Source organism: Cobetia sp. 5-25-4-2, from assembly GCF_013374075.1.
GTDB lineage: Bacteria > Pseudomonadota > Gammaproteobacteria > Pseudomonadales > Halomonadaceae > Cobetia > Cobetia marina.
Map to the genome: position 1 here is coordinate 56,468 of NZ_BLWK01000009.1, position 54,615 is coordinate 111,082.

48 protein-coding genes and 1 tRNA gene (1 of these 49 running past the window's edge) are annotated in these 54,615 nt (G+C 62.5%); 36 read left to right on the plus strand and 13 right to left on the minus strand.

Features of this window, described 5'->3' with window-relative positions; genetic code table 11:
• From phrB to HXS65_RS15775, 4 genes are all read right to left on the minus strand, one after another.
• Positions 1-914, minus strand: the 5' portion of a protein-coding gene (phrB, locus tag HXS65_RS15760) for a deoxyribodipyrimidine photo-lyase (RefSeq protein ID WP_176494335.1). The gene continues 637 nt to the left of window position 1, outside the view; the window shows 914 of its 1,551 coding nt (coding positions 1-914); the start codon lies at positions 912-914; its stop codon lies off the left edge, out of view.
• Positions 915-965: 51 nt separating this feature from the next.
• Positions 966-1,877 carry a MerR family transcriptional regulator gene (locus HXS65_RS15765; protein ID WP_077373395.1) on the minus strand — a complete coding sequence of 304 codons (912 nt, stop codon included), beginning with the start codon at positions 1,875-1,877 and terminating at the stop codon, positions 966-968.
• Between the two features lie 272 nt (positions 1,878-2,149).
• On the minus strand, positions 2,150-2,536 hold the full coding sequence (locus HXS65_RS15770) for a sirohydrochlorin chelatase (RefSeq protein ID WP_084207753.1): 387 nt from the start codon (positions 2,534-2,536) through the stop codon (positions 2,150-2,152).
• Between the two features lie 60 nt (positions 2,537-2,596).
• Positions 2,597-3,748, minus strand: a complete 1,152-nt coding sequence (locus HXS65_RS15775; RefSeq protein ID WP_176494336.1) for an NAD(P)/FAD-dependent oxidoreductase — start codon at positions 3,746-3,748, stop codon at positions 2,597-2,599.
• 159 nt (positions 3,749-3,907) lie between these two features.
• Here HXS65_RS15775 and HXS65_RS15780 point away from each other — a divergent pair, with 159 nt between their 5' ends.
• The gene (locus tag HXS65_RS15780) at positions 3,908-4,840 is read left to right on the plus strand and encodes a TIGR01777 family oxidoreductase (protein ID WP_077373400.1); all 933 of its coding nucleotides are present in this window, start codon (positions 3,908-3,910) and stop codon (positions 4,838-4,840) included.
• 52 nt (positions 4,841-4,892) lie between these two features.
• Here HXS65_RS15780 and HXS65_RS15785 read toward each other — a convergent pair whose 3' ends face one another.
• From HXS65_RS15785 to HXS65_RS15795, 3 genes are all read right to left on the minus strand, one after another.
• Positions 4,893-5,657 carry a pseudouridine synthase gene (locus tag HXS65_RS15785; protein WP_176494337.1) on the minus strand — a complete coding sequence of 255 codons (765 nt, stop codon included), beginning with the start codon at positions 5,655-5,657 and terminating at the stop codon, positions 4,893-4,895.
• A 161-nt stretch (positions 5,658-5,818) separates the two neighbouring features.
• Positions 5,819-8,761 carry an RNA polymerase-associated protein RapA gene (gene rapA / locus HXS65_RS15790; protein ID WP_176494338.1) on the minus strand — a complete coding sequence of 981 codons (2,943 nt, stop codon included), beginning with the start codon at positions 8,759-8,761 and terminating at the stop codon, positions 5,819-5,821.
• A gap of 183 nt (positions 8,762-8,944) precedes the next feature.
• Entirely contained in the window at positions 8,945-9,802 is an 858-nt protein-coding gene (locus HXS65_RS15795; RefSeq protein ID WP_176494339.1) for a TlpA disulfide reductase family protein, read from the minus strand.
• A 178-nt stretch (positions 9,803-9,980) separates the two neighbouring features.
• Here HXS65_RS15795 and HXS65_RS15800 point away from each other — a divergent pair, with 178 nt between their 5' ends.
• Positions 9,981-10,241 (plus strand): hypothetical protein, encoded by a 261-nt coding sequence (locus HXS65_RS15800; protein ID WP_176494340.1) that lies wholly within the window; start codon positions 9,981-9,983, stop codon positions 10,239-10,241.
• Positions 10,242-10,255: 14 nt separating this feature from the next.
• Here the strand turns inward: HXS65_RS15800 and HXS65_RS15805 are convergent, their stop codons facing one another.
• The 3 genes from HXS65_RS15805 to ispB all read right to left on the minus strand — a co-directional run bounded on the left by HXS65_RS15805 (position 10,256) and on the right by ispB (position 11,876).
• Entirely contained in the window at positions 10,256-10,486 is a 231-nt protein-coding gene (locus HXS65_RS15805; protein WP_077373415.1) for a hypothetical protein, read from the minus strand.
• A gap of 122 nt (positions 10,487-10,608) precedes the next feature.
• Positions 10,609-10,685: transfer RNA gene (locus HXS65_RS15810), tRNA-Pro, on the minus strand.
• Between the two features lie 201 nt (positions 10,686-10,886).
• Positions 10,887-11,876 carry an octaprenyl diphosphate synthase gene (gene ispB, locus HXS65_RS15815; RefSeq protein ID WP_176494341.1) on the minus strand — a complete coding sequence of 330 codons (990 nt, stop codon included), beginning with the start codon at positions 11,874-11,876 and terminating at the stop codon, positions 10,887-10,889.
• 283 nt (positions 11,877-12,159) lie between these two features.
• Here ispB and rplU point away from each other — a divergent pair, with 283 nt between their 5' ends.
• The 26 genes from rplU (at position 12,160) to thiO (ending at position 39,949) form a co-directional block, all read left to right on the plus strand.
• On the plus strand, positions 12,160-12,471 hold the full coding sequence (rplU, locus tag HXS65_RS15820; RefSeq protein ID WP_065392479.1) for a 50S ribosomal protein L21: 312 nt from the start codon (positions 12,160-12,162) through the stop codon (positions 12,469-12,471).
• Between the two features lie 33 nt (positions 12,472-12,504).
• Complete coding sequence (gene rpmA / locus HXS65_RS15825; protein ID WP_043335969.1) at positions 12,505-12,762, plus strand: 50S ribosomal protein L27; 258 nt, start codon at positions 12,505-12,507, stop codon at positions 12,760-12,762.
• Positions 12,763-12,887: 125 nt separating this feature from the next.
• A complete protein-coding gene (gene cgtA / locus HXS65_RS15830) occupies positions 12,888-14,084 on the plus strand; it encodes an Obg family GTPase CgtA (RefSeq protein WP_077373417.1) in 1,197 nt (398 codons plus the stop codon).
• A 261-nt stretch (positions 14,085-14,345) separates the two neighbouring features.
• A complete protein-coding gene (gene proB / locus HXS65_RS15835) occupies positions 14,346-15,476 on the plus strand; it encodes a glutamate 5-kinase (RefSeq protein WP_077373512.1) in 1,131 nt (376 codons plus the stop codon).
• A gap of 264 nt (positions 15,477-15,740) precedes the next feature.
• The gene (gene rpsT, locus HXS65_RS15840) at positions 15,741-16,007 is read left to right on the plus strand and encodes a 30S ribosomal protein S20 (protein WP_077373420.1); all 267 of its coding nucleotides are present in this window, start codon (positions 15,741-15,743) and stop codon (positions 16,005-16,007) included.
• A gap of 226 nt (positions 16,008-16,233) precedes the next feature.
• Positions 16,234-17,778: a murein biosynthesis integral membrane protein MurJ gene (murJ, locus tag HXS65_RS15845; protein WP_373996132.1), complete on the plus strand. Its 1,545-nt coding sequence runs from the start codon at positions 16,234-16,236 to the stop codon at positions 17,776-17,778.
• Positions 17,779-17,901: 123 nt separating this feature from the next.
• Positions 17,902-19,032, plus strand: coding sequence for a bifunctional riboflavin kinase/FAD synthetase (gene ribF, locus HXS65_RS15850; RefSeq protein WP_077373426.1), 1,131 nt, complete (start codon positions 17,902-17,904; stop codon positions 19,030-19,032).
• 11 nt (positions 19,033-19,043) lie between these two features.
• Positions 19,044-21,875, plus strand: coding sequence for an isoleucine--tRNA ligase (gene ileS, locus HXS65_RS15855; RefSeq protein WP_176494343.1), 2,832 nt, complete (start codon positions 19,044-19,046; stop codon positions 21,873-21,875).
• Between the two features lie 141 nt (positions 21,876-22,016).
• Positions 22,017-22,544, plus strand: a complete 528-nt coding sequence (gene lspA / locus HXS65_RS15860; RefSeq protein ID WP_240499635.1) for a signal peptidase II — start codon at positions 22,017-22,019, stop codon at positions 22,542-22,544.
• Between the two features lie 20 nt (positions 22,545-22,564).
• On the plus strand, positions 22,565-23,008 hold the full coding sequence (fkpB, locus tag HXS65_RS15865; RefSeq protein WP_077373432.1) for an FKBP-type peptidyl-prolyl cis-trans isomerase: 444 nt from the start codon (positions 22,565-22,567) through the stop codon (positions 23,006-23,008).
• A 58-nt stretch (positions 23,009-23,066) separates the two neighbouring features.
• Positions 23,067-24,035: a 4-hydroxy-3-methylbut-2-enyl diphosphate reductase gene (ispH, locus tag HXS65_RS15870; protein WP_077373435.1), complete on the plus strand. Its 969-nt coding sequence runs from the start codon at positions 23,067-23,069 to the stop codon at positions 24,033-24,035.
• Between the two features lie 330 nt (positions 24,036-24,365).
• A complete protein-coding gene (locus HXS65_RS15875; RefSeq protein WP_127736627.1) occupies positions 24,366-24,737 on the plus strand; it encodes a type IV pilin protein in 372 nt (123 codons plus the stop codon).
• Between the two features lie 92 nt (positions 24,738-24,829).
• On the plus strand, positions 24,830-25,330 hold the full coding sequence (locus HXS65_RS15880; protein WP_077373519.1) for a GspH/FimT family protein: 501 nt from the start codon (positions 24,830-24,832) through the stop codon (positions 25,328-25,330).
• Complete coding sequence (pilV, locus tag HXS65_RS15885; RefSeq protein ID WP_176494344.1) at positions 25,327-25,827, plus strand: type IV pilus modification protein PilV; 501 nt, start codon at positions 25,327-25,329, stop codon at positions 25,825-25,827. Before HXS65_RS15880 ends, pilV begins: the two co-directional genes overlap by 4 nt.
• Entirely contained in the window at positions 25,824-26,801 is a 978-nt protein-coding gene (locus tag HXS65_RS15890; RefSeq protein WP_176494345.1) for a PilW family protein, read from the plus strand. The genes pilV and HXS65_RS15890 overlap by 4 nt, the downstream gene beginning before the upstream one ends.
• Positions 26,801-27,379 (plus strand): hypothetical protein, encoded by a 579-nt coding sequence (locus HXS65_RS15895; RefSeq protein ID WP_127734342.1) that lies wholly within the window; start codon positions 26,801-26,803, stop codon positions 27,377-27,379. The genes HXS65_RS15890 and HXS65_RS15895 overlap by 1 nt, the downstream gene beginning before the upstream one ends.
• 13 nt (positions 27,380-27,392) lie before the next feature.
• On the plus strand, positions 27,393-31,007 hold the full coding sequence (locus tag HXS65_RS15900) for a pilus assembly protein (RefSeq protein WP_176494346.1): 3,615 nt from the start codon (positions 27,393-27,395) through the stop codon (positions 31,005-31,007).
• Positions 31,008-31,017: 10 nt separating this feature from the next.
• Positions 31,018-31,362 (plus strand): hypothetical protein, encoded by a 345-nt coding sequence (locus tag HXS65_RS15905; RefSeq protein WP_176494347.1) that lies wholly within the window; start codon positions 31,018-31,020, stop codon positions 31,360-31,362.
• Entirely contained in the window at positions 31,362-31,847 is a 486-nt protein-coding gene (locus HXS65_RS15910) for a type IV pilin protein (RefSeq protein ID WP_176494348.1), read from the plus strand. The genes HXS65_RS15905 and HXS65_RS15910 overlap by 1 nt, the downstream gene beginning before the upstream one ends.
• 242 nt (positions 31,848-32,089) lie before the next feature.
• The gene (locus HXS65_RS15915; protein ID WP_176494349.1) at positions 32,090-32,635 is read left to right on the plus strand and encodes a GspH/FimT family pseudopilin; all 546 of its coding nucleotides are present in this window, start codon (positions 32,090-32,092) and stop codon (positions 32,633-32,635) included.
• Positions 32,619-33,125 (plus strand): hypothetical protein, encoded by a 507-nt coding sequence (locus HXS65_RS15920; RefSeq protein WP_176494350.1) that lies wholly within the window; start codon positions 32,619-32,621, stop codon positions 33,123-33,125. Before HXS65_RS15915 ends, HXS65_RS15920 begins: the two co-directional genes overlap by 17 nt.
• Before the next feature lie 65 nt (positions 33,126-33,190).
• Entirely contained in the window at positions 33,191-34,126 is a 936-nt protein-coding gene (locus HXS65_RS15925; RefSeq protein WP_176494351.1) for a PilW family protein, read from the plus strand.
• Positions 34,123-34,662: a hypothetical protein gene (locus tag HXS65_RS15930; protein ID WP_176494352.1), complete on the plus strand. Its 540-nt coding sequence runs from the start codon at positions 34,123-34,125 to the stop codon at positions 34,660-34,662. Before HXS65_RS15925 ends, HXS65_RS15930 begins: the two co-directional genes overlap by 4 nt.
• 1,240 nt (positions 34,663-35,902) lie before the next feature.
• Complete coding sequence (locus HXS65_RS15935) at positions 35,903-38,077, plus strand: pilus assembly protein (protein WP_176494353.1); 2,175 nt, start codon at positions 35,903-35,905, stop codon at positions 38,075-38,077.
• Positions 38,078-38,188: 111 nt separating this feature from the next.
• Entirely contained in the window at positions 38,189-38,689 is a 501-nt protein-coding gene (locus tag HXS65_RS17650) for a type IV pilin protein (RefSeq protein ID WP_084207768.1), read from the plus strand.
• A 114-nt stretch (positions 38,690-38,803) separates the two neighbouring features.
• Positions 38,804-39,949 (plus strand): glycine oxidase ThiO, encoded by a 1,146-nt coding sequence (thiO, locus tag HXS65_RS15945; protein WP_176494354.1) that lies wholly within the window; start codon positions 38,804-38,806, stop codon positions 39,947-39,949.
• A 56-nt stretch (positions 39,950-40,005) separates the two neighbouring features.
• Here thiO and HXS65_RS15950 read toward each other — a convergent pair whose 3' ends face one another.
• Positions 40,006-40,269, minus strand: a complete 264-nt coding sequence (locus HXS65_RS15950) for a PP0621 family protein (protein WP_077373474.1) — start codon at positions 40,267-40,269, stop codon at positions 40,006-40,008.
• Positions 40,270-40,449: 180 nt separating this feature from the next.
• On the opposite strand from HXS65_RS15950, the gene HXS65_RS15955 reads away from it, so the two are divergent.
• Positions 40,450-42,084 carry an NAD+ synthase gene (locus tag HXS65_RS15955; protein WP_176494355.1) on the plus strand — a complete coding sequence of 545 codons (1,635 nt, stop codon included), beginning with the start codon at positions 40,450-40,452 and terminating at the stop codon, positions 42,082-42,084.
• Positions 42,085-42,236: 152 nt separating this feature from the next.
• Here HXS65_RS15955 and HXS65_RS15960 read toward each other — a convergent pair whose 3' ends face one another.
• Positions 42,237-43,028, minus strand: a complete 792-nt coding sequence (locus HXS65_RS15960) for an outer membrane protein assembly factor BamD (protein WP_103751389.1) — start codon at positions 43,026-43,028, stop codon at positions 42,237-42,239.
• Between the two features lie 106 nt (positions 43,029-43,134).
• Here HXS65_RS15960 and rluD point away from each other — a divergent pair, with 106 nt between their 5' ends.
• From rluD to ilvN, 5 genes are all read left to right on the plus strand, one after another.
• Positions 43,135-44,088: a 23S rRNA pseudouridine(1911/1915/1917) synthase RluD gene (gene rluD / locus HXS65_RS15965; RefSeq protein ID WP_176494356.1), complete on the plus strand. Its 954-nt coding sequence runs from the start codon at positions 43,135-43,137 to the stop codon at positions 44,086-44,088.
• Between the two features lie 39 nt (positions 44,089-44,127).
• Entirely contained in the window at positions 44,128-44,907 is a 780-nt protein-coding gene (pgeF, locus tag HXS65_RS15970) for a peptidoglycan editing factor PgeF (protein ID WP_077373486.1), read from the plus strand.
• 327 nt (positions 44,908-45,234) lie between these two features.
• Positions 45,235-47,871 carry an ATP-dependent chaperone ClpB gene (gene clpB / locus HXS65_RS15975; RefSeq protein ID WP_176494357.1) on the plus strand — a complete coding sequence of 879 codons (2,637 nt, stop codon included), beginning with the start codon at positions 45,235-45,237 and terminating at the stop codon, positions 47,869-47,871.
• A 577-nt stretch (positions 47,872-48,448) separates the two neighbouring features.
• Positions 48,449-50,173 (plus strand): acetolactate synthase 3 large subunit, encoded by a 1,725-nt coding sequence (locus HXS65_RS15980; RefSeq protein WP_084207771.1) that lies wholly within the window; start codon positions 48,449-48,451, stop codon positions 50,171-50,173.
• A complete protein-coding gene (gene ilvN / locus HXS65_RS15985; protein ID WP_043337227.1) occupies positions 50,173-50,664 on the plus strand; it encodes an acetolactate synthase small subunit in 492 nt (163 codons plus the stop codon). Before HXS65_RS15980 ends, ilvN begins: the two co-directional genes overlap by 1 nt.
• A gap of 114 nt (positions 50,665-50,778) precedes the next feature.
• Here ilvN and ilvY read toward each other — a convergent pair whose 3' ends face one another.
• Positions 50,779-51,708 (minus strand): HTH-type transcriptional activator IlvY, encoded by a 930-nt coding sequence (gene ilvY / locus HXS65_RS15990; protein WP_176494358.1) that lies wholly within the window; start codon positions 51,706-51,708, stop codon positions 50,779-50,781.
• Positions 51,709-52,028: 320 nt separating this feature from the next.
• On the opposite strand from ilvY, the gene ilvC reads away from it, so the two are divergent.
• Complete coding sequence (gene ilvC, locus HXS65_RS15995) at positions 52,029-53,045, plus strand: ketol-acid reductoisomerase (RefSeq protein WP_043337232.1); 1,017 nt, start codon at positions 52,029-52,031, stop codon at positions 53,043-53,045.
• Positions 53,046-53,254: 209 nt separating this feature from the next.
• Entirely contained in the window at positions 53,255-54,106 is an 852-nt protein-coding gene (gene pssA, locus HXS65_RS16000; RefSeq protein ID WP_077373497.1) for a CDP-diacylglycerol--serine O-phosphatidyltransferase, read from the plus strand.
• Positions 54,107-54,615: the final 509 nt, after the last annotated feature.

Consider the following 54,615-nt stretch of genomic DNA (forward strand, 5'->3'; position numbering starts at 1 on the left):
TCCGCCAATACCGCCGCGTAGCACTGTCGAGCCGAGATCATGCCGAGCGCCAGATAGGGGGACAGTTCGCTGGTGCCGCGCGTGGCGGGCAGGTCGCGCTGCTCGTGGTAGCGGCGCGCCCGGAAGGTCATGAAGCGCTCCAGGCGCTCCTGAGCGGCATCCTCGCCGGCAGGCCATCGCTCCGCCTCCAGCGGCTCGCTCGGCCCATGTTCCACGTCGACGCTTAGCGTGTCGGGAAGCGCGGGAATGGCGTCTCCTGAAATCTCGCGTCCCTCGGCGTCTCGGGGCGCATCCTGCACCGCGGGAGCCTCATTGAGCGCCAGACGCCGCGCGTCGATCTCCTTGTGCCAGCGCTTGGAGAAGGGCGTGAAGACGCCGTAGTAATCGCCCTTGCCGGTCAGCAGTTCGCCGGGCGTGAAGGCGAGCATGTCAGTGTAGCGATGCAGGCGGATGTCGCTGTCGGCCAGGCGCGCGCGGACGAGTCTGTCGCGCTCGCGCTCATTGACGGCGTACTCGTCATTGAAGTGCAGCGCCTGGACGCCAAGTTGCGTGCACAGCGTGGCCAGCGCTTCGGGTACTTCCGCGAAGGTGTCGCAGTCGAGGACCTTGAGCGGGATGTGATGGCCGGCGAGTGCCTGCTGCAGGACGTGCAGACCGCGACGCAGGAAGTCGAGCTTGTTGGCACCATGACCATGGGTCATCCACTGGGCGTAGCAGGGGATGACCACCGCCACCACCGGGCCGCGTGCGGCCGCTTGCGAGAGGGCGGTATTGTCATGCACGCGCAGGTCGCTTCGCAGCCACACGAGCTGCAGAGGCTGTCGGCTCGCATCGGAGTCAGCCCCGGATTCGGTGTCCGTACCGGGAGACCGTGAGGCGGTGGAAGTGCGGGATGTGGGAGAAGGGGCAGGCATGAAAGCTCCTTTGCGGTCGAAAATGTGCATCGCGCAGGAGCTTCGGGAGGATCAACGAGCCAGCAAGGACCTCAGGCGGACCACCGCTTGAACGGGGTCGGCCCCGAGACCTTCCAGGGGCCCGTCCACCAGCTCCTGCTGGCGAATCTGGGCGGCCGGGCCAGCGATGGCCAACGGCACGGAGAGTTGTTCTGCCACCCGCGGCAACTGGCGGCGCATGACATCGCTGCGCTCGGCCTGAGTGCCGACCAGGATCACGGCCTGCGCCTGGAATCGCTCAGCGGCCAGTGGCAGCTCGGCCAGGGGCAGCGGGCCATCCAGCAGGCTGACGTGATAACCGGCATCGCTGGCGACCAGCGCCAGCAGCAGCAGCCAGCTCAATCCCGGTTCATCCGGCAGGCGCGTCAGAGTGATGTGCGGGGCATGGCGCTCCTGATTCGCGAACATCAGGCGGGCGCCGATACGTGAGCGCAGGAAGCTCTCGAGGAAACATTGTGCCAATCGGGCCCCGAAGGTCGTGGTGCCACGCTCCTCCAGCTGCTCGACCACCGGCTTCCACAGGCGTTCGACCACACTGTTGACCGGATACAGCGCCAGACTCTGGTTGTAGAGCTCCGCCAGCCGAGACTCGTCCTGGGCGTCGATGGCAGCCATGATCAGTTGCTGCTGGCCGCCCCAGCTGCCTTCATCCGGCATCGGCGCCGTCTCTGGCTGGGGCTGATCCAGCAGCTCTCGCACCTGACTGACGGGCACGCCCCTGTTGAGCCACTGCAGGATGTGCTCGATGCGCTCGATGTCCTCGCGGGCATACAGGCGATGTCCCTTGGGCGTTCGGCGCGGTTCGATCAACCCGTAGCGGCGCTCCCAGGCTCTCAACGTGACCGAATTGACGCCGGTCAGGCGTGAGACTTCACGGATCGGAAACAGGGGCGAGCTGGCAGTTTCCGTGGCCTTGTCAGTCATGGATGGTGTTACCTCTGCGGTGACGAGGCATCCCGGATGAAGCACGAAGAGGAACGAAGCACAGAAGTGGGAACTGAAGCATTCGAAGCGCTGCGGGATGCCGGCAATGCATCTTGTGCATTAGCTGTACATGTGGGGCTCAGGATGGCGCAGCCGCCTCGGCCTGACAAGTGGCATCACGCGTCAATTCACGTCGCATATTCGACGCGCAGGCCTGAAGGTGGCATCGCAGAGCCTTTCCGGTTCGCAGTCTCTCTCGGGTCATCGGGTCATCATGCGTTGTCCTGTTGCTCCACAATCTCGATCAAGGCCTCGACAAACGCTGGATGGGCACCCACCGGGTCCAGCAACGTGATCGGACAATCCGGATGCTGCTGGCGGGATGTCTCGAGCATGGCGGGGACGTCTTCGCGCAGATGGCGGCCCGCCGCAAAGAACAGCGGCAGGATGTCGATACGCGCCGCACCGTCTGCCGCCAGGGCGTCGATGGTGTCGGTCAGCAGCGGGTCACACAACTCCATGTAGGCCAGACGTGTCGGGCGCTTCAGGCGACTGGCGAGCGAGGTCTCGAGTGCCTCGAAGGGCTCGCGCCAGCGTGGATCACGCGAGCCATGCGCCAGCAGGATCAAGGCATCATCCTGGTGTTCCGTCTTGCTCATGAGGGCTTCCTGTCATGGGGGGATCGTGGGTCAGTCCTCTGAACTCGTGAACTCGTGAGCTCATGAGTTCAGCGCGTCAGCCAGTCGCTCTGCCGCTTCGCGTCCTGACAGCCAGGCATCTTCGACTCGCGGTCCTTTCAGTGCATCGCCCGCCAGGCTCAGACCGTGCTGGCTCATCGGCGAGGCGGGCATTGCCTGAGGTGCGCAGCGGGTCGGATGAGCATAGCGCCAGCGATGGGCCGTGAGCGATACCTTGCCTTCACTCCAGTCCTCGCCAAGCGCCTGGATCTCGGGCAGTGCCGTGAAGGCTTGCCAGAGTGCCGCGCAGATGTCCTCAGGCGAGTCTTCCAGGTGAGTCTGGCTCCAGCCGGCGGTGGCCAGCAGGCTCAGGGTCTCGCGAGCCCCCGAGGGGGGCTGGCGGCCGGGGCGCGAATGCTGTCGCATCACGCAGCGCAGTGGGGCGTCATCTCCGCGACTGACCAGCAGCCCCTGCCAGTCCTCGATGCCTGCCAGGGCCGGCAGCGGTGTCTCCAAAGCGGCCATCACGGTCCAGGTGGGTGCCATCTCGATCCGCGAGAGCAGGGCGCTCAGCTCGGGCGCCAGAGAGTGTGAGGCCTGTTGCGCCGAGGCCGGCACGTTGCCTTCAGCGTCGGTACCGGCGTCATTCAGCAGAGCACGGGCCTGAGGGGCCGGGGCGGTGATCATCACATGATCAAAGGGACCATGCCGCTCGCCGTCCCGGTCCTCAAGCTGCCAGCGAACCTTGCCGCCCGCCGCTTCATCGCGGACCAGGCGTGTGATGCGCAGGCGAGTGTGCAGGGTGGCATTGGCCGGCAGCTCCTCGCTCAGGTGGCGGCTCAGGGCGCTCATGCGCGGACTGGCCACATAGCGGGCAGAATCATCGCGAAGCCGCTGCCATTCCTGCGTGTCAGACGCTGTCCTGCCCAGACGCAACAGCCTGTCACCCCAGGGGGCGACGATACCGTCTGCCCGCCATGTCTCGAGCGCTGACTGGAAGCGCGGATCACGCGCGGTGAAATACTGAGCGCCGATGTCGAGGGGGCCGTGGGGAGTGCGCCGACTGGCCAGACGACCGCCCGGGCCGCGTCCCTTCTCGAAGATCGTCACCGCGTGACCCTGCGCTGCCAGGTACGAAGCAGCAGAGAGACCGGCGATACCGGCACCGATGATGGCGATGGACGATACTGACATCAGGCAGGGCTCCTGCTGGGGAAGATGGACCGGGAGGATGGAACATGAAATGACGCCGGCATCCCTTGAAGTTAACTTCTTGTGCATGATTGTACAATAAAGGTATAGATTCATGGCAAGAGTTGGCACACTCGATGCTTCATCGCCGAGGAGGACAGCATGCGAATCTTGATCACGGGGGCAACGGGATTTGTCGGTCAGGCACTCTGCCGCTCACTGGCCGCGGCCGGGCATGAGCTGGCAGTGGTGTCACGTCGTCCGGAGCGGGCCGAGCGGCAGTTCGCCGAACTGGGCATCACCCTGAAGGCGGCGGATTCGGCGCTGATGTTCAAGGACTGGCAGCCACAGGGCATCGTCAATCTGGCGGGGGAATCGATTGCCGGGAGGCGCTGGAGCGAGGATCACAAGCAAGAGCTGCGTCGCTCGCGGCTGGAAACCACCGAGCATCTGGTGCTGCTGTGTCAGCAACTGGCGGCTGAGGGGCAGGCTCCCCAGGTGATGGTATCCGGTTCGGCGATGGGGTATTACGGCGCGCAGCCCAAGGCGGGCGAGCCGGGTGATGTCGAGATCGACGAGCAGGCAACGCCTCACGATGACTTCAATCATCGCCTGTGTCGCGACTGGGAAGCGGCCGCCATGCCAGTCTCGGACTGTGGTGTTCGCCTGGCGATCATCCGCATCGGTCTGGTGATGGAAGCGGATGGCGGAACGCTCGCCAAGTTGTTGACGCCCTTCAAGTTCGGCTTGGGTGGGCGTCTCGGCGATGGCCGTCACTACATGCCGTGGATCCACCGCCATGATCTGATCCGCATCATCGAGCGTCTGCTGGAGGATGAGGACTTGAGTGGGGCCTTCAATGCCAGTGCACCGCATCCGGTCACCAACATGGGCTTTACCCACGCCTTGGCGCGCGGTCTGGGGCGCCCAGCGATCCTGCCGCTGCCGGCCAAGGCACTCAAGCTGGGGCTGGGAGAGATGAGCACGCTATTGCTGGAGGGCGCCCGCATGGTGCCGGCGCGCCTGCTGGCCGCAGGCTTCACCTTCGACTACCCGACCCTCGACGTGGCCTTCGCCGACATCCTGAGAAAGTGAAGGCCGGGGCCTGATGCTGCAGGACTTGAGCCTCTTGGCCAGTACCTGGCGGCTAGAACGGCAGCGGAGCATTCAGCACCAGCGATGGCGCGTCGCTGCCTGTCGCTGACGGAATCACCAGCTGTGCGGCATGCAGCAGCAGGCGAGGGCTGGCATTCAGTGCCGCGCCGCGTGCATAGAAGCCATCACCGATGATGGGGTGGCCGAGCGCCAGCATATGCAGGCGCAGCTGATGCGAGCGCCCGGTATGGGGTGTCAGCAGGACACGGCTGGCGGCGAGGGTCTGAGGCGAGCCATCCGGGCGCAGGCCATCGAGCATCAGGTGACGCTCGATCTGATAGTGGGTCAGTGCCGGTTTGCCATGGAGGAAGTCGACGATCTGCCGCGGTCTGCGCGGCCAGTCACAGCGCAGCGGCAGGGCGATGCTGCCCTCGTCGGGCGTGAGATGCCCTGCCACCACGGCCACGTAGCGTTTCTCGAGGGTGCGCGACTGGAAGAGGCGCGACAGCCGCCGCTGTCCCTCGACATTGCGCGCCACCAGCAGCACCCCGGAGGTTGCCACATCCAGCCGATGCACGGCACGGGTGTCCGCGCTCAACCGGCACAGGCGCGAATGGACGCTGTCGAAGCGTGAAGGGTCGCGGCCCGGTACCGAGGGCAGCTTGGCCGGCTTGTCGATCGCCCACCAGTCATCGCCTGCCGCCAGCAGCGTCAGCCCCACTCCCTCGACACGCGCGACCTCCTCGGCAAGGCGTTGTCCCTGCCAGCCATGCTCGGTCGTGGTGTCGGGTCGGCTTTCTGGATGTGATGTCGCCATGACGGTGCTCTAGAGTGGTAGGGGTTGGACGGTCAGGCCCAAGAATAACGCTTTCGACGACTCACAATGAAAAGCGCCCCACTTGCCGATGGCAGGTGGGGCGCTTTTCTTGCGCCATTGGCAAGCCGTGACGTCAGGGATGACGTCACGTCGCGGGCAGATCAACGTTCGTGAGCATCCACGGTGACGATGACGCGCACGCTGTCCAGACGCAGACGCGTGGTCTCGATGGCGCCATCGAGAGCGGCACGCTCCTGGCGCAGCGCTTCCAGCTCTTCCTCGCGCACCGACGGGTTGTGGCTGGCCAATGCTTCGAGGCGGGCGAGCTCCGCGCTGAGCTGCTCACGCATCTGCTGCTGGGCCTGCTCGACGATGCTCGGCAGTTCGCGCTCGGCTTCCTGCTCGGCGCCGCTCATCAGCTTGCGCAGTGTCGCGTGGCTCTGCTTGATCAGATCACGCGCGACCGCCTTCTTGACCGGCTTGAGGTTCTTGGCCAGCCCGCCGAAGGAGACCTTGTCGGACAGGTTGCTGCCGTTTTCATCCAGCAGCACCCGGATGGCGGTCGGTGGCAGGAAGCGACCCAGGCGCAAGCCGCGCGGTGCGGTGGACTGGGTGCGGAACACCACTTCCGTCATCAGGCGACCGCCCGGGATCGCCGGGTGCTTGAGCAGTGCCAGCGCCGTGTTGCCCATGGAGCCATCGATGATGCGCACCAGCATCTCGCGGACCAGCGGGTGCTCCCACGACAGATGCTGGACATCTTCGCGTGACAGCGCCGTGGCGCGATCGCTGGTGACGCTGAAGCCTTCCTCGCCCTTCACCAGCCCCGGCAGGCCGTCGAGCATGTGCGGGCCTGGTGCCAGGTAGGTGATGCCATCGCCGAGGTCCCGGCTCTCGATACCGAAGATGTCGAAGGCGCGCTCCAGGTAGCCCGGCAGCGCCTTGTCGTTGTCCAGTGTCTCGATGGCGGCGATGACTTCCGCGGCGCGCTCGTGACGACAGGCATTGAGTTCCAGCAGACGGTTGCGACCGGACTGGCGCTCGGCCTGCAGGGCGTCGAAGCGTTCGCGGGTCTGCTCGATGATGCTGTCGATCTCTTCGCTGTCGAGCAGGGCTTCTTCCAGCTCGTCACCGAACTGGGAATACAGCTCGCTGCCGATGCCGTGGGGCGCACTGAAGGCGTCCATGCCATCGCGGTACCAGCGCAGCAGCTGGGCGCCCGGTGAGCCTTCGAAGACCGGTACGTGGATCTCGATCGGGAACTGCTGGCCGATGCGGTCCAGACGCCCGATGCGCTGCTCGAGCTGGTCCGGATGCACCGGCAGGTCGAACATCACCAGGTGGTGGCAGAACTGGAAATTACGGCCTTCCGAGCCGATTTCCGAGCACACCAGCAGCTGCACGCCTTCTTCCTCGGAGGCAAAGGCGGCGGCGGCGCGATCACGCTCGACCAGGCTCATGCCCTCATGGAAGACCGGTGCATGCACGCCGCCCAGCACGCGCAGGCCTTCGGACAGCTCACGCGCGGTATCGGCGGTGTGACAGATCACCAGCGCCTTCTCGTTGCCGAGGTCGGTCAGGGTTTCCAGCAGCCACATGACGCGCGGGTCGATCTGCCACCAGGGCTCGGCGTTCATGCGGTCATCGGGCAGGGCGCGGTACATCTCGTCGAGGAACAGCACCACCTCGGGGTGGTTCATGCCGGTCTCGATCAGCAGGTCATCGAGGTAGTCCTCGTCACGCTCCAGCTTGCGCACCACACGCCGGTAGGAGGAGGGCAACTCCAGCTCATGGACGTGCAGACGACGCTCGGGGAAGCCTTCGACGTGGGTGCGCGAGTTGCGGAACATCACGCGGCCGGTGCCGTGGCGGTCGAGCAGCTGGTCACGCAGCTGACGACGTGCGCTGTCCCGCTGGGCGTCATCGCTGTCGCTGTCCATCAGGGTCTCGAGCAGGGCGCGGCTGTCGCCGTCATCCAGCACGGCGGTCAGGCTGTCCAGGCCGCTGGTGTCAGTCGGCAGGGCATCCAGGCTGTCGATGGCCGAGGCCACGGCGACGTAACCCTCTTCCTCGGCCTTGAAGCGCTCCAGGTCGTGGTAGCGCTCCGGGTCGAGCAGGCGCAGGCGCGCGAAGTGGCTCTCCAGCCCCATCTGCTCCGGTGTGGCGGTCAGCAGCAGCACACCGGCGGTCTGGCGGGCGAGTGATTCGACGCAGGCATAGCCCGGGCCGACCTTGTCTTCGCTCCAGTCGAGGTGGTGGGCTTCATCGACGATCAGCATGTCCCAGTCGCAGGCGGCAGCCTGGACCTGACGCGACGGGTTGGCGAACAGCCAGTCCTGGCTGGCCAGAATGATCTGGTTGCCTTCGAAGGGGTTGCGCGTGCCGTGGGCCTTGCATTGCTCTTCATCGAGCAGCGAGACATCCAGCGCGAAGCGGCGCAGCATCTCGACCAGCCACTGGTGGGTCAGGCTCGCCGGTACCAGGATCAGGGCGCGACGGGCACGACCGCTGAGCAGCAGGCGATGCAGGATCAGGCCGGCTTCGATGGTCTTGCCCAGGCCGACTTCATCGGCCAGCAGCACGCGCGGTGCGTGACGGCGCGAGACCTCATCGGCGATGTACAGCTGGTGCGGTACCAGGTCGACCTTGGGGCCGGAGAGGCCCAGCGCGGGGCTCTGCTCGACACGATGGAAGTGGCGCAGGGTGCGGTAACGCAGGTCGAACCAGTCATTGCGGTCGACCTGGCCGGTCAGCAGGCGGTCACGGGCCTGGTTGAACTGCATCTTGTCGTTGAGGCGTGCCTCGGGAAGCTCGAGCAGCTCGCCGGCGCTTTCGCCTTCACGTTCACAGATGTAGAGGATCTGGCCGCGCACTTCCTTGGAATCATCGACGATCAGCCATTCGCCATCGTCGGACTGGATGCGGTCGCCATTGCCGAAGGCGACTCGGGTCAGGGGCGCCTCGCGGAGGCTGTAGGTGCGGGTTTCTTCGCTGGCGGCAAAGAGGACGGTAACCGTGCGGAAATCGACATTGAGGATCGTGCCAAGGCCGAGATCGGCCTCACCATCACTGATCCAGCGCTGACCGGGAATGAAGTCGCTCATGATGCCTCGGGGTAGGACAAAGACGGGAATCGGGAATACAGGGGCGCGGTATCTTACCGGATCACGCGCCGTGGCTTAAGCGCCTTTTGTCCTTGTGAGGCGTCTTTGTCCTCTCGTGTCGTCACTGGGCGTGGTGCACCCATGGCATGAGGCCTTCTCTCATGATTTGGGGGAGGGTGTCCGTCACGATCCAGGCGGGGGCATCAGCGCCTGCAGCTGGGCGCGGCTCAGCTCGCCGATGTGGCGTTCGATCAGGCGGCCTTCGCCATCGAAAATCAGGGTGGCGGGCAGGCCCTGTGCGTCGGCGAGCCCCATCAGCTGCATGGCGGGGTCCAGCAGGGCGTATTCCAGCGTGAGTCGCTCACTCTTGAGGAAACGAGTGACCGCGAGCGCCTGTTCGCCCTGATTGGCCAGCACCACGGTGACATCCGGCCGGGCGTCCACCTCGGCCAGCAGCGGCATCTCCCGGCGGCAGGGCGGGCACCAGGTAGCCCACAGATTGACGATCACGCGCTGATTGCGGACCTCATCCAGCGATACCGGGCGGCGATCCAGATGATGCAGGGTGATCGACGGCATGCGCTCGATGGAATGCGTGCTGCCCAGCGGGTCGAGCTGCTTGAGGCCGAGGAAAGCGGTCAGGCCCAGAGTCAGACTGCCCAGCGCGATGACCTGGCGAATCACGCCATGCCGGCGCAGCAGCCACAGGCTGGCCAGGGTCGCGGCCAGCATGCCGCCGAGCAGGTGGTAGCCCGGTTGCCACAGCTTGAGAATATCCAGCGGTGTCTGCTGATAACTTGCCCAGTGCAGGGCGACGTAAGTGAGGCGCGCACCGATCACCCAGCTGACCAGCATGCGATTGAACCAGCGCGAGGGGCTCAGCGGTGAAGAGTCGTGAGCGGGCGCGGTCGTGCCCCTGGCGTGCATGCGCGCCAGTAGACGAATCAGCAGCGAGAACTCGATCAGCATCACCAGGGCTGCCACGAAGGCATAGAGGCGTTCGACGGAAATCAGGGCAGGGCCCAGAGCGATGGCATCCATGCGGTTATCCTTTGGCGGTGTCCGGGAAGGGGCATTCGGGTCAGCACTACCTGTCGAGCGGCGCTTGGCCGGCGCTGCAGTCGCGAGGCTCGAGTATGCGATAATCGACGGACTTCGACATCCACGCCTCGCGCGCTGAGCATTGCTCTGTCGCCGAGGACGCTTCAGGGATATCCCCATGCTTTCACATCATTATGACCGTAGCCGTGCGATCGCCGTTGCCAGCCAGGCTATGGGGCTGATCGCCATCGTCGCGCTGGAAACCTGGCTGGGGGATGCCGCCCGCCCGTGGCAGGGGCTGGTGTTCGCCCTGATGCTGGCCTGTGGACTAGGGCTGGCGCTGCGCAGTTACTACCTCAAGCAAAAGGCCCGCCGCGACCGAGAACGTGCTGGTCGCGAGCGGGCCCGCAAGGCGAGTGACACCTGGATGTCCGATTGACGCAGGTGAGCGACTCAGTAGCTCTGCAGTCGGTAGCCTTCACGCTCCATGCAGTACTTCAGCAGCGTCTGTTTCTCGTTGTCTGACTTGTCCGTCAGGCCAAGTTCGTACTGGCAGCCGGCCCAGGTGTTGTGAGCCTCCGTGCTGTTGGCACCGGGCTTCTCCCATTGGGTACGGGTGGAGGCGCAGGCGGAGAGCAGGGAGGTGAGCAGCAGGGACAGCATGGCAAGGCGCAGTGTGTGCATGTGGCATCCTGAGGGATGTAAGGCGTTGGAGGGGAGTTCGTCACTGGGCAACATGAGCCGCAGGAAAACCTTCCAGCATCAAAAAAGCCGCTGATCAGTGATCAGCGGCTTTTTCAGATATCTGGTCGGAGTAGCAGGATTCGAACCTACGACCTCTGCCTCCCGAAGGCAGCGCTCTACCAAGCTGAGCTATACTCCGATGCGTCGTGAGCTTGTCTCGACGGAGGTGAATTATACGCAGACAGCTTTGCTTTGCAAGCCCTTGAGGTCAAAAAGTTTTATCGATGTCTCAAGGGGCAATTCGGCTGTCGAGAAGCGCGCTTCTCTTCACCTCATCCTGCCGGTACTTCTCGTCACGTTTTCCTGCTGGTGGTCTGTCTCCCCGTGGCTGAAAGGGGGATCAGGCCTGGCGGCCGACACTCAACAGCGCGATGCGTTCGAGGCTGTCGCGGAAGTCACTCTCTGGCAGCGCCTCGAGTTCCGCCAGGGCGTTGTCGGCCATTTCCTGCGCGCGACTGCGGGTATAGTCGAGGCCGCCGGTGAGGCGCACGACTTCCAGTACCTCGTCGAGTTGCTCCAGTCCGCCCTTCTCGATGGCGCCACGTACCAGGCTGGCCTGCGCCGGGCTTCCGACCTGCATGGCGCGAATCAACGGCAGGGTCGGCTTGCCCTCGGCCAGGTCATCACCGACATTCTTGCCCATGGTCTCGGCGTCGCCCTGATAGTCGAGCAGGTCATCGATGAGCTGGAAGGCGAGGCCCAGGTAGCGGCCATAGTTCTGCAGCGCGCTGACCTGTGCCGCCGTGACGCTGCCATCCGCTTCCTGGGCGAGTATCGCCCCGGCATGCGCGGCCGCCTCGAACAGCATGGCGGTCTTGCCGTGGATGGTCTCGAAGTAGGCGGCTTCATCGATGTCGGCATTGCCGATGTTGGTCAGCTGCAGGACCTCGCCTTCGGCGATGGTGCAGGTGGCGGCGGAGAGAATCGCCATCACGTCCATCGAGCCGACTTCCACCATCATCTGGAAAGAGCGGGAATAGAGGAAGTCACCGACCAGCACGGAGGGCGCATTGCCCCAGGTGTCATTGGCGGTGGAGCGACCGCGACGCAGACTGGACTCGTCGACGACATCATCGTGCAGCAGTGTCGAGGTGTGCATGAACTCGATCAGTGCGGCCAGGTTGATGTGGCGATCACCCTGATAGTCGAGTGCGCGGGCTGCCAGCAGCACCAGGACCGGGCGCAGGCGCTTGCCACCACTCTGGATGATGTACTGACCGATGGTCTGGACCAGCGGCACGCGCGACTCGAGCTGCGCGAGAATGGTGCGGTCTACGGCGGCGAAGTCATCTGCCACTGCCGCGTGAAGGGTCGATGCGTCGGCTTGCATGAGGTCGTCGTGCCCGTAGCGAGAGGTGAGGCCGCCGTGGCGTGCCATTTGCCGGTTATGCTATGGGGCACCCCTATGGCCGTCAAGGCGTGCACCCGCGCAGGGATGCAGGCTGGCGGCGGGTCGGGCGTGTGCATCTTGACATTGCTTGTCGATCGCGGCACGCGGCGCTATAATACGCGGCCGTGACTCATCCCGCTCCCTGTCAGATGGCTCCAGAAGGGGCGCCACTCGCAGCAGGCCACCCAAGAGCACACCCTTGATGAGTTCGATGGAGAGAATCATGTACGCAGTTATCAAGAGCGGTGGCAAGCAGTACCGCGTTCAGGAAGGCCAGACCCTGAAGCTCGAGAAGCTTGAAGTCGCCACTGGCGAAACTATCCAGTTCGACGAAGTCCTGATGGTCGCTGAAGGCGACGACATCAAGGTCGGCGCTCCGCTGGTTGAAGGTGCCAAGGTTGCTGCCGAGGTCGTGTCTCACGGCCGTGGCGACAAGGTCACCATCATCAAGTTCCGTCGCCGGAAGCACTCCATGCGTCGTGCGGGCCACCGTCAGTGGTTCACCGAAGTCAAGATCACTGGTATCTCTGCGTAATTGCAGCGCTACCCACCATAGGAGAATTATCCAATGGCACATAAGAAGGCGGCGGGCTCTACCCGCAACGGTCGCGATTCTGAATCCAAGCGCCTTGGTGTGAAGCTGTTCGGTGGCCAAGCGGCTATCGCCGGCAACATCATCGTGCGTCAGCGCGGCACCCGTTTCCACGCCGGTACTGGCGTTGGCATCGGCAAGGACCACACTCTCTTCGCTCTGGCCGACGGCCACGTGAAGTTCGAGACCAAGGGTCCGAAGAACCGCAAGTTCGTCAGCATCGTTTCTGCCTGAAACGTCTGACAGCTTACGCAGACTGGACGATGCCCCGGTATCGTATGACGGTCTGCAAGGAAGCCCCGCTCAGGCGGGGCTTTTTTGTCGCATGACGGCCCGGGTCGTCGTCAGGAGAGAGCAGCATGCAGTTCCTTGATGAAGCGTCGATCATTGTCGAGGCCGGACGTGGCGGCAATGGTTGCCTGAGTTTTCGCCGTGAGAAATACGTGCCGCGTGGTGGCCCCGATGGGGGTGACGGCGGGCACGGCGGCAGTGTGTACCTGATCGGGGATGATTCCCTCAATACCCTGATCGACTTCAAGTTCCAGCGCTATTACCAGGCCGAGAGCGGTGACGCCGGCCAGGGCCGTCAGATGGCGGGCAAGGCGGGTGAGGACCTGATCGTCAAGGTGCCGGTCGGCACTACCGTGATCGACGAGGAAACCCTCGAGATCATCGGTGACGTGACGGAAATCGGCCAGCTGGTGCTGGTTGCGCAGGGTGGGCGTCGTGGTCTGGGCAACATCCACTTCAAGTCCTCCACCAATCGCGCGCCGCGCCAGACCTCCAAGGGCACTTGGGGTGAGCGTCGCAACCTGCGTCTCGAGATGAAGGTGATGGCGGATGTCGGCCTGCTGGGCATGCCGAATGCCGGCAAGTCGACGCTGATTCGGGCCGTCTCCGCGGCCAAGCCCAAGGTCGCCAACTACCCCTTCACCACGCTGGTGCCGAACCTTGGCGTCGTGAAGATCGGTAGCCACCAGCACTTCGTGATGGCCGACATTCCCGGCCTGATCGAAGGGGCGGCGGATGGTGCCGGCCTGGGGCTGCGCTTCCTCAAGCACCTGACGCGTACGCGCCTGTTGCTGCATGTGGTGGATATCGCGCCCTTCGACGAGAGCGACCCGGTCCACGCGGTCGAGGCGATTCTCAATGAGCTCAAGAACTTCTCCTCGGCACTCACGGAGCTGCCGCGCTGGCTGGTGATCAACAAGATCGATCTGCTGGCGGAAGAGGATCGCGAGGCGATGGTCAAGGACCTCGTCGAGCGTCTGGGCTGGGAAGGTGAGCTGTTCGTCGTCTCCGCGGCCAGTGGTATCGGCACTCAGGAGCTGGTGCAGGCCGCACACCGCTGGCTGGGCGAGCAACGCCTGCAGCTGGCGGAAGATCCGGAAGCTGCCGAGGCGCATGCCGCCCTGCTGGCGCGCATGGAGAACGAGTCGCTGGAGCGCGCTGAAGAGCGCCTGACACGTCGCAAGCGCAAGAAGGATGACGAAGAAGAGGACGATGACGACTTCAATGACGACGATTACGACGTCGAGGTCGAATACGCGCCCTGAGGTCGAGGTTCGTCCGGTGGCTGCCCTGCGAGGCAGTCACTGAGTGACGAGCGACCCGCTTCGCGATTCACGCCCCGCCCCGAGCCTTCTGGTCTCGCGGCGGGGCGTTTTCGTTGCAGGTGCCGCTCGAGGGTGATGACAGCAGCGGGGCGGGAGCGGACAATGACGCGACGGGGCAGTCACAGCCTGCCGAGCGGGGCGGGAGACCACATGACAGGAGATAGTGCGGTGGCGGAGCAGAAGGTGGCGGAATTGGCGGAGATGGGCAGTCGGGTCGGACGTGAGGCATTGGCCAGGGCGCGGCGCGTGGTGGTCAAGATCGGCAGTGCGCTGCTGACCGACGACGGCCGCGGGCTGGACGATGCCGGCATCGGGCGTTGGGTCGACCAGATCGCGGCACTGCATGCGCGTGGCATCGAGGTGATCGTGGTGTCTTCCGGCGCGATCGCCGTCGGCATGTCCCGGCTTGGCTGGACGGCGCGACCCAGTGGCGTGCATGAGCTGCAGGCCGCGGCGGCGGTCGGCCAGAATGGCCTGACCCAGTGCTATGAAGAGCATTTCCATCGTCACGGCCTGACCACCGCCCAGATTCTGCTGACCCACGACGATCTCTCCAATCGCAAGCGTTACCTGAATGCACGCTCGGCGCTGCGCACCCTGGTGGAGCTGCGCGTGGTGCCGGTGATCAACGAGAATGACACTGTCGTCACCGACGAGATTCGCTTCGGTGACAACGATACGCTCGGCGCGCTGGTCGCCAATCTGCTGGAAGCCGATGCCCTGTTGCTGCTCACCGATCAGGAAGGGCTGTACGACGCCGACCCGCGCCATGATCCGGCGGCCAGGCTGATCGAGGAAGCGCAGGCCGATGACCCGATGCTGGTCAAGGTCGCCGGTGGCGGCGGGGTGCTGGGGCGTGGCGGCATGGCCACCAAGGTGCGGGCGGCGCGCCTGGCAGCCCGCAGCGGCGCACTGACGGTGATTGCCTCCGGCCGCCAGCCTGACGTGATCACGCGCCTGGCCGCTGGCGAGCGCTTCGGTACCCTGCTGCTGCCCGAGCATGCGCCGATCGCGGCGCGCAAGCGCTGGATCGCCGGGCAACTGCAGGTGCGGGGCACCCTGACGCTGGATGCCGGTGCCGTCAGCGTGCTGACCACGCGTGGTTCCAGCCTGCTGCCGGTGGGCGTGAAGAAGATCGAGGGAGCCTTCAAGCGCGGTGACCTGGTGCAGTGTGTCGATGAATCCGGCGCGCGGATCGCCAAGGGGCTGGTCAACTATTCCGCGGTCGATGCCGAGCGCATCCTGGGGCTGCCGAGTCATCAGATCGAGGCTGCGCTGGGCTATATCGAGGCGCCGGAGCTGATTCATCGCGACAACCTCATCGTGCTGTAGGGCGCATGAGGCCTGCCGATGCGGGCCTCATGCTGGCAGTCATCCGTCTGGCCATGCTAGACTCTGCCGTCCTGTCGGGAGCTGGTCCGCTCCGATGGCGAAGGCTTGGCGGGGCTTCCACGTCAAGTCGCTGATTTCTCTATGGTCTTCACGTCAAGTGTCGAAAGCGAGAGATGACCGGACCCGCTGTCGCCCCGCGACAACGTCTTCCAAATTCAAGTTCATGAGTACGCGCCTACGGGTGGACTCATAAGGAGCATCAAAGTGGCAAACTCCAAGCAAGCTCGCAAGCGCGCTCGTCAGGCTGAAGTCCGTCGTCAGCACAACTCCGCACAGCGTTCCGCCGTGCGTACCAGCGTCAAGAACGTGCTGAAGGCCGTCAAGACTGGTGACCACGCTGCTTCCATGGCCGCTTTCAATGTCGCGCAGAAGGTCCTCGACCGTTACGCCGACAAGGACATCCTGTCCAAGAAGAAGGCCGCTCGCGTCAAGAGCCGTCTGAACGCACGCGTCAAGGCACTGGCTGTCTAAGACGTGTTCGCGTGAAAAAACCGGCTTCGGCCGGTTTTTTTGTGTCTGTCTATCGTGTTGGATGGCATCGGTATCGGATCAGGGAAGTGAAAGGGGTGTCAGGGTGAGCAAGCCGCAGGATGAGTCGCCCAGAGGCGATCAGGATGTCGGGAAAGAGTCGGGTCGCCAGGCCGTGCAGACTGGCTCTCAGGCGACGGCTCAGGCAGAGACCAGCAGTGGAGACAGCCTGCCGGTGCGCGCGGGACTGCTGCGCTCCGGACTGATCGTCAGCGTGATGACGATGCTGTCGCGGGTGCTGGGGCTGGCGCGAGACGTGATCATCGCCAGTCTGCTGGGGGCAGGCAGCGGGGCGGATGCCTTCTTCGTGGCCTTCAAGATCCCCAACTTCATGCGTCGTCTGTTCGCCGAGGGGGCCTTCAATCAGGCCTTCATTCCGGTGCTGTCCGAGTATGCGACCCGGCGCACGCGGGAAGAGGTCCGCGAGTTGCTGGATGCCGTCAGTGGCAGTCTCGGCGTCATCCTGGCGCTGATCACGGCGCTGGCGATGCTGTGCGCGCCCTGGCTGGTGTGGGTCTTCGCGCCCGGGTTCGGTGACGATGCCGGCAAGCTGGCGCTGACCGGTGACATGCTGCGCCTGACCTTCCCCTATCTGTTGCTGATCTCGCTGACCGCCTTCGCCGGCAGCGTGCTCAATACCTGGAACCGCTTCGCGGTGCCGGCCATCACCCCGGTGCTGCTCAACCTGAGCCTGATCGGCGCGGCGCTGTTGCTGGCACCGCGTTTCGAGACACCCGCCATGGCGCTGGCCTGGGGCGTGTTGATCGCCGGTGGCGTGCAGCTGCTGTTCCAGGTGCCGTTCCTGCTGCGTCTTGGCCTGATGCCCAAGCCATGGCCGAACTTCGCCCACGAAGGCGTGCGGCGCATCCTCAAGTTGATGACACCGGCGCTGTTCGGGGTCTCGGTCTCGCAGATCAACCTGCTGCTGGATACCGTGCTGGCCTCGTTTCTGGTCACCGGCAGCGTGTCGTGGCTCTATTACTCCGACCGGCTGGTCGAACTGCCGCTGGGCATCATTGGCATCGCCATCGGCACCGTGATTCTGCCGGCGCTCTCCAAGCGTCACGCGGAGCAGTCGCTGGAGCACTTCCAGAAGATGCTCGACTGGGCGCTGCGTTCGGTATTGTTGATCGGCGTGCCGGCGGCGCTGGCGCTGGGCGTGCTCGCGGAGCCGCTGCTGATCACGTTGTTCCACTATGGGGCGATGACGGACAATGATGTGGTGATGTCGGCCCAGAGCCTGCGGGCCTACAGCTTCGGGCTGCTGGCCTTCATGCTGATCAAGGTGCTGGCACCGGGCTTCTATGCGCGTCAGGACACGAAGACGCCGGTCAGGATCGGCATCATCGCGATGGTCGCCAACATGGCCTTCAACCTCGCGCTGATCGTGCCGTTGGCCCATGCGGGCCTGGCATTGGCCACGGCGCTGTCGGCCTTCCTGAATGCCGGGCTGTTGGCGCGTGGCCTGTATCGCGAGGGTGTGCTGCGCTTCCAGCCGGGCTGGGGGCGCTATTCGCTGACGCTGATTGGCGGTTGCGCCCTGATGGGCGGCGGCCTGCTGTGGCTGTCACCGGACTGGACCACCTGGCTCGGTTGGGGCCTGTGGGAGCGCTGTGCGATGATGGGGGCGCTGGTCGTCGGCGGTGTGCTGGTCTATGCGCTGTGGTTGGGGCTTTGCGGCATACGTCCGCGCCACTTCCGCATGCAGGGCTGAGCCCCGACTCCCGATTCACATCTCGCGTTCCAGCAGTTTTCTCTCTGGTGGGGCAACGGTGGCTGTCAGCGCCGTGCCCCTTCGCTATAATCGACCACTTTCGGCGGCTTGTGTGATGCACGCATGGACTTGATCAGAGGACTCCACAATCTCGCCCGCCTGCGCAAGCAGGATGGCAGTCGCGGCTGCGTGGCCACCATCGGCAATTTCGATGGGGTGCACCTCGGCCACCAGGCGATTCTGGAGCAACTGCGCGAGCGCGCGGCGGCCTATGGGCTGCCGGCCACGGTGGTGGTGTTCGAGCCGCAGCCGCGCGAGTTCTTCGCGGGTGACAAGGCGCCGCCACGCCTGACGCGACTGGCGGAAAAGGTCCGCCTGCTGGGTAGCCACGGCGCCGAGCGCGTGCTGTGCCTGCCCTTCAATGAGGCGCTGCGCTCATTGTCGGCCCGTGAATTCATCGAGCAGGTGCTGATCGATGGCCTCGGCGTGCGCCACCTGGTGGTCGGCGACGACTTCCGCTTCGGCTGTGATCGTGCCGGTGACTTCGCGCTGCTGGAGCGCATCGGCGCCGCCGAGGGCTTCGCGGTGGAGCATACCCGCACCTTCGAGATCGCCGGTGAGCGTGTGTCCAGCACTCGCGTGCGCAAGGTACTGGCCGCGGGTGACATGGCATTGGCCGCCAGATTGCTGGGACGAGCCCATCACTGGCAGGGGCGCGTGGTCGCGGACCGTCAGCTGGGGCGTACCATCGGCGTGCCGACCGCCAATCTGCCGCTGCCGAATGCGCCGCTGGCGGTCTCCGGCGTCTACGCGGTGATGGCGCATCTGGCCGATGGCCGCGCCTGCCCGGCGGTGGCCAATATCGGCTGGCGCCCGACGGTCGGCACGCCGCGCCCGGTCCTTGAGGTTCACCTGCTGGACTTCGCGGAGGACCTCTATGGCCAGTCGATGCGTGTCAGCTTCTGTGCCTTCCTGCGTGGCGAGCAGCGCTTCGATGGCCTGGAAGCTCTCAAGGCCGCCATCTACGCCGATATCGCATTGGCACGCCGCTTCTTCGCGCTGGCCGCAGGTGAGACGCCCGCCAGTGATGAGCAGGCATTGCTCGATTGCATGACCTCGATGGCTGACCTGCCGCTGGCCAGCCGTCCGCTGAGCGCACTGATGAATGCGCCGACGGCACCCTTACACGGCACTGCTGAGGTGTCTGATTCCACAGCTCGGGAAGCTCAGGCTTCCCGCCCCCACGACGGCTGACCCGAAAGGCTATGAGCGACTACAAGCACACTTTGAATCTGCCCGATACCGACTTCCCGATGCGCGGCAATCTCCCCAAGCGTGAGCCGGACCAACTGGCCCGCTGGAACGAGATTGACCTCTACGCGCGTCTGCGTGAAGCAGGCAAGGGCCGTCCGAGCTTCGTGCTCCACGACGGCCCTCCCTATGCCAACGGCAATATTCACATCGGTCACGCCGTCAACAAGATTCTCAAGGACATCATCGTCAAGTCCAAGACGATGGCGGGCTTCGATGCGCCTTACGTGCCGGGCTGGGACTGTCATGGTCTGCCCATCGAGCACAAGGTCGAGACCACCCACGGCAAGCATCTCGAGTCCGAGAAAGCCCGCCACCTGTGCCGCGAATACGCGGGCGTGCAGGTGGAAGGTCAGAAGCACGAGTTCATCCGTCTCGGCATCGTCGGTGACTGGGGCAACCCGTATCGCTCCATGGACTTCGCCAACGAAGCCGGTGAGATCCGTGCGCTGGCCGAGATGGTCAAGGGCGGTTATGTCTTCAAGGGCCTGAAGCCGGTCAACTGGTGCTTCGACTGTGGCTCTGCGCTTGCGGAAGCGGAAGTCGAATACGCCGACAAGACCTCTGACGCCATCGATGTCGCCTTCGCGGCAGACGACAGCGCGGCGCTGGCCAAGGCCTTCGGCCTCGAGTCACTGAGCAAGCCGGCGGCGATCGTGATCTGGACCACCACCCCGTGGACCATTCCGGCCAACCAGGCGCTCAACGTTCACCCGGACTTCGTCTACTCGCTGGTCGATACCGGCGAGCGCCTGCTGGTGCTCGCCGAGGAGCTGGTCGAGGACAGCCTGGCGCGCTTCGGGCTGAGTGGCGAGACACTGGCGACCGTCAATGGCGCGGCACTGGAGAATCTCAACTTCCGTCACCCGATCTACGATCGTCTGTCGCCGGTCTATCTGGCCGACTACGTCGAGACCGGTGCCGGTACCGGTATCGTCCACTCCGCGCCGGCCTACGGCGAGGATGACTTCCACACCTGCCGTCGTTACGGCATGAGCTTCGACGAGATCGAGAGCCCGGTGCAGGGCAACGGTGTCTACGTGCCGGACCTGCCGGAATTCGGTGGTCAGTTCATCTGGAAGGCCAATCCGAACATCGTCGCGCGTCTGGAAGAACTCGGCGCGCTGATGGCGCACGAGAAGATCACCCATAGCTACATGCACTGCTGGCGCCACAAGACGCCGGTCATCTATCGCGCCACGGCCCAGTGGTTCGTCGGCATGGACATCGCCGGCACCGATGGCGTGACCCTGCGTGACAAGGCGCTGTCCGCCATCGAGGACACCACCTTCATTCCTGCCTGGGGCCAGGCGCGCCTGAAGAGCATGATCGCCAACCGCCCTGACTGGTGCATCTCGCGTCAGCGCAACTGGGGCGTGCCGATTCCGCTGTTCCTGCATCGCGCCACTGGCGAACTGCACCCTGACAGCGTCGCGCTGATGGAAGCGGTCGCGGATCGCGTCGCCGAGCACGGCATCGATGCCTGGTGGTCACTCGACAGCCAGGAGCTGCTGGGCGAAGAGGCCGAGAACTACGAGAAGGTCACCGACACGCTGGACGTGTGGTTCGATTCCGGCACGACCCACTGGCATGTGCTGCGTGGGTCGCACCCGCATGGTCACGAGGAAGGTCCGCGTGCCGACCTGTATCTGGAAGGCTCCGACCAGCACCGTGGCTGGTTCCACTCGTCACTGCTGACCGGCTGTGCCATCGACGGCCACGCGCCCTACAAGGCACTGCTGACTCACGGTTTCACCGTCGATGCGCAGGGCCGCAAGATGTCCAAGTCAGTGGGCAACGTGGTCGCGCCGCAGCAGGTGATGGACAAGCTGGGCGCCGACATCCTGCGTCTGTGGGTGTCCTCCAATGACTATTCCGGTGAGATGGCCGTCTCGGACGAGATCCTCAAGCGGACTGCCGATGCCTATCGCCGCATTCGCAACACCTCGCGCTTCCTGCTGTCCAACCTGAACGGTTTCGAGCCCGAGCGTGATGCGCTGGCCTTCGACGACATGCTGGCGCTGGACCAGTGGGTGGTCGATCGTGCCGCCCAGCTGCAGGCACGTGTCGAGCTGGCCTACGAGGAATACCGCTTCCTCGACATCTACCAGCAGGTGCTGACCTTCTGCTCACGTGAGCTGGGCGGCTTCTATCTGGATGTCATCAAGGACCGCCAGTACACCACGCAGCCGAACTCGCGTGCGCGTCGCAGCTGTCAGACGGCGCTGTATCACGTGATCGAGGCGCTGGCACGCTGGATGGCGCCGATCCTCTCCTTCACCGGAGAAGAGATCTACGCCAACATCCCGGGCCCGCGCAAGGACACCATCTTCCTGGAGACGGCCTACACCGGCCTGACCACGCTGGCGGATGATGCCCCCATGGGGCGTGAGTTCTGGGAGCAGGTGCTGCACGTCAAGCAGGCGGTCAACAAGACGCTGGAAGGCGCGCGCAACGCCGGTCTGGTCAAGAATGGCCTGGCGGCGGAAGTCACCCTCTACGTCAATGATGAGCTCAGCACTCTGCTGGCAAGTCTCGGCGACGAACTGCGCTTCGTGATGCTGACCAGCGGCGTGACCCTGGCGCCTCTCGATGCTGCGGGTGACGCAGAAGAGACCGAAGTGTCCGGCCTCAAGGTGGCGGTCAAGGTCAGCGAGAATGCCAAGTGCGAACGTTGCTGGCACCACCGTCCGGAAGTCGGCACCCTGCCGGAACATCCGACCCTGTGTGGCCGCTGCGTGACCAACCTGCCGGATGGCGAAGGCGAGACGCGTTACTTCGCGTGATCGCTGACGCGACCGCGGCATCGTTCAGCCTCCGCTGAGCGCTGATATCGAACGCCGGGCTCTGGCCCGGCGTTCGTGTCTTGCCGCCGACGGATTCATTTCATGCAGGGATGCCCATGGCATCCTCGACAGGAAGGTAACATGACGTCTTCTTCACAACCGCCTGCCAGTGAGGCCGGCTCGGCCGCCAGTGAGCCGATGCGTTCGCCGTTGCGCTGGCTGTGGCTGTCAGTGGTGATCGTGGTGCTGGATCTGACCACCAAGTGGTTGGCCAGCAGTTCTTTGATCTACGGTCAGGCCAACGAGGTGCTGCCGGTCTTCAATCTGACGCTGCTGCACAATACCGGCGCGGCCTTCAGTTTCCTGGCCGGTCATGACGGCTGGCAGCGCTGGCTGTTCGCCGGCATCGCCGTGGTGGCGGCCATCGGTCTGAGCATCTGGCTTGCGCGCCTCAAGCGTCACGAGACCTTCACGGCGCTGGGCATCGCGCTGGTACTGGGTGGCGCACTGGGCAATCTTTATGATCGTGTCGTGCATGGTTACGTGGTGGACTTCCTGTCCTTCCACTGGGGCAATGCCTTCTTCCCGGCCTTCAATGTGGCGGACGTCGCCATCAGCCTGGGAGCCGTGGCACTGATCATCGAATCCTTCCGTGGCCGCTCCGAGTGAGTGGCGCAAACGAGGTCAGCATGAGCGAATATCGTATCGCCGAAAACATGGAGGTCAGCCTCCATTTCCGTCTGCGTCTGGAAGACGGTACCGAAGTGGATTCCACCTTCGACAAGACGCCGGCCACCTTCCAGGTAGGCGATGGCAATCTGCCGCCGGGCTTCGAGCGGCCGATCATGGGCATGGCGGCAGGTGAGACCGGCAGCTTCACGGTCACGCCGGAGCATGCCTTCGGTCAGCACAATCCGCAGAATGTCCAGACCGTGGCGCGCAAGAGCTTCGATGACGAGATCGAGGTCGGCATGGTGATGTCCTTCGCCGAGCCGTCAGGCTCGGAGCTGCCGGGCATCATTCGCGAGATCGATGAGCGTGACGTCAAGGTCGACTTCAACCACCCGCTGGCCGGGCGTACCCTGACCTTCGAGGTCGAGGTGCTGTCCGTCTCCCCCGCGACCACGCACTGAGTCTTCTTTTCCAGGGGCGCCTCACACGTGTGCCCCTTGCCATCAAGCGGAGCCTGTCATGCAGATCAAGCTGGCCAACCCGCGCGGTTTCTGCGCCGGAGTGGATCGCGCCATCGATATCGTCAACGGGGCGCTCGACGTGTTCGGGCCGCCGATCTACGTGCGTCACGAGGTGGTGCACAATCGCTTCGTGGTCGACTCCCTCAAGGAGCGCGGCGCCATCTTCGTCGAGGAACTGCACGAAGTGCCGGATGACGTCATCGTCATCTTCTCGGCCCACGGTGTCTCGCGTGCGGTGCAGGAAGAGGCCGAGCGTCGCAACCTCAAGGTCTTCGATGCCACCTGTCCGCTGGTGACCAAGGTGCACATGGAAGTGCTGCGCTATGCGCGCAAGGGCCAGGATTGCGTGCTGATCGGCCATGAGGGTCACCCGGAAGTCGAGGGCACCATGGGTCGCTATGACACCTCCAAGGGTGGCACCATCCACCTGGTGGAGGACGAGTCCGATGTGGCGCGCCTGGAGGTCAAGGACCCGGATCAGCTGGCCTTCGTCACCCAGACTACGCTGTCCATGGATGACACGGCGCGTGTGATCGATGCGCTGCGCGAACGCTTCCCGGCGATTCAGGGGCCGCGCAAGGACGATATCTGCTACGCGACCCAGAATCGTCAGGACGCCGTACGCATGCTGGCGGAAGCCTGCGATGTGGTGCTGGTGGTCGGCAGCCCCAACAGCTCCAACTCCAATCGCCTGCGCGAACTGGCCGAGCGCATGCAGACCCCGGCCTGGTTGATCGATGATGCCGAGCAGATCGAGGCCGCCTGGCTCGAGGGTATCGGCAGTATCGGGATCACGGCAGGCGCAAGTGCGCCCGAAGTGCTGGTGCAGGGCGTGATCGATCGCCTGATGGCACTGGGGGCTTCGGCGCCCGAGGAACTGGAAGGTCAGGAGGAGAATATCGTCTTCTCCATGCCCAAGGAGCTCAAGGAGCGCTTGATCGCCTCGGATCAGATTCGCGAGCTGTAACGCTCTGTAAGTCATTGGTCATCTGAAAGCCGCGACTCTGTCGCGGCTTTTTTCATGTCTGATCCGCAATATCTGGCTCTTTGTGAGTTATTGCGCATGTTCTCAATGCCCTGATCATTCCGGTGAGCGTTGATCTGGCCTGAGGATATATGAAAAAAAATGTAATGCTCAGTTACGAAAATGATACATAATGGAGGGTAAGCCACCTCTGGAGATATCGGCATGCCATGCCATCCCCTAGCCAAAAGCGTCATCGGTGCTCGTGCACGACGCGGGGCAGCGGGAGCGTGCGGGCCCAGAGGAGCACGAGGCTTCACGCTCATCGAAGTCATGATGGTGGTCGCGATCATCGGGATTCTGGCGGCGGTAGCAGTGCCATCCTATCTCGGGTACGTGGAGCGCAGCTGGCGTTCTCATGCTCAGCAGGCGCTGGGCCAGCAGGCCAGGCAGTTGCATGGCTTCTATGGCCACGATTTCTCCGAGGCGCCGGTGCTGGAGGGTGAGTTGCCAGCCGATGGCGTCAGCAGTATCGAGGATGCCGGCGGCAATCTGCGCTACCTGATCTCCTATCGCAGCCTCACGCCGAGCACCTTCGTGTTGCAGGCCACTCCGCAGGGGGCACAGCTCAACGATGACTGCGGCATTCTGTGGATGGATGAGGTCATGAATACCGGCGCGGAAGGAGGGGGGCGGTGTTGGTGAAGTCTGCGAGACCATCCTCTCGACATCGGGTCGGGAGAGAACTGCCTTTCGCGTTGCATGAGAGGCCACGAGAGGCCGGGGAGCCTGACATCATGCGTCATTCACGCGGTTTCACGCTGATCGAGCTGGTGGTGACGGTGGCGATCATCGCCATCATCGCTGCCTGGGCGGTGCCTGCCTGGCAAGGGATGGTACAGCGCTCTCAGGTGGAGTCCGACGTGCGCGCCCTGACGCATGCCCTGGCGATGGCACGCAGTGCCGCGACCAGTCGCGGCACCATGGTCAGCGTCTGTCCCTATGCTCCGAGCGTTGCCACGCCGAATCCCACTGTCTGTGATGCGGACTGGTCGAATGGCTGGGTGGTGTATGAAGGCAGTGGGGCCAATTTCACGGCAGGGGATCGCATGTGGGTTCATCAGGGCAGCAACTCGGTGGCGCAATCCGGCGGTGCCAGTCGTATCACCTTCAATGATCGCGGCACACTCAACAGCGGCAACAGCACGCTGGTGTTCTGCGCAGCATCGGATTCCACTTCCGTGGTGGTGGCGCCTTCAGGGCGCGTGAGACTCGAGACGGGAGGTGATTGCTCATGACAAGGCGTAACCCTCCGAAGATCGCGACGGCGTATTGTCAGCGTGGCGTCGGTCTGATCGAGGCGCTGGTGGCCGTGCTGCTGCTTGGTGTCTCCTTGCTGGGGTTGGGGCTGCTGCAGGTGCAGACGTTGCAGCACCAGCGCGTCAGTTACAGCAATACGGTGGCACAGCTGCTGTCATTGGACATGGCCGAGCGCATTCGGGCCAATCTCGAAGCCATTGCGCAATACGATGGTGCCGATACGCAGGACCCACCGGACAATGGATGCTCGTCAGACTGCACGCCCGCTCAGTTGGCCAATCAGGATGTGATCGACTGGCGAACGGCCATTCAGGGTTCCACTCTGACCAGCGGTGTCGGCAACGTGACGGTAGACGAGCGCCTGGTCGGCGGTGCCGGTATCGGGGTGCATGACGTCAGTGTCCAGGTGCAATGGAGCGATACGCTCAATGGTGGAATGGATATCCAGGCATATCGCTTCGAGGTGGAGCCATGAATCCGCGTGTCTCTATCGCTGGCAAGAAGTTCTCTCGCTCTCCAGCCTCTCGCGCGCATCAGGCGGGGGTTGGCCTGGTCGAACTGATGATCAGTCTGGTGCTGGGGCTTCTCATCACGGCGATGGCGGTGCAGATGTTCTCGACGTCACGCAGTACCGTGAGTACCCAGGAAGCCCTGTCCTATCTTCAGGAGTCGGCGCGTTATGCCTCGTTCCGGCTTCAGCCCCTCATGCGCAATGTGGGCTACGCGGGGTGTGCCAACAGTCGTGATATCACCAATGCCAGTTCAGTGGATGACTCCCACGATCTCACGGCGCCCTTCGGTGGGCAGCAGCGTACCCAGCGTAGCCTCAGCTATTTCAATCTGACGTTCGTCGCCGCCAGCAAGGATGGCGATGAGACCACGCTCATCAGCAGCATGACCTCACTGGGCGGACCACTGAGCGTGCGCAATGGCAGTGAAGCGGCCTTCGTGACCGACGAGTTCGCGCTGGTCAGTGATTGCAACAGCACCGATGTCTTCAAGGTGTCGGGGACGACCCAGGGCAGTATCGAGACCAACGATACCCTGTCGCGTTCCTATGGCAGTTCACAGTCATCGAACGCCTATCTGTATCCGGTGCAGGCCTGGGAGCTCCGGCTGGATGATCAGGCCAATGACAGCTCGGTGCGTGCGCTGTATCTCGATCGCATCGATGCCACCTTTGCGCGCGAAGAGCTGGCCTCTGGCGTCGAGGGCTTCGATGTCAGCTTCAGTCTGGACACCACCGGCAACGGCAGTGTCGATCGGGTCAAGGTGCCTGCCGCCACGGTTCGCAGCGAAGACCGTTGGGATGAGGTGCGTCGCATCGAGATCGCCCTGACACTCGAGAGCCTGCCAGGCGTGGTGCCGGGCGGAGATAACGATGGCCGTCTGACACGCACCTTCAATCTCACGTTCACGCCGCGCAATCTGCAACTGAGGGGCAGCTGATGCATACATCGCCGTCAACATCCGGGCCCTGTGCGGCAACGAGGGGGCCCGCGCATCAGCAAGGCATCGCGCTGCTGATCGTGCTGGTCATGCTGGTGGTGATCGGTCTGCTGGCCGTCACCGGCGTGGAGGACAGTCAGTTGCAGACTCGGATGGCCGTCAACAGCCGCAACTTCGAGCAGTCCTATTACAACGCCGAGACCAGCCTCAGCATCGGTGAGCGGGCGTTGCAGGAGGGTCTGGAGAATGGCGCCTGGGAACTGGGCGATTTCGATGACTCGGCTGGGCTGATGCTGGCACTCCCTGAGGATGCGCCGCCGATCAACCCGCTCTCTGAAGCGGATTGGCAGGCCAATGGCATCGATACGCTGGATGATGATAACGGCGCGGTGATCGGGGCGTACGTGATCGAGTATCTGGGCAAGGTCGGTCAGCCCCCACTGAATACCAGCAACGAATTGAATGCGGTCGGTACGCGCCTGGATGCCTTCCGCGTCAGTGCAATGGGCCTGGGAGGCGGCAATGGTGCCTCCTGGACAGTGGTGCAAAGCGAGTTGGAACTGGGCCCTTACTTCTGAGAGGAGCATGAACATGCGTTATCTGCTGAGTGGTGCCCTATGCCTTTTCGCTCTGCCTTGCCTGGCGGCTCCCGGGGAAATCGCTCGTGCGCCAGTGACGGAAGCCACCGGTGTTCAGCCCAATATCCTGTTCATCCTTGATGATTCGGGCAGCATGGCCTGGGAGGATACGCTCAATCAGGGCGTCGAATACTGGGGCTATCAGCCCGCCTCGTCGGTGCTTGGAGACTCCGGAGTCTACTCGATCAGCAACTTTGGGACTGTCAGTCATCAATCCCAGACCAGCGTTGCCCGCGCCATTGGCTCGTGCAATGGCTTCAATGTCCTGGCCTACAATCCGGCGCTCACCTATGCCCCTTGGGCGGGCAAGGATCGCTTTGGAGCGGATTACCTCGACGCGACGCTCCTGACGGCGCGCGCGGATCCCTATGAGCCGACGACAACCGTCAATCTTACCGGGGTCTATTACATGCCCTGGACGGACAATGACGGTGACGGCGAGTATGACTTCGAGGAGTGCGGGCTCTATCGAAGTGGCAATGGTCTTTATGTGGATACCACGCGTCAGACCTACATCAACCAGCAGTCCGCCGCGCAGAAGACCAACTTCGCCAACTGGTTCACCTATTACCGCGACCGCATGTCCGTTGCCAAGTCGGCCATGGCAGGCGTCATCGATACCAACGAGTCTCGGGTAGGCCTGCGTACCATCCAGGGGCGCAACAACCGCAACGTCGCGGACATGACCGATGCCGATGAACGTGACGACCTGATGGAAGAGCTGTTCACCGCTTATCCCTCCGGCGGGACTCCACTGCGCACGGCCTTGAAGAATGCCGGCGAATACTTCGCCAGTACCGGGAACAATGCGCCCATCCTGAGTGCGGATGAAGGCGGCATGTGTCAGCAGAATTACGCGATCATGATGACTGATGGCTATTGGAATGGCTCAAGTCCCAGTGTCGGCAATGTCGATGGTGGCAGCGGTGATTACATCAGTGCCAGTCACCGTGACAGTTACTCCAATACCTTGGGTGACGTGGCGATGTATTACTATCGCACCGACCTGCGCACTGATCTGATCAATAGCGTTCCCACCGTGCCGGATGTGGATGAAAATCCGTCCCAGCACATGGTCACCTACACTGTCGGCTTCGGGGTGGATGGTTCCCTGACCGAGAATCCATCCGGTATCGATACCTCCTTCACCTGGCCTCAGCCGGTGTCCAATACCAATACCACCATTGATGATCTTCGCCATGCCGCCTGGAATGGACGCGGCGAGTATCTGAGTGCTGCCAACCCCCAGGCCCTGATCGATGCATTGAACAATATCGCCCAGTCAATCGCGGGGCGTGCTGCCAGCACCGGCAGTCTGGATATCAGCAGTGGTAGCCAGACCAGTGATGCCTATGTCATCCAGACGACCTATGACCCGGCCAACTGGGCGGGGGATGTGGTCGCACGCAAGATCGGCAGCGATGGCACCTTGAGCAGCACATCCGAGTGGTCCGTCGCGGAGTGGTTGCGTGACGATGCCGGTCGCAGCAGCAGTCGCAAGGTGATCACCTATAATCCGGGGATTTCGGACGTCGACGAGAAGGCCTTCTTCTTTGATATCGAGGAGGCCGGCTCATTGGAGGCGGAACAGATTCTCGACCTCGTCGGTTTCCTGGACGAGACGCTGTTGACCGATGCCGTGCTGATCTCCGTGCGTGAAGCTGCAAACGGGGTCTCCGGGACTCTCGGCAACGGTCTGGGGCTCGGCCTGGGGAATGGCAATGGTCTGGCCAATGCCCTGGGGTTGACCGGCGGGCAGAGCGGCGTGCTGGAGCTGGTCGGTGATACCGTGACGCAGCTGACGGGGCAGATTCTGGATACGAGCGGGACCTTCCTCACGCTCAATGGGACACCGCTTGCCGTGAGAACGTCGGAGCTCGAGAATCTGATCGGCTATCTCAAGGGCGATGATACCTATGAAGGTACCTTGTTCCGTGATCGTGACGACAACTATCTCGGTGATATCGTCCACGCCTCGCCGGCCATCGTCGGCCCGCCTTCCGCCAGCTACCGCAATGACATGGAAGTGTCTTCGTACCGCTCCTTCAAGACCTTGCATGAAGATCGCCAGTCGATGATCTACATCGGTGCCAACGATGGCATGTTGCATGCCATCGACATGGAAAGCGGGGAAGAGAAATTCGCCTACATGCCATATGCCGCTTTCAGCATCGAGGGTGGGCGTGGCATTCGTCAGCTCGCCGACCAGAATTATGTTCACCAGTATTACGTCGATGCCACGCCTGTCGCGCGCGATGTCCACGTACAACTGGGAGAGGAAGACGCTCCCAGCTGGCATTCGGTCCTGGTGGGGGGGCTTGGCGCGGGTGGCAAGGCGGTCTACATGCTGGATATCACGGATCCCGAAGCCTTCGACACGCTGGGGGAGTCCAATGGCACCTCGCCGGCGGATATCGTGCAGTGGGAATTCACCCACGAGGATCTCGGTTACACCTTCAGCGACATTCAGGTTGCTCGACTTGATGATGGCAAGTGGTACGCCATCTTCGGCAATGGCTACAACGCGGATAGTGACGGGCGTGCCAAACTGTTCATCGTGGATCTGGAGGACCCGGAAAACTTCGCGCTGCTGGATTCACAGCAGGGCAGCAATGCCGGGGGGTCCTGCACGTCAGCCAACAGCGACTGCAATGGCATGTCGAGCCCGGAGCTGGCGGACATCGATGCCGATGGCATTACCGATTGGGTCTACGCGGGTGATCTTCACGGCAATGTCTGGGTGTTCGACATGCGTGATTTCTCGTTGGATGACGTGGGGAGCGGCGAGACGTCGCGCCTCTTCCAGTCATGTGCGGTGGCTCTGAACAGCACGACATCGACCTGTCCGACGGCTTCGCGCCAGCCCATCACCTCGCGAGTGGCCGTGGCACGCAGCGGTGTCTTCAACAGTACCGTCGATACGCCGTACCTGAATGTCTATTGGGGGACGGGGCAACTGTTGACACTGCAGGATGCCATCGACACCTCGACGCAGTCTTTCTATAGCGTATTGCACACGGGCGACACGACGCGTCGTTATCACGGACAGCTGGAAAAGCAGAGCTTCACGAACATCACCGGGGTCAGTGATGCACGTACCGTCACCGGTGTGGGTGTCGATTATGCCAATCAGAACAACAATGGCATCCAGTACGGGTGGTATGTGGAGCTTTCCGATTCCGGGGAGCGTCTGGTGACGATTCCGGCAGTACGTGGCGATCTGATCGTCTTCAATACCACGATCCCGGGCAGCAATGGCCCCTGTACCGGTGGTGCCAGCGGCTGGTTGAATGCCCTCAGCCTGCGCAATGGCCTGCAACCGGTCCGCAGCAACAACAGTGTCCAGCAGGTCTTTGACTACAATGGCGACGGCAAGGTGGATGCCAGCGACAACGTCAACAATCAGGTCGTGCTGTCGATAAAGACGGACGGGGAGCCCACCTCGCCCAAGTTCCTGGGAGATACCCAGTACGTCGGACAGGGCGGTACCAATCAGGTGGTCGAGATGGCCATGGACTTCGGGATCGATGGACTGGAAGGCCGTAGTGCCTGGTACCAGCTGCGCTAGGAGAGGGAACATGCAGACATCACGACACAAGTGGCAGCGGAGCGGCGGCGCATGGATACTGGCAGCCTGTGCACTCCTCACGGGGTGGGGCGGGACGGCCATGGCGGCAGATACCTTGATTCAGCTGGACATGGAGCAGACCGTCACAGGCGTGATTGACCAGGTGGAGGGGGACCAGCTGCAGCTCAACGACATGGGGTTCGTGATCCTGCCCTCCACGCGCGTCCTCAATCGCAATGGGCGAGAACTTCAGGCATTCCACCTCAATCCGGGGCAGGAGGTCGAGGTACGCTTCGATCCGCGCGGCGAGCCAAGACCGGTGATCGATATCACGCTGCTTCGCAGGGGGCGTTGATGATCAGACGAACTGGCGGTTCTCGATCACAAGGTGGTTTCGGCTTGATGGAGCTGATGATTGCCGTGGCCATCATCGGAATCCTGGCCGCTATCGCCTATCCCAGCTATCAGGATCAGGTGGAGCGCTCACGCCGCACGGATGCCATCACGTCCCTGCTGGCGCTTGCCCAGACCCAGGAGCGCATCATGGCCACCTGCGGAGAATATGCGACCGCCAGTGTGACTACCACCACGGACTGTGATGATGCTCTGGGGCTCGGCGGAGACGGGATCGGGCTTGGACAGGCTGATACGGCCAGCGAGGAGGGCTTCTATACACTGGCCGTCGCGGGGGACGCCGACAGCTATACGCTGACGGCCACTGCCACGGGCAGTCAGGCCAATGATGAGGACTGTGCCACTTTCACGTTGACGGAGCTGGGTATCAAGGGAGCTGCGGTATTGGCAGATTCAGAAGGCACCGACAGTAGCAATTGCTGGTAACGCAGCACACCCTGCCACCCGTTTGCAGCAGACACGAGCCCCGATTCTTTTGGATCGGGGCTTTTCGTTGTCCAGAAACTCGCGCCACCAAAGATGAAACAATGATGAATATGAGTAATTTGTGGGATGTCAGGTAATTCTATGTAACATAATAATTCCATTATGTGGCTGGTTGACGTTACATTGCCCCATTTCACATCGCGAAGGGCACCTTCGCCTGCGTGTTTCTCAGGGATATGACGATGTCAGTTTTTCATGCGCTTCGACGCACACGTCAGCAGGAGGGGCAGCAAGGATTCACGTTGATCGAGCTGATGATCACGTTGGCAGTGCTGGTCATCACGATCACGATCGCCGTCCCCGCCTGGCAGGGAGTGGTCGCGCGCAATGCCGTGACCAGTACCGCCGAGACACTCATTGCCTCGGTCAACTACGCGCGCAGCGAGGCGGTGGCCAGTGGTGGCAGCATCACGCTCTGTCCGCTGAATGCCGCGGGTGATGCCTGCATGAATTCGACCCGCTGGAGCAATGGCTGGGCGGTCGTGCAGGGCACTCAGGCGGATGCTCGGGTATCGCTGGGCGATGATCTGTTGCGTCTGTTCGATGCCGCCATCACCGTGCAGGCAGATGTCGCCGGCGTGACCTTTGATGACCAGGGCGCGACACCGGACTCCACCTGGCTGTTGATCTGTGACCAGTCGGGTGGTCAGGGCCATCGCCAGCTTGAATTGACCCCCATTGGACGAGTACTGACGGAGACATATGGCAGCGATGACCAGAGTTGCTGAGGTGGGCTCGCATCCCGCGAGAGAGGGGCAACAAGGTACCAGTCTGCTGGAGGCTCTGATCGCCCTGTTGCTGATGGGGCTGACGTTGCTGGGTTTCGGACTCATGCAAATGGAGAGCCTGCAGGCCAACAACGAGAGTTATGCGCGTACCGAAGCTCGCATCCTGTTGATCAGCATGGCGGAGCGTATCCAGGCCAACCCTGACGGCGTGGATGACTACGCTGGTCTCGACACCGAGAGCGCGGGCAATCCCGGCAATTGTCCCTGCAGTGTTGCTGAGCTGGCGGCACGCGATGTAGCGGTGTGGGCGTACAGGCTAGAGGACAGTGGACTGAACGCGCCGGTCGGGGCCATCGCCAGCAGCGGGAGTGATCTTCTGACACTGACTCTCGGTTGGAGCGGTGCCGCGCCGCTGGGTCAGAACGCAGACAGCATGGACGCCGATGCTCAGGCGTTGAGCGAGACCCTACAGATACGAGTGGTGCCCTGATGTCATTGAAAGTCTCTCTTTCGCGGCGAGCCTGCGCGTCGCGCTCGCCCAGGGCGCCTCGCTCGATGCCTTCACGGCGTGCCCAGCAGGGCGTCGGCTTGGTCGAATTGATGTTGGCGCTGGTGCTGGGGTTGTTCATTTCCGCCATGGCGCTGGAGTACTTTCTCGCCTCGCGCTCAACCCTCAACACGACGTCTGCCGTGTCCTACCTGCAGGAGTCTGCGCGCCATGTCACGCGTCGCTTGCAGCCATTGGTGCGCAATGCCGGTTTTTCCGGCTGTGCGTCGGTGAGCAGTGTCAGTGATGGCACCGGCAGCCACGCGCTGTCCGATGCTCCCTTGACGGCCGAGTCCGACACGGTGGCGGGGGTCACCTACGACCGCCTGGCCCTGCAGGTACCCGCACTGGGAGCGCAGCGTGGCTGGCAGCTCGGGTCGAGTGTCGCTCAGGGGGATACGTCGTTGGTACTTGAAGATTACGCCGCCGATACGCTGGAGGCGGATAGCGTCGTGCTGATCAGTGACTGCGAGAGTGGTGATATCGCTCGCCTGGCGGGCGATGGCAGCAATTCACTGGATCTGTCGAGTGCTGTGGAACATGGCTACGGCGGTGCCCAGCAGACCCAGGCATATGTCTACCCGTTGCAGCGTTGGTATCTGCTGCTGTCGCAGACCGATGACGATTCTCCCGTCCGTCTGTGCCTGAACGGAGAAGATGTCGATGGTGACCCGACCGCAGGCTGTGATGAAGAAGTGGCGCGATACGTCGAAGCGCTGGATCTGTCCTTCGATACGGCCTCGGGCAGTGGCAGTGCGAGTCGTTTCGCAGTAGAGCGCAGCGCGGCGGAAGTGGAAGCCGCAAATGACTGGGGTAGCGTCAGACGTATCCACATCAGCCTGACCCTCAAGACGCCACCGACGATCAACGTCGAGGGTGAGGATGATGGTGAATTGGAACGTACCTTCGACATTACCCTGAGCCCGAGGAATATCGGTCTATGAATCAGATGAACGCCCCCCGGCATCCTCGTCAGCAGGGGATGGCATTGCTGGTCGTGTTGATCATGCTGATCGTGGTCGGCGTGATGGCAGTGACGGGCAATGAGGATACCCAGTTGCAGACCCGCATGCTGATGAATACCCAGTTCTACGACAACGCCTATGCCGAGGCCGAGAGCCTTCAGCAGCAGGCCGAAAGTCGTCTGCTCGAGGGCGAGCTGACGCTGGATGACTTCGGCGAGGATGGTTTCTATGACCTGACGGCGGGAGAAAGTCTGGACTTCGATCCTCTGCAGGCAGACGCCTGGGATGGCGAGGGCATCCTGAGTGGCAATGCGGCTGCCAATGGTAACTATGTCATTGAATATCTTGGGGAAACGACAGAAGGCGTTCTGAATGACGACAACCTGAGCAGCAGCCAGTTGTTGAATGCCTTCCGCATCACGGCCGCCGGTTGGAGTCTTGAGAGCGCGGGAGACCTTGAGAGCAGAAAGCGTGCACTGGCAGTGGTGCAAAGCGAAATCATGATGGCCGATTGAAGGGAATCTATCGATGAAATCGAAGCATTCACCCCGCCCCAGCGGCTTGCGTCGTATTCGCCTGCCGGTCTTGCTCTCAAGCGGACTGCTGGTGGTCACCTTGCCCGTACTGGCAGACAGCGACACGCTACTTCAGTTGCCCACTACCCAGAGCGTCGGCGTCACCCCCAATGTCCTGCTGGTATTGGATGATTCGGGCTCGATGTCATTCGAGGATACCTTCGAGGGTGGTGAATACGAACAGGGTTATAATCTGATTTATACTTGGTACTATAAGTCCTATTACTGCCAAGTTTCCGGGTGCTCGATTGTGTTCAGACCTCGCACCAATTTATCCAACAAGTTTTTTTGTTCATCACAGAATACTCAGGCATATGACCCAGATCAAACCTATCTACCTTGGAAAAAAGGTGATGGTGATGAACGCTATGATAATATGGATCCTACTGCGGCATGGATAGACTTTAGTGCGGGGGATAGCAAAAACAATAAAGTCGATCTTACGGACTCTAGTCTGAATTATCGTTATTACACTGGAAGCGACTGTAGTATCAAGAGGTCTGTCTCTGACTTGACGTCTGCGCAGAAGGTTAATTATGCCAACTGGTTTACTTACTACAGGAGTCGTTTGAGTGTTGGTAAGGCTGCTGGTTTGGAGCTACTTTCAGGCATTGAGTATCGCACAGGTTTCATTACGATAAATCCTGGTGCTAGTACTTCGAGAAAAGTTGAAGTTGATAATATTTTTGACTCGATTATCCAATACGTAACCAATGTTTTGGGGGCAGTGGTTGAGCTGGTGACGAATAGCGATAGCGGCAACAAACATCTTGAAGAGATCAGAGATGCTATTGTCGAGTCGGAAATAATTCCAAGTACGGTCAATGGTTATAATACTTATCGTGGTACGCCTCTCCGTGAGGCACTGTATCGTGCTGGAGAATATTATAGCGATAATTATCCATCTCTAGGAGCTACGCCGATACTCTCAGAAGATGAAGGCGGCATGTGTCAGCAGAATTTCACTGTTCTCATAACCGATGGTTTCTGGAATTCCGAGGACTCCTCAGACTCCAATGCGATTGAAAGAGATATTCGTGATGCCAACGGTGATGGTCGCACTTGGCAACAAAGTAATGGCCGATCTGGTGGCGATGCCACCTTGGCGGATGTCGCTTATTATTATGCACATAATGATCTCCTGCCGAAGCTTGGAAGCGGGACCTATGAAAAGCAGGTGATGACGACCTATACGGTGGCGTTCGGGGTCGAGTCGACTAGTAACGACTGGGATGACAAGGATCGCGTTACGGAGAGCAGCTCCAGTACCATCGATGACCTGGAACAGGCCGCCATCGATGGCGGCGGCTCCTACTTCAATGCCTCCAGCCCGACGGATCTTGTCTCGGCGCTGGCGGCGATCGCCTCCGAGATCGTTGCGGTAGGCAACAGTGTCAGCGGCCTTTCTACCAATCTGACGACGGCCAGTGTCGAGACGGACAGTCGACTGGTCGAGAGCCGCTATTCCGCCTCGACCTGGACGGGAGATGTAGTGGCCTCCTCGGTACAGGAGGGCAAGGATGTCGAGGATGACGACCAGCTCTGGAGTGCTGCCACCCAGCTGAGTGAGGCATTGGCAGAGAAGGATGGCCTCGAGTCACGTACGGTCTTCACCATGTCCGGGGGGAACGGCGTCGAGTTCACGACCGACAACGCGGGCCGGCTGAGCTCGAGCCAGCGCAACGATCTCGCGCGCATGGAAGTCGGTGGCAACTCTACCGATGACCATGTGAAGGCAGCGATCGAGTGGTTGCGGGGCAGTGATGAATATGAGGGCGATGGTCTGCGCAATCGCACTGGCGTGCAGCTGGGCGACATCATCGGCTCATCGCCAGTCGTCGTGACACGTGAGGACTCGACGACACAGGGCAGTGTCTTCGTCGGGGCCAACGACGGCATGCTGCACGCCTTCGACCTCAATACCGGTAGCGAGCAGTTCGCCTACATTCCGGAGCTGCTCTATAGCGAAGAGGACGACGCAGGGCTGGGCTATCTGACCGACCCGGGCTATCAGCATCGCTATTATGTCGATGGTGAAGTGCGTATCGCCAGTCTGGATGGCGAGGAGTGGCTGGTATCCGGTCTGGCGGGCGGTGGACGCGGCCTGTTCGTGCTAAATGTCACCAAGGCCGTGGCGGGTGAAGACTTCGATGAAGATGATGTAGTGCGCTGGGAATTCGGCTCAAGCGACGATGATGACATGGGGCATGTCTTCGGCAGTGCGCATATCGTATCACTGAACAATGGTGACAGTGCGGTGCTGGTCGGCAATGGCCTGGAAACCGCCGATGAGAACGCCGCGCCGACGTTGTTCGCGCTGGAGCTCGATGGAGTCAATGCCGGTGGCGTGATCGCCAAGTTGTCCCCCAGTGGGGTGACCGGCGGCCTGGCCAATCTGCAGGTTGCTGATATCGACAGCAATGGCACCGTCGATTTTGCCTATGGAGGGGATCTTCAGGGGCGGTTGTGGAAGTTCGATCTCAGTGATGATGACAGCAGCAAGTGGAGTGTCACGCGGCTGTTCACGGCCTGTGCTACCAGCCTGACTGGCGGGGAGTGCCAGACGGATGCGCTGCAACCGATCACGGTCAAACCGACGCTGAGTCGCTACTCCGGAGGCACGCAGACCATGTCTTCGCCCAATCTGCTGGTGTCCTTCGGAACAGGGCAGGACATGTACGCTGATGCCGAGGACGAGGCCTGGGTCACCCAGAGCCTCTACACCGTGCTGGATGCCGGTGGCAGTCACACCAGCTTGATGCGCAGCAACCTCGAGGAGCGGACTTTCGTCAGTGGCAGCTACACCAACGGGGAGCTGACTGGACGGACTCTCGGTGGCGACAGCTTCAGCTATTACCCCAGCCAGCTGGAAGATCAGGACAGCGATCGCTTCGGCTGGTATCTGGATCTGGATGCCTCCGAGCAGGAAGAGCTGGTCGAGCCGGCCAACCTGCTCTCCAACCTGGTGGTCTTCTCTACCAGCACCTCCAGCACGGGGACCAACTTCTGTGAAAGCACCGGGGGCGGCTGGCTGGTCGCGCTGGATACCGAGACAGGGTTGCCGACCTACGACGACAGCGAAGGCAGCTATGTGACCATCTTCGATTTCAATCAGGATGAAGCCTTCAGCGCCGATGATCTGGTCGGCACCATCATCGACAACACCGTCGCCGTCGGCAATGTGGTCGTCAGCGTGAAACTGAGCGGTACGCCGACGTCCAGCGTCAGTGTCGGCAATACGGTCTATGTGGGTAGCAGCTCATTGGGAACGGTAGAAGGCACCGTCTCATCCTACGACCTGAACGTGTCCAGCTCGACGGATACCGGTCGTGTTTCCTGGTATCAACTGCGCTGATCGCATTGCATCTGTGATGCATGCCCCCGACGCCGTCACGCTCTCTCAGAGTGTGGCGGCGCCTTCACTTCCCAGCAGTACCTTCAAGCCCCCCTTTCAAGGAAGATCTTCATGGCCAGCTTTCTCTCTCTAGGCGCTAGCCTGTCCCGCAGTGCCCTGTCTCGCAGTGCTCTGTCTCGCAATGCGCTGTCTCACCGCAGGTACGCCCGCGGTTTCACGTTGACGGAAATCATGATCGTGGTCGTCATCGTCGGCATCCTCGCGGCGATCGCCTACCCGAGCTATCAGGATCAGGTAATCCGCTCACGTCGTGCCGATGGGCAGGCGGCACTGATGTCATTGGCACAGGCTCAGGAGCGCTACATGGCGCGTTGCGGTGGCTACGCGACCAGCATCGCCGGTGACAGCGATTGTGACGAGGAGGGACTGGGGCGCGCCACCGAGTCGCCGGAAGGCTATTACGCCCTGAGCTTGGAGGATGGCGCCACGACGACCCGCTTCACGCTGATCGCGACTGCGGTGGCGCCTCAGAGCGCCGATAGCGATTGCCCTGCGCTGACCCTCACCAATACCGGCATCCGCGACACGACCGGCGATGGCGATTGCTGGTAGCAGTGGCGAGAGCGGCCACGGCGCGATGCTGGATTGGGCGCGGCTCGCTTGCACCGCCTTGCGGGCGGCGTATTCTGGAAGCCTTTCCCGGTCTTGAGGCAGGAGCGAACAGGCGTGAATGACTTTGTGGTGGTAGGCGGTGGCGTGATCGGCATGCTGACTGCGCTGGAACTGGCGGATGGCGGCGCCGAGGTCACGCTGGTCGAGCGGGGCCAGTGTGGGCGCGAGGCATCCTGGGCGGGCGGCGGTATCGTCTCGCCGTTGTATCCGTGGCGTTATAGTGCGCCGATCTCACGCCTGTCTGCCTGGTCGGAAGGTTTCTACCCCACGTTGGCCGAGCGCCTGATCGAGACCACCGGCATCGACCCCGAATATCGCCAGCAGGGTCTGCTGTACCTGAATGTCGAGGATGCCGAGCAGGCACTGGCGTGGTCCGAGGAATACACCAAGCCGCTGACGCGCGTGGAGGCTGACTTTCTTTACGACAAGGCACCGGCCGTCGCGCCCGGTTGCGAATCGGCGCTGTGGATGCCGACGCTGGGCAGCATCCGCAATCCGCGCCTGGGCAAGTCACTGCGCGCCGCTCTCGATGCCCACCCGCGCGTACGTCTGCTCGAGAATGTCGCGGTGCAGGGCATTCTGCTGCAGGACGACACCGCCATCGGCGTGCAGACCGCCAATTCAGTGCTGTCCGCCGGACAGGTCGTGGTCTGTGGGGGCGCCTGGAGTCGCGAGATATTGAGTGAGGCGGGGCTGGCGCTGCCGGTGCGGCCGGTACGCGGCCAGATGGTGCTGTTCAAGGCACCCAAGGGGCTGGTGGAGCGCGTGGTACTCAAGAATGGACGCTACGTGATTCCACGTGCCGATGGGCGCATCGTGGCGGGTTCCACGCTGGAGGAGGTCGGCTTCGACAAGGCGACCACCCTTGAGGCGCGTGAGTCGCTGATCAAGAGCGCCTGCGAGATCATCCCGGCGCTGGCCGAGTGTGAGGTCGAGCATCACTGGGCGGGGCTGCGTCCCGGTTCGCCGACCGGCACGCCGTTCATCGGTGCCGTGCCCGAACGCCGCCACCTGCACGTCAATGCCGGTCACTATCGCAATGGCCTGGTACTGGCGCCGGCCTCGACCCGCCTGCTGGCGGATCAGTTGCTGGGGCGTACGCCGATCATCGACCCCACCCCCTACCAGCCCGAGACCTTGCTGGGCGAGATCGCCACGCTGGAAGCCTCGTCCCAGCCAGACGCGACGCGCTGGGCCTGAGCATCGTCATGGCGTCTTCCCCCTCGAGCCTTCGTCTCGAGGGGGAAGACAGCGCGTTACTTGCGTGGGCCCTCGTCGAGGAAATGCTGCTGGTGCTCCTGACAGCAGAAGTGCAGCGCTTCATGGCGGATGGCGTCATTTTCCGGCAGATGCAGATCGCAGTAGGCGCAGCGCACCATGTTCTGGGCCTCGCGCTCGGCAGGCTGGCCGTCATCGTGGTTGTCCTGGCTCAGCTTCCATTGGCGATACATGCGATAGAGGCGCAGGCCTGCCCAGAACAGGACGACGAATACCAGCAGACGGATGATCAACAGGCTCATTCCTATATGACTCCCAGATGAGGCGGCGCGCGTGGCTTTTTGCCAGCGGCGCGACCTTGCGGGACAATGGCGGCCATCATGAGACTGATGAGCCGGTGCACGGCTCAGCAGTCTGAGCCAGATGTCTGGCCACAGTGTACTGGCCCCTTATCGAACCGCCAATCGAGAGATCCTTACCGCATGCAAGATCTGACTCTGGTGATGGCCCAGCTCGACCCGCTGGTCGGTGATATCCCCGGCAATACCGAGCGTGCCATCGAAGCCGTCCGTGAAGCGAGTCTCGAGCACAAGGCCGACGTCGTCGTGCTGCCCGAGCTGTGTCTGACCGGCTACCCGCCGGAAGACCTGTTGCTGCGCGAATCCATGGAGGCACGACTCGACGAGGCGCGCGCGCGGATGGCCAGCAAGGTCGCGCGCGGCGTGATGGTCATCGTCGGCTACCCCGGCATGCGTGACGGCAAGCGCTACAATCTGGCCGGCGTGCTCAAGGATGGCGAGTGGATCGCCGAGTATGCCAAGCAGGCCTTGCCCAATTATCAGGTCTTCGATGAGCAGCGTTACTTCACGCCGGGCTCCGAGGCCTGCGTGGTGGAATGCCGCGGCGCCCGTCTGGGTATCGTCATCTGTGAAGACCTGTGGGATGGCGCGCCCGTTCGTCAGGCGCGGGATGCCGGCGCGGACATTCTCGTCAGCCTCAATGCCTCGCCCTATCATCTGGAGAAGCCGGCCGAGCGCAATCATCTGTTCGCTCAGCGGGCGGCCGAAGTGAAGTGTCCGCTGGTCTACGTCAATCAGATCGGTGGCCAGGACGAGCTGGTCTTCGATGGTGGCTCCGCCGCCATCGATGCCGAGGGCAATACCTGCGTGCAGGCACCCTGGTGGGATGTCGGCCTGATGCCGGTGCAGTTCCTCAAGGAGGAAGGCGGTAGCTGGGCGCCGCAGAGCGGCGAGATCGCCGAGCTGCTGTCACCGGAAGAGTCGCTCTACTGCGCACTGGTCACTGGCCTGCGTGACTACGTCAACAAGAGCGGCTTCAAGGGCGTGGTGCTGGGTCTCTCTGGTGGCATCGACTCCGGCCTGTCGCTGGCGATTGCCGTCGATGCGCTGGGCGCGGACCGCGTGCATGCGGTGATGATGCCGTACCACTACACCGCGGACATCTCCAGGGAAGACGCTGCCGAGCAGGCGACACTGCTGGGCGTGAATTACGAGGTGATGCCCATCGCCCCGATGGTCGAGGCGTTCACCGAGACATTGGCGGAGAGCTTTGCCGGCAGTGTGCGCGACACCACCGAGGAGAACCTGCAGTCACGCTGTCGTGGCGTGCTGCTGATGGCCATCTCCAACAAGAAGGGCCTGATGGTGCTGACCACTGGCAACAAGAGCGAGATGGCGGTGGGTTACGCCACGCTCTATGGCGACATGGTCGGTGGCTACAATGCGCTCAAGGACGTCTACAAGACCTGGGTATTCCGTCTCGCCAACTGGCGCAACACCATGGGCCCGGCGATTCCGGAGCGTGTCATCACGCGTCCGCCGTCCGCGGAGCTCGCCGAAGACCAGCTCGATAGCGACTCGCTGCCGGACTACGACACCCTGGATGCGATTCTCACCCATTACATCGAGGGTGACATGAGTGCCGAGGCGATCATCCGTGCCGGTTTCGAGGAAGAGGATGTCTATCGTGTGGTGCGTCTCGTCGACCGCTGTGAGTACAAGCGCCGTCAGGCACCGGTTGGCGTGCGTGTCACGCCGCGTGGCTTCGGGCGTGACCGTCGCTACCCGATCGTCAATGGCTGGGCGGCCGGCGACTGAGGCAACTCATGTCCGGTGTCAGGGATTGCGGATTCTTTGCGCAAGCCGCTGAAAGCGCCTGAGTCCGACGATTCTGGCCATGCTGACAGCACGAAAAAAGCCCGTGATCGGTGATCACGGGCTTTTCGATGGTGAGGCGGGAAGCCTGATCGTCAGACGGTCAGGTCATCCGCCTTCACGTAGCGCGGCTCGAAGGTACGGCCATCCAGACGCTTGTTGTCCGGATCATTCTGGATCAGCACCTTGAGCGTCTCGCTGGCGCGGTCGCGCAGACCGAGGCCCAGATAGCCTTCGACCATCACGGCCAGCGCATCGCGAGTGGCAGGAGTGTTAGGGTAGTGCTCGATCACCCACTCGCCACGCTTCACGGCGGCCAGATAGGCCTGCTTGCGCAGATAGAAATCCGCTGTCTGCAGCTCGCCACGCGCGAGTACGTTGCGCAGATAGATGATGCGCTGACGCGAATCTGCGGCGTAGGTGCTGTTGGGGAAGCGGCGCACCAGCTCGCCGAAGTCGACGTAGGCGTCCCGCGTCGCACCGAGATCCCGCTTGGAGATGTCGATCAGGTCCAGCGATTCCAGGCTGAAGCGCCCTGCACTATAGGCTGCCAGTCCACGCATGTAGTAGGCATAATCGACCTGCGGGTGGTCCGGGTGCAGCCGAATGAAGCGGCTGGCCGCCGCGCGTGCGGCTTCCCAGTTGTCCACCTGGTAGTAGGCGTAGATCAGCTCCAGCTGCGACTGTTCGGCATAGCTGCCGAACGGGAAGCGAGTATCCAGTGCTTCAAGTTGTTGCACGGCGGAGTTGAAGCGGCTGGTATCCAGGGAAACCTGAGCCTGACGGTACAGCTCCTGCTCCTGAAGATCCGGTGCCGGCTCGTTGGACGCACAGCCGACCAGCAAGGTGCTGGCCAGGGCGAAGGCAGTCAAGGGAAGGGCGCGCATCGGTTTCCTCATCTCGGGCAATCCATGGCGGGCATGCTAGAATCCGCCGATCCGCACTCACTATAAAGCAAAGGCCCTTTCCTGCGAAACGGCCTCAGAGAGCAATATGGCAGACACCATCAACCGCGAAGAGCGGATCCCGGAGGCGATGATTGGCATGCGCCTTGATCAGGCCTGCGCCGAGATCTTCTCCGACTATTCCCGCGAGCGCCTCAAGCACTGGATCAAGACCGGTGCCTTGACCCTCGACGGTGCCGCTGTCAAACCCCGCGAGAAGGTCTATGGCGGTGAACGTCTGGCCCTGACCGCCGAGCTTGAAGAAGAAGTCAGTCATGGCCCCGAGGACATCGAGCTCGAGATCGTCTTCGAGGATGACGACGTGCTGGTCATCAACAAGGAGCACGGCATGGTCGTGCACCCGGGGGCCGGCAATCCGGATGGCACGCTGCTCAATGCCATCCTGCACCATTGTCCGGGCAATGCCATGCTGCCGCGTGCCGGGATCGTGCATCGTCTCGACAAGGACACCAGTGGCCTGATGGTGGTCGCCAAGTCGCTGACCGCCCAGGCGGACCTGGTCGAGCAGCTGCAGGCGCGTACCGTGTCTCGCGAGTACGATGCCGTCGTGACCGGTGTGCTGACGGCGGGCGGTACCGTGGATGCGCCCATCGGGCGTCACCCCAAGGATCGCAAGCGTCAGGCCGTGACCCATAGCGGCAAGATGGCGATCACGCATTTTCGCGTGGTGGAGCGCTTCCGGGGGCATACCCATATCCGCTGCAAGCTGGAAACCGGGCGTACCCACCAGATCCGTGTGCACATGGCGCACCAGCGCTATCCACTGATCGGGGACCCGGTCTACGGAGGCCGTCTGAAGCTTCCGCCGGGGGCCAGTGACCCGCTCAAGGAGCTGCTGCGTCAGTTCCCGCGTCAGGCGCTGCATGCCCGTCGCCTCGCCTTCATCCACCCGATCTCGGGCAAGGAAGTCGAATTCCGCGCCGAGATGCCGGGTGACATGCTGGTCTTGATCGACTATCTCAAGGAAGACATCGCCCGCTGAGGGGCTCGGTTCGCGTATCCCATCGCGCCAGGAGAGGTTATGCACGACGACAGTCTACGCCCGACCCTGATTCTGCCGGACTGGCCAGCACCCAGTCCGGTGCAGGCCTTCGTGACCACGCGTGAGAGCGGCCCGAGTCAGGGTCCATACGCTGGCTTCAATCCGGCGCGGCATGTCGGGGATGATCCGGCGATGGTCGCGCGGGTGCGTGACCTGCTCGCGGCGGAGGTCGATGATGGTCGTCCGCTGGCGTGGCTGGATCAGGTGCATGGGACTCAGGTGGTGGATGCCTTTGACGTCTGTCACGCCGATGAGCGCCATGAGGCGGTGCCACCACGTGCTGACGCCTGCATCAGTACCGGTACGGGGCAGGCCTGCGTGGTGATGACGGCGGACTGCCTGCCGGTGCTGTTCTGTGATCGTCAGGGGACGCGGGTCGGGGTGGCGCATGCGGGCTGGCGTGGCCTGGTGGAAGGTGTGCTGGAAGCCACTGTCGCTCGTCTTGGAGATGACCCGGGCGAGCTGATGGCCTGGCTGGGCCCGGCGATCTCCAATGCCCAGTTCGAGGTCGGCCCCGAGGTGCGTGACGCCTTTATCGCGGATCTCCCCGAGGCCGACGACGCCTTCGAATCCAGCCCCTATCGGCTGGGCCACTACATGGGCGACCTCTACAAGCTGGCTCGCCTGCGGCTGGAGCGTGCGGGGGTCGGTCATGTCAGTGGCGGACACTTCTGCACCGCCTCGGAATCGCGCTTCTACTCCCATCGCCGTGATGATGGCGTGACGGGGCGAATGGCCACGGTGATCTGGTTACGCTGATAGCATGAAGTGGAGACCTGGCCGCCGCGATGCACCGACGCTCGGCAAGCCGAAAGACAAAAGCGCCCCGTTGACCTGATCACTCAGGTTGGCGGGGCGCTTTTCCGTGTCGAGCGGAAGCCCCTGGCGACATCTTCAGGCGCTGAGGGCCAACCTGCTGCAGGGGAACCTGATCTGGATCATGCTTCGCGGACAACATGCTGCGTTGCCGCAAATCACGCCTTGAAAGCGACCCCCCAGCCCCCCATCTCTAGGGTTAGATACGAAATGTTACAGGCGAAGCTCCTGAGAAGAGGAGTACCGCCATGACTCTCAGGAGAAGGCACCATGCGCATCGACAAACTCACCAGCAAGCTGCAGAACGCGCTTGCGGATGCCCAGTCGCTCGCCGTCGGGCGAGGCCACAATGAAATCCATCCCCAGCACCTGCTGCTGGCCCTGCTGGAGGACCGCGATGGCGGTCTCAAGGCGTTGGTCAACAAGGCGGGCGGTGATGCCACCAGCTTGATGAGCGGGCTCAAGCGTCAACTGGATGACCTGCCCACCGTGTCCCAGTTCGACGGCAATGTCGCGCCTTCCCAAGCGCTCGGCAAGCTTCTGAATCTGGCCGACCGCGAAGCCCAGAAACGCGGCGATCAATACATCGCTTCCGAGCTCGCGCTGCTGGCCGCGCTGGAGCTGGGCGGTGATCTTGGCAAGTTGTTCACCTCCTCGGGCATCAAGAAGCCCGCCCTGACCTCCGCCATCGATGCACTGCGCGGTGGCGAGGCGGTGGGAGATGCCGACGCCGAGAACAATCGCGAGGCACTCAACAAGTACACGATGGACCTCACCCAGCGTGCGCGCGACGGCAAGCTCGACCCGGTGATCGGGCGTGACGAGGAGATTCGTCGCACGATTCAAGTCCTTCAGCGTCGCACCAAGAACAACCCGGTGCTGATCGGTGAGCCCGGTGTCGGCAAGACCGCCATCGTCGAGGGGCTGGCCAGCCGTATCGTCAATGGCGAGGTGCCGGAAGGCCTCAAGAACAAGCGTGTGCTGTCTCTCGACATGGGCTCGCTGCTGGCGGGGGCCAAGTTCCGCGGTGAGTTCGAGGAGCGCCTCAAGTCCGTCCTCAAGGAGCTGTCGCAGGAAGAAGGCCAGGTCATCCTGTTCATCGATGAGCTGCACACCATGGTCGGCGCGGGCAAGGCCGAGGGCGCGATGGATGCCGGCAACATGCTCAAGCCGGCGCTGGCGCGTGGCGAGCTGCACTGTGTCGGTGCCACCACGCTTGACGAGTATCGCCAGTACATCGAGAAGGATGCCGCGCTGGAGCGTCGTTTCCAGAAGGTGCAGGTGGATCAGCCCAGCGAGGAGGACACCATCGCCATCCTGCGTGGCTTGAAGGAACGCTACGAGGTGCACCATGGGGTGGATATCACTGACAGTGCGATCATTGCGGCCGCGCGCCTCTCATCGCGCTACATCACGGACCGTCAGCTGCCGGACAAGGCGATCGACCTGATCGATGAAGCCGCGTCACGCATCCGCATGGAGCTGGACTCCAAGCCGGAAGAGATGGACCGTCTCGACCGCCGTCTGATCCAGCTCAAGATGGAGCGTGAAGCCCTCAAGAAGGAGACCGACGAAGCGGCACTCAAGCGTCTCGGCGCGCTTGAGGACCAGATCGCGGAGCTGGAACGCGAATACGCCGATCTCGATGAGGTCTGGAAGGCCGAGAAGGCCAGTATCCAGGGGGCAGCGCAGTTCAAGTCCGAACTGGAACAGGCGCGCATCGATCTGGAACAGGCGCGGCGTGCCGGCGACCTCAGCCGCATGTCGGAACTGCAGTACGGCGTGATTCCGGGGCTCGAGAAGCAGATCAGCGAAGCCGGCGAAGGCGAGGCGGATACCTCCGCCCACGTGCTGCTGCGCTCCAATGTCACCGAGGAGGAGATTGCCGAGGTCGTCTCGCGCTGGACCGGCATTCCGGTCTCCAAGATGCTCGAAGGCGAGCGCGACAAGCTACTGCGCATGGAAGAGGCGCTGCACGAGAAGGTGATCGGTCAGGACGAGGCGGTGATCGCGGTGGCCAATGCGGTGCGTCGCTCACGCGCCGGGCTGTCGGACCCGAATCGTCCCAATGGCTCCTTCCTGTTCCTCGGCCCGACCGGGGTCGGCAAGACGGAGCTCTGCAAGTCGCTGGCCAGCTTCCTGTTCGATACCGAAGAGGCGATGGTGCGCATCGACATGTCCGAGTTCATGGAGAAGCACTCGGTGGCTCGTCTGATCGGCGCGCCTCCCGGCTATGTCGGCTATGAAGAGGGTGGCTATCTGACCGAGGCCGTGCGTCGCAAGCCGTACTCCGTGCTGTTGCTCGATGAGGTCGAGAAGGCGCATCCGGATGTCTTCAACATCCTGCTGCAGGTATTGGAAGATGGCCGCCTGACCGATGGGCAGGGGCGTACCGTCGACTTCCGCAATACCGTGATCGTGATGACCTCGAATCTGGGGTCCGAGATGATCCAGCGCATGAGCGGTCTCAATGGCGAGCTGGCGGACGAGGAAGACACGCAAGAGAGTGTCGATCGCAAGGCGGCCTTCCAGTACGACGACATGAAGACGGCGGTGATGGAAGTCGTGGGCAATCACTTCCGGCCGGAGCTGATCAACCGCATCGATGAAGTGGTGGTCTTCCACGCGTTGGGGCAGGCGCAGATCGCCTCCATCGCCGGCATTCAGCTCGAGCGGCTCAAGGCGCGGCTGGCCGAACGTGATCTCGGCTTCGAGATCACCGATGCCGCGATGGCCTTGCTGGCCAAGGCAGGTTTCGATCCGGTCTATGGTGCCCGTCCTCTCAAGCGCGCCATCCAGAGCCGCATCGAGAACCCGCTGGCCCAGGCGCTGCTGGGCGGCGACTTCGCGCCCGGAGACGTGATCCGTGTCGGCGAAGAGGGCGGGGAGCTGACCTTCACGCGCTGAATCGCGCGCCCGTGAGTGACGCCCCACCGTGACGGAAGTCTGTCTTCCGCTTGCGGTGGGGCGTTTTCGTGTCTGTCGTCTGGGCGCAAAATGACAACCCGGTGGCAGGGATGCTGAAAATCACGAGGCAGAAAATTGCGAATTAAATGCCATCTGTGAGGTTTTACGCACGCATATGGCCGGATTTTCCGTTATCGGTGTGGCATTTGGCGTAGGCGGCGCACACTGGCGTAAGGTTGAGTTGACAGCCCCTTGCGGCTGTTGGACTCTTGACCATTCCTGATTGCGGGCGTGGCCATTCGGGCGACCCTCGAAGCGCCACGTGAAGGACAGACGCTGAGTCGCTGTCCGCCTGTCGAAGGATATGCCGATCAGGGTACGCCAACCGTACCGATCGGCCATCAGCCCCGACCGCATCCAACCGATGCGACAAGAGTGCAGGCCCTAACCGGGCCGCAGACGCCAGGGTTTGGCATCAGGTGCCGCAACTGTTGCGGTAGCGACATTCAGGTCGCACTCGATCCGGCTTGCGTATTGCTGCCGGACGCACTCGAGACCTCCAGGGGAGAACAACCAAGTGGAATTGCTTTCCGGCGCTGACATGATCGCCCGCGCGCTGCATGACGAGGGCGTGGAGTATATATACGGCTATCCCGGTGGAGCGGCGCTGCACATCTATGACGCCCTGTTCCGTCAGGACAAGGTCCAGCACATTCTGGTCCGCCACGAACAGGCTGCTACCCACGCAGCCGATGGCTACGCACGCGCTTCCGGCAAGCCCGGAGTCGTGCTGGTCACCTCAGGCCCCGGCGCGACCAATGCCGTGACCGGTATCGCCACGGCCTACATGGACTCGATTCCCATGGTCGTGCTGTGTGGCCAGGTCGCCAGTCACCTGATCGGTGAAGACGCCTTCCAGGAAACCGACATCGTCGGTGTGACTCGCCCGATCGTGAAGCACAGCTTCTCGATCAAGCACCCGAGCGAGATTCCGGAAGTCATCAAGAAGGCCTTCTATCTGGCCTCCAGCGGACGCCCGGGGCCGGTCGTCATCGACATCCCGAAGGACATGACCGCCCCGACCGAGCGTTACGAGTACAGCTACCCCAAGAAGGTACGCATGCGCTCCTACAGCCCGGTCACCCGTGGCCACAGCGGCCAGATCAAGAAGGCCGTCGAGCTGATGCTCAAGGCCCGCCGCCCGCTGTTCTTCACCGGCGGTGGCGTGGTCTCCGGTCGTGCCAGCGAAGCGCTGACCGACCTGGTGCGCCGTCTGAACTTCCCGATCACCACCTCGTTGATGGGCATTGGTGCCTATCCGCAGGGCGATCGCCAGTGTCTGGGTTGGCCCGGCATGCACGGCTCCTATGAGTCGAACAATGCCATGCACCACACCGATCTGATCATCTGCATCGGTGCGCGCTTCGATGACCGCGTGACCAACAACACCTCGAAGTTCTGCCCGACGGCCAAGATCATCCACGTCGACATCGACCCGAGCTCGGTCTCCAAGACCGTGCGCGCCGATGTGCCGATCGTCGGTCCGGCCGATGCCGTGATCAACGAGATGATCAGCCTCGTGCAGGGGCGTGAGCTGGCCAACCCCGATGCACTGGAGGCCTGGTGGACCCAGATCGATGGCTGGCGTGCCGAGCGTGAAGGCAAGCTGTATGAGCCGTCTGCCCCGGGCGAGCCGCTCAAGCCGCAGCAGGTGGTGGAAGCCGTGCACCGCGCGACGCGTGGCGAAGCCTTCGTCGCCACCGATGTCGGTCAGCACCAGATGTTCGCCGCCCAGTACTACAAGTTCCAGCGCCCCAACCGCTGGATCACCTCCGGTGGTCTGGGCACCATGGGCTTCGGCTTCCCGGCGGCCATGGGGATCAAGATGTCCTACCCGGATGACGATGTGGTGCTGTTCACCGGGGAAGGCAGCTTCCAGATGATGATGCAGGAGTTCTCGACCTGTAAGCAGTACGGGATCGGGGTCAAGATCATCAACCTCAACAACCAGTCGCTGGGCATGGTGCGTCAGTGGCAGGACCTGAACTACAAGTCCCGTCACTCGCATTCCTATATGGAGTCGCTGCCTGACTTCGTGCAGCTGGCGGGCGCCTATGGCTTCCGTGCCATCAAGGTGCATACGGTGGAGGAGCTCGAGCCTGCGCTGGAAGAAGCCTTCCGCAACAAGGACGAGCTGGTGTTCCTCGACATCTATGTCGACCCGCGTGAACACGTCTATCCGATGCAGGTGCCTCTCGGCTCCATGCGTGACATGCTGCTTACGAAGACGGAGCGGACCTGATGCGCCATATCATCTCCATTCTGATGGAAAACGAACCGGGCGCGCTGTCACGGGTCGTCGGCCTGTTTTCACAGCGCAATTTCAACATCGAGACCCTCAACGTGGCCCCGACCGAGGACGCGACCCTGTCACGTCTGACCGTCACCACGGTCGGCGAAGATCGCGTCATCGAGCAGATCACCAAGCACCTCAACAAGCTGGTGGATGTGGTCAAGCTGGTGGATCTCACCGAGGGCAGCCACATCGAGCGCGAGCTGATGCTGGTCAAGGTCAAGGCGTTGGGCGCCCAGCGTGACGAGATCAAGCGCACGGCGGACATCTTCCGTGCCCAGATCGTCGACATCACGCCGAGCCTCTACACCATCCAGATCACCGGTGACGGTGGCAAGCTGGATGCCTTCCTGGCGGCGATGCAGCCGGTAGGGGTGCTGGAAGTGGCTCGTACCGGTGTATCCGGCATCGCCCGCGGTGAGAAGGTGTTGAGCCTGTAAGACGGTGATTGTGGAAACGCGATACAAGAACGGCGCCCCTCGGGGCGCCGTTTTCGTTGTGGCGTGGGGCGGGCCATGTAGCGCAATGTTCCGTGGCGCAGGGTCACTGCGTCATCACTCCTCTGGCCGTAGCGGGGTACCGGGCAGCTGTTCCCAGAGTGCGCGTACCAGTGGATGTCGAAGACGTTTCTCCTGTACGCACAGCCCGACCTTGTAGGGGGTCAGCGGCGGATCGACATCGAGGATGCGCACCTGATCGGCCAGCGGGGAGTTGTCGAGCACGATCTGCGGCACCACGCCGATCCCGAAGCCCAATCCGACCATGCTGACGATGGCCTCGTTGCCGGCGACCTGGGCATACAGGCGCGGCTTGATGCCGCGTGCGTGGCACCAGGCATTGAAGCGCTCGCGCGCCAGGCCGGTCTCCGAGAGGATCATCGGGACACGGGTCCAGTCGATATGGTCGTCCCCCGCTGACGAATCGTCCGTCTCGCCGATGCCTTCCAGCTGATGGCCGGGGCCATCACGACGCGGGGCAATGAAGCGCAGCGGCGACTCGGCGAAGTCGGTGAAGGCCAGGCGCGAGGGCAGCACGTCCGGGCGTGCGGCGATCGCCAGGTCCTCGTGGCCCATCAGCACGCGCTCCAATGCCACGGCGGGGTCACCGGTATGCAGTTTGAGCTCCACATGCGGATGGCGGGCCCGGAAGGAGGCGAGAATCTCATACAGGAAGCTGTAGCTGGCGGTCACCGAGCAGTACAGGGATAGCTCGCCACGCAGTTCATCGCTGTCTTCCAGCAATGACTGACGAATGTCATCCCACTGACTCAGGAGTTCGCGAGCATGACGACGGAAGCGCTCTCCCGCCGGTGTCAGTGCGACGCTGCGGTTGTCGCGCTCGAACAGGCTGACGCCCAGTTCCTCTTCCATGGCGCGAATGGCACGTGACAGGGCAGAGGCGCTCAGGTGCAGGGCAGTGCTGGCGCGTCCGAAATGCAGCGTTTCGGCGAGGGTCAGGAATTGCTTGAGTTGACGATTGTCCATGCCGGAGTCCGCTGTCGATGAGTGCTGAAGGGGGAAATGCCTTGTGTTGCGCTATATGGCATATGATGGTGCAAATATAGCATTTTACGCAATGCCGAGGTGCAGGTAAGGTGGACTCATCGCCGCGCAGGAGGAGGACGGCAGACCTTGATCCAAGGCGCACGACCTCCCAGGGACGCAGAGCGGTCAGGATAGATGGCCGTCGGCGCTGGACACTGACATACGCCCTTCCCTCGCGGGAAGGGTCGCAAGAACAACAGACACTCTTTCAAGATCTCACGCCATCCCGCTGACGGGGTGAGCCGCCAGGAGCAATGACGATGAAACTCTATTACGACAAGGATTGTGACCTCTCCCTCATCCAGGGCAAGAAAGTGGTCATCCTCGGTTACGGTTCCCAGGGCCATGCCCACGCGAACAACCTGAAGGAATCCGGCGTCGACGTCACCGTAGCCCTGCGTCGCTCTTCCTCCAGCTGGGCCAAGGCCGAAGCGGCCGGCCTGAAGGTTGCTGAAGTCGAGGAAGCGGTCAAGGCGGCCGACCTGGTCATGATCCTGGCGCCGGACGAGAACCAGAAGGCGATCTACGAGAACCAGGTGGAACCGAACCTGAAGCAGGGCGCGACCCTGGCCTTCGCTCACGGCTTCAACGTCCACTACAACCAGGTCGTGCCGCGTGCTGACCTCGACGTCATCATGATCGCGCCGAAGGCACCGGGTCACACCGTGCGTTCCGAGTTCGTGAAGGGCGGCGGTATCCCGGACCTGATCGCCATCCACCAGGATGCGACTGGCCAGGCCAAGGACATCGCACTGTCCTACGCGGCAGGCGTCGGCGGCGGTCGTACCGGCATCATCGAGACCACCTTCAAGGACGAGACCGAAACCGATCTGTTCGGTGAGCAGGCTGTCCTGTGTGGTGGCGCGGTCGAGCTGGTCAAGATGGGCTTCGAGACCCTGACCGAAGCCGGCTACGCACCGGAAATGGCCTACTTCGAGTGTCTGCACGAGCTCAAGCTGATCGTCGACCTGATGTACGAAGGTGGCATCGCCAACATGAACTACTCCATCTCCAACAATGCGGAGTATGGCGAGTACGTGACCGGCACCGAAGTCATCAACGAGCAGTCCCGTGTCGCCATGCGCAATGCACTCAAGCGCATCCAGAGCGGTGAATACGCCAAGATGTTCATCCAGGAAGGCAACACCAACTACCCGTCCATGACGGCCCGTCGTCGTCAGAACGCCGAGCACCCGATCGAACAGACTGGTGAGAAGCTGCGCGGCATGATGCCGTGGATCACTGCCAACCAGCTGGTCGACAAGTCACGCAACTGATCCTGCCTATTGGATCCGGCGTGAAATGAGCGGGGCGCTCTCCATCAGGAGGGCGCCCCGCTTGCGTTGTTGCTCTATAAGCGCTATCGAATGGGGGAGGGAAGTGACAGTCGACGGTGAGGCCGCTAGGGTGTCACTACTATTCGCGCTCACTGGCAGGTGTAGAATGTGGTTACCCTGCCACGACGAGGCATGATGCAAGGAATCCCATGACTGACGAAAATCGACATCCCGGCGCAGAAGATGCCCCCGAAGAACCGACCCGCCGTAGCAGTTCCGTGCTGGACAAGGTGGTGGAAGAATTCACCGACGACAGCGAAGTCGTGGAAGAGGCCATCGAGGATGGCAAGCCCGTTCGTCGGCGTGGCATCTACCTGCTGCCCAACCTGTTCACCACGTCGGCATTGTTCTCTGGCTTCTTCGCTGTGGTATGTGCGCTGAACGGCGAGTTTGCCAATGCCTCCATCGCCATCTTCGTCTCGATGGTGCTGGATGGTCTCGATGGACGTGTGGCTCGCCTGACCAATACGCAAAGCGCCTTTGGTGCGGAGTACGACAGCCTGGCGGACATGTTGTCCTTCGGCGTGGCACCGGCACTGGTCACCTTCAGCTGGATTCTGCAGGATGTCGGCAAGATCGGCTGGATCGCCGCCTTCGTCTATGTCGCGGGCGCTGCGCTGCGCCTGGCGCGCTTCAATGTCCAGATAGGCTCCACCGACAAGAAGTGGTTCATCGGCCTGCCCAGTCCGGCAGCGGCGGCACTCGTGGCTGGTTGTGTGTGGACCATGCACAACTTCGACGCCGAGACCTTCGCCTTCAAGTCGCTGATGGTCTTCGTGGTCGCGGCTGCCGGTATCCTGATGGTGTCGAACATCCGCTACTACAGCTTCAAGGAGATCGACCTCAAGGGGCCGGTGCCCTTCGTCGCGCTGCTCGCCATCGTGCTGGCCTTCGTGGTCATCTCGCTGGAGCCGTCCGTGATGCTGCTGGGCCTGTTCGGTTGCTATGTCGCCAGTGGTCCGATCATGGCACTGGGCCGCAAGCTGCGCGGCAACAAGTAAGCGCCAGCTGCCATTGGTGTGATGATCGATATTCGGCCCCGCCATTTCTGGCGGGGCCGAATACGTTTCTGGCCGGGGAAGAGATGTGTCAGCAAGCAACGGCGAGACGAGGCCCAAGGAGCAAGAAGAGGTGATGAGGGAAGAGATGTCGCCCGCATGTCCTCGAAATGACAATCGATGGAAAAAGCCCTTGCCCTCAGCCAGGATCGTGCGTAAAGTACGCATCCGCTGCCGGGGACGCATGGCGTTACCAGCGGTGAAAGAGGTTTGCAGGTGATTGTTTTGTTTGATGTTTTTGAAGTTCGCTTCCAAATCATCGATTGACAATCCCGGGCGATTCGCTAGAATACGCCGCACTCCTTACGGAACAGGTGATCGAGCAACGCTCCTCACCGCTGGATGATGCTTAGAGGCAGTCGATTGACTCATCATCAAGTGCTTGACTTCTCAAGCGTTCCGGATAGAATATGCCTCCTCGCTTAACAGCGACGCTCTTTAAAAATTTGATC

Bases quoted from the DNA above. Each gene is read 5' to 3' on its own strand.
- HXS65_RS15765 (WP_077373395.1), bottom strand. From the start codon at position 1,877: ATGACTGACAAGGCCACGGAAACTGCCAGCTCGCCCCTGTTTCCGATC.
- HXS65_RS15770 (WP_084207753.1), bottom strand. From the start codon at position 2,536: ATGAGCAAGACGGAACACCAGGATGATGCCTTGATCCTGCTGGCGCAT.
- HXS65_RS15775 (WP_176494336.1), bottom strand. From the start codon at position 3,748: ATGTCAGTATCGTCCATCGCCATCATCGGTGCCGGTATCGCCGGTCTC.
- HXS65_RS15780 (WP_077373400.1), top strand. From the start codon at position 3,908: ATGCGAATCTTGATCACGGGGGCAACGGGATTTGTCGGTCAGGCACTC.
- HXS65_RS15785 (WP_176494337.1), bottom strand. From the start codon at position 5,657: ATGGCGACATCACATCCAGAAAGCCGACCCGACACCACGACCGAGCAT.
- rapA (WP_176494338.1), bottom strand. From the start codon at position 8,761: ATGAGCGACTTCATTCCCGGTCAGCGCTGGATCAGTGATGGTGAGGCC.
- HXS65_RS15795 (WP_176494339.1), bottom strand. From the start codon at position 9,802: ATGGATGCCATCGCTCTGGGCCCTGCCCTGATTTCCGTCGAACGCCTC.
- HXS65_RS15800 (WP_176494340.1), top strand. From the start codon at position 9,981: ATGCTTTCACATCATTATGACCGTAGCCGTGCGATCGCCGTTGCCAGC.
- HXS65_RS15805 (WP_077373415.1), bottom strand. From the start codon at position 10,486: ATGCACACACTGCGCCTTGCCATGCTGTCCCTGCTGCTCACCTCCCTG.
- ispB (WP_176494341.1), bottom strand. From the start codon at position 11,876: ATGCAAGCCGACGCATCGACCCTTCACGCGGCAGTGGCAGATGACTTC.
- rplU (WP_065392479.1), top strand. From the start codon at position 12,160: ATGTACGCAGTTATCAAGAGCGGTGGCAAGCAGTACCGCGTTCAGGAA.
- rpmA (WP_043335969.1), top strand. From the start codon at position 12,505: ATGGCACATAAGAAGGCGGCGGGCTCTACCCGCAACGGTCGCGATTCT.
- cgtA (WP_077373417.1), top strand. From the start codon at position 12,888: ATGCAGTTCCTTGATGAAGCGTCGATCATTGTCGAGGCCGGACGTGGC.
- proB (WP_077373512.1), top strand. From the start codon at position 14,346: ATGGGCAGTCGGGTCGGACGTGAGGCATTGGCCAGGGCGCGGCGCGTG.
- ribF (WP_077373426.1), top strand. From the start codon at position 17,902: ATGGACTTGATCAGAGGACTCCACAATCTCGCCCGCCTGCGCAAGCAG.
- ileS (WP_176494343.1), top strand. From the start codon at position 19,044: ATGAGCGACTACAAGCACACTTTGAATCTGCCCGATACCGACTTCCCG.
- lspA (WP_240499635.1), top strand. From the start codon at position 22,017: ATGACGTCTTCTTCACAACCGCCTGCCAGTGAGGCCGGCTCGGCCGCC.
- fkpB (WP_077373432.1), top strand. From the start codon at position 22,565: ATGAGCGAATATCGTATCGCCGAAAACATGGAGGTCAGCCTCCATTTC.
- ispH (WP_077373435.1), top strand. From the start codon at position 23,067: ATGCAGATCAAGCTGGCCAACCCGCGCGGTTTCTGCGCCGGAGTGGAT.
- HXS65_RS15875 (WP_127736627.1), top strand. From the start codon at position 24,366: ATGATGGTGGTCGCGATCATCGGGATTCTGGCGGCGGTAGCAGTGCCA.
- HXS65_RS15880 (WP_077373519.1), top strand. From the start codon at position 24,830: ATGCGTCATTCACGCGGTTTCACGCTGATCGAGCTGGTGGTGACGGTG.
- pilV (WP_176494344.1), top strand. From the start codon at position 25,327: ATGACAAGGCGTAACCCTCCGAAGATCGCGACGGCGTATTGTCAGCGT.
- HXS65_RS15890 (WP_176494345.1), top strand. From the start codon at position 25,824: ATGAATCCGCGTGTCTCTATCGCTGGCAAGAAGTTCTCTCGCTCTCCA.
- HXS65_RS15895 (WP_127734342.1), top strand. From the start codon at position 26,801: ATGCATACATCGCCGTCAACATCCGGGCCCTGTGCGGCAACGAGGGGG.
- HXS65_RS15900 (WP_176494346.1), top strand. From the start codon at position 27,393: ATGCGTTATCTGCTGAGTGGTGCCCTATGCCTTTTCGCTCTGCCTTGC.
- HXS65_RS15905 (WP_176494347.1), top strand. From the start codon at position 31,018: ATGCAGACATCACGACACAAGTGGCAGCGGAGCGGCGGCGCATGGATA.
- HXS65_RS15910 (WP_176494348.1), top strand. From the start codon at position 31,362: ATGATCAGACGAACTGGCGGTTCTCGATCACAAGGTGGTTTCGGCTTG.
- HXS65_RS15915 (WP_176494349.1), top strand. From the start codon at position 32,090: ATGTCAGTTTTTCATGCGCTTCGACGCACACGTCAGCAGGAGGGGCAG.
- HXS65_RS15920 (WP_176494350.1), top strand. From the start codon at position 32,619: ATGACCAGAGTTGCTGAGGTGGGCTCGCATCCCGCGAGAGAGGGGCAA.
- HXS65_RS15925 (WP_176494351.1), top strand. From the start codon at position 33,191: ATGCCTTCACGGCGTGCCCAGCAGGGCGTCGGCTTGGTCGAATTGATG.
- HXS65_RS15930 (WP_176494352.1), top strand. From the start codon at position 34,123: ATGAATCAGATGAACGCCCCCCGGCATCCTCGTCAGCAGGGGATGGCA.
- HXS65_RS15935 (WP_176494353.1), top strand. From the start codon at position 35,903: ATGACGACCTATACGGTGGCGTTCGGGGTCGAGTCGACTAGTAACGAC.
- HXS65_RS17650 (WP_084207768.1), top strand. From the start codon at position 38,189: ATGGCCAGCTTTCTCTCTCTAGGCGCTAGCCTGTCCCGCAGTGCCCTG.
- HXS65_RS15950 (WP_077373474.1), bottom strand. From the start codon at position 40,269: ATGAGCCTGTTGATCATCCGTCTGCTGGTATTCGTCGTCCTGTTCTGG.
- HXS65_RS15955 (WP_176494355.1), top strand. From the start codon at position 40,450: ATGCAAGATCTGACTCTGGTGATGGCCCAGCTCGACCCGCTGGTCGGT.
- HXS65_RS15960 (WP_103751389.1), bottom strand. From the start codon at position 43,028: ATGCGCGCCCTTCCCTTGACTGCCTTCGCCCTGGCCAGCACCTTGCTG.
- rluD (WP_176494356.1), top strand. From the start codon at position 43,135: ATGGCAGACACCATCAACCGCGAAGAGCGGATCCCGGAGGCGATGATT.
- pgeF (WP_077373486.1), top strand. From the start codon at position 44,128: ATGCACGACGACAGTCTACGCCCGACCCTGATTCTGCCGGACTGGCCA.
- clpB (WP_176494357.1), top strand. From the start codon at position 45,235: ATGCGCATCGACAAACTCACCAGCAAGCTGCAGAACGCGCTTGCGGAT.
- ilvN (WP_043337227.1), top strand. From the start codon at position 50,173: ATGCGCCATATCATCTCCATTCTGATGGAAAACGAACCGGGCGCGCTG.
- ilvY (WP_176494358.1), bottom strand. From the start codon at position 51,708: ATGGACAATCGTCAACTCAAGCAATTCCTGACCCTCGCCGAAACGCTG.
- ilvC (WP_043337232.1), top strand. From the start codon at position 52,029: ATGAAACTCTATTACGACAAGGATTGTGACCTCTCCCTCATCCAGGGC.
- pssA (WP_077373497.1), top strand. From the start codon at position 53,255: ATGACTGACGAAAATCGACATCCCGGCGCAGAAGATGCCCCCGAAGAA.